Below are 57,671 nucleotides of genomic sequence, written 5' to 3' on the forward strand. Positions count from 1 at the left end.
CCGAGTTTAACCATACCGAGGGAATTGAACCAAAGTGCTTCATTTCGTCTTCTGGCTATTAATATTGGCCCGTCATCATAAAATAAAAAGTTCTTCCAGTTTCTTTTAAACACAGACCATTTCGTTTCAATCACATTGTACTTTTCATAGCAGAAATAGACAGTTACATCATCTTGCCAATCCAAATGAGCCAGAATTTCCGCAGGTAAACCGACCTCATCGTCTTCCCAGGCTAGCATCCAGTCTACTTCTCCGACCCAGTTGCTCTCTTTCTGAGGCCAGTCTGATGCACTGAGTCTTTCTGAATCTGGGCTTTGTGCACTGATGTTGTCTTTCCACAATTGTGCGGACCTTGCCTGTGTCATCGGTTTGATCCATTCAAGATCATCACTGGCAACCGGCATCGATTGGTGAGTAAAAATCCATTTTCTTTGGTATTGATCCAAAGGCAAATACGACATTAATTTTCCTCGTTACCTTGAAGCCACCCTTTTGCGGTGGCGTCTTCTATCATTTGTTGGGCTTTTTCCCACAGCACTGTTGAGCCATCTTCGATACGTCGGTTGATGCTCAGCGCTTGCTCGGTTTTCACACCATTTTCCTGCCAGCTTTGCCCTTGATTATGATAATTCAACAACATGGGAATGATGCGATCCAGCGCTTTGGCGAAACGGGCATCGCCCGATTGAGCACTCTCAAATTCCAGCCATAACGCTTTCAGTTCTTTGGCCTGATCGTCCGGCAACATACCAAACAACCGCTCTGCCGCTGCCATCTCTTTCTGCGCTTGCAGCTCAGAAGCGGCAACATCATAAACAAAGGTATCACCCGCATCAATTTCAACAACGTCATGGATCAGCAACATCTTGACCACCCGGTCGATATTGACCGGCTCATTGGCGTGTTCTTCCATTAACACTGCCATTAGGGCAACGTGCCAACTGTGCTCTGCACTGTTCTCCAGGCGTTTGTCCGCACTTTTCACACGGGTTCGCCTGAGAACAGACTTAAGGCGATCCAGTTCCAATACCAGTGCCAGCTGTTGTTCCAGCCTTTGGTTCATATCAGGCCTCTTTCCAGTTTCGGTTGATCAGCGCCATCAGGTTATGATCTTCCCAGCGCCCGTTAATCAACAGGTAATCTTTAGCAAACCCTTCGTGTTCAAAGCCGATGGTTTCCAACACCGATTCACTGCGCTTGTTTGCCGGAATGTAACCGGCCATGATGCGATGCATGTTCTGGATACGAAACATGTAGTCCACTGCCAATCTTAATGCCCGGGTCATCACGCCCCGCCCTTGCGCTTGCTCGGCCAGTGAGTAACCAACGTTACAGGCATGAAATGGAAAACGAGTCAGGTTACTGAATGAAATGGTTCCCAGCATGGCCCCTGTCTCACGTTCGATGATGATCAGGTAGTAGCCAAGCCCCATCTTGTGCAACTCATGTAACTTGATCAATTTCTGTGTCCAGCCCTGTACCGAGTAGAATGCCTGCTCTCGTTTGGGTTCCCATGGCTGAAGGTGAACCCGATTGGTACTGTAGTAGTCCACAATCATTGCAGCATCGGTAACGTCGGCGGTTCTCAGTATGATATCGTCATCGACTTCATACACTTGCGCGGGCGTGCTGATTTTATCCATCATTTCTTTCTGATCCCGTAGTCGCGCAGTTTATTCGCCACCGAGGTATGCGACACATTCAGTCGTTTGGCCAGTTTACGACTGGATGGGAAAGACTGATACAAACGTTCCAACACCTGAGCTTCATACTCTTTCATGATTTCATCCAGCGAACCATCAAGATTAATACTCGGTGCACTGCCGGACACACTTTCCAACTGCGGCAAATGGAACAAATCAATCGTCAGTGTATCTGCGGACAACTCGGTCAGCGCCCGCAGTACCATGTTATCCAGTTGACGCATATTGCCCGGCCATTGATAGTTCGAGAGCTGGTCCACCAAATCTTCACTGAGTTCGGGTTTCATCATACCAAGTTGCTTGATGTACTTGGCGACAAACAATTCCAGTAGCGGTGCAATATCGCTGGCGCGTTCGCGCAGTGGCGGAATGCGTAGCGTCAGTACATTGAGGCGGTAGAACAAATCTTCACGGAATGACCCCGACTCTGCCAAATCGGACAACTGATGGCGCGTCGAGGCAATAACCCGAACATCCACGTGCACTTCGTGCTCTTCGCCCACTCGGCGGAATGTACCGTCCTGAAGAAAACGCAGCAGTTTAATTTGCAGGTGCGGGCTCATCTCGCCGATTTCGTCAAGAAAGACGGTTCCGCCATTAGCCTGTTCAAAGATGCCTTTGTGTCCTTGCTCGTGATTAAACGATCCCGGAGCATGACCAAATAACTCAGTCTCGGCCACATCATCCGGCATCGAAGCACAACTCAGGACCAAAAAAGGTTCTGACGCGCGGTGAGAGCGGTTGTGGCAAGCGCGTGCCAGCATCTCTTTACCGGTACCGGTTTCGCCTTCAATCAGCAAAGGCTGATCAAGCATCGAGAGCTTTTTCGCTTGCCCAATCAAAGCCTTGTGCTTATTGGAAACGCCAACAAAATGTTCAAAGCCGAGATTGTTCTGCTCTGGCAACATCTGGTCTATCAGCGCAGGTTGTGCGGCGCTGCGAATGATCATCACCGTACTGGCCAGAATAGACTCTTTCGCTTCACTGGTAATGTAGACCGGCATAATTTCCATGACGTAATCTAAGCCGTCAATCACTAGGTTTTCGCGCTTGCGCGTGATGGTGCCTTCCGCCCATTTTGAGAAGTTGAAACTGGGTAACAGTGTCGAAATCTGCTGCGCAAGAATTTGGTCTTCGTTTTGACTAAACAAACTGAGCGCAGCGTGGTTGGCCATATCAACATGACCTTTGAGGTCAATCGCCAGAACCGGATCCGGCAGATTATTCAACAGAGAAATCAGTTCGGTGTTGTGCCGTTCCATCGGCATAAACTGAATCTTACGAACGTCTTTGACACCAGAGATGCGACGGATTTCTGCCATCAGTTCACTAAAGGTATCAAAGTCGATATCCGGGCAGTTAAGGTAGATAATGCCAGAAATATCAATTTCAATGCCGCGCAAATCAATGTTTCTGGAGGCAAGAATATCGAGTAGCTCACGGGTAAGACCGAGTCTATCTTCACAGAAAACTTCTAGACGCACTGGAAAGTCCCTAAATTCGAAGGTGTCAGGAAAAGTTGACAGTAGTTTCGCCTAAGGTCTGAATCGCGTCAAGAAGTCTCCGTGAGTCGACATCACATTCGCTGCTATTTCATTGTAATCGCAGTGACTTTTGCCACAATTTGCTTACGAATTGCGCTCAGTTTCACCGCGCGGTCTTTGTGCCAGGGCATCGGACGCAACAGTGACATGGCCTTCAGACCAAGTCTGGCCGTGAGGATGCCCACACCAAGCCCCTGCCCTGCGCGCGCAGACAAGCGCCCCGCTAGATCCATCGACAACAGATCCATACCAGCGTCAACAGCCAATTCACTGGCTCCGGCTGCGGCCATATTGATGAACACGGCTTTCAGTAACTTGATGCGCGACCAATACCCCAATTCAACGCCGTATATCTCCGCCAGTTTGTCGATCATCTTGAAGTTGCGCCACGCAACCAACAACATATCAGCAATCGCCAACGGGCTGATCGCGACCAATGCGGCGGCTTCCGTTGAAAACTGAGACACCACTTTGGTGGCTTGTTTGTCTTGTTCAGCAACCACCATCGCATCGTACATATCCAGAATTTCGGCGTCACTGTGCGCATCATGCACACTGTTGAACCAGCGATCAAAAGCCGGGCTTTCCGGCTGTACACCGCTCTCTTTCGCCAACTGTTCACAAAATGCTTTACCATGTCCGACGCTGTCGTTGAGGATAAGTTGCTCACTCTGCTCCTGAACGCTGAAATGATTGCGCAATCGGCGCAGTTTCCATAATTCTTTGCCAATAGCGCCGATACCCAGCGCTGACAAACTGGCGATAAAGCCAGACCAGCCCAAAGCCAGCCAGTCGCTCTGCTGAATCGCGCCCACCAGCGAATCAACCGCTTGCCATCCCAACAGCGCGGCAAATGTGATAGACAAACCCGTGGCCAGCCATTTGCGTCCCTTTCGCGGACGAATGACCTGCTCCAACTGCTGCTCAGGCATGGCGTCGGAAGACTCACTCTCAGCAGTCTGTGGTACAAAACGCTGTTCGGCGTTAAATTGCTGCTGAGCGGTGAGCTCATCTTGCTCGAGAGGAGCATCGTTGAGTGGCTGATCGAAAATTTGCTTGCTCTTCAAATCACTCATTTCAATTTATCTCCAATCAAAGTTTCTAACGCTTTGTCCATACGGATATGCCTAAGCGGCTCGTCTAACTCCGAAGCCATCGGCCGGAACGCACTGAACTCAAATCCTTTGTTTTGCCAGAAGCCTGAGCCTGGCAGTTTCTTCGGCACTTCTCCCGGAAAGACCGTCAGCGCAGTACCGTCCAGCGTGTATCCCTGAAGCGCAGGCGTGCGCTCATCACCGGAAGAGATAAAACCAGATTGCGTCGCCTGAACCGACGCCATACTGATGCAGCTCATCCCGATATTTTCATACGCCGCACTCTGCCAGGACGGATGTACCATCTGCTGCAAAAGAGCGACCAGATTAGGGTGCTGCTCCGGCGTTACGTGATCCGCTTTGGTTGCCGCGAACAACACTTTATCGATCTTGGGGGAAAACAAACGCTTAAGCAGACTACTACGTCCATACTTGAAGCTTTTCATGATCTGCTCCAACGCATGGCGCATGTCGTGAAACGACTCGGCACCAGAGTTCAGCGGCGACAGACAATCCACCAACACAATTTGTCGATCAAACGTGGAAAAGTGATGCTTATAGAAAGCTTTCACCACTTTCTGTTGATATTCCTGATAGCGTGATTTCAATGCCGTGTAGTTACTGCGCTTATCGGCTTTATCACCTCCATCCAGCAAAACCGGAAAAAACTGCAGGACTGGCGCACCGTCCAATTCCCCCGGGAGGACAAAACGGCCCGGTTGCACCCAGTGCAGCCCACTCGCCTTGCAGTCGTGCAGATAACGGGTGTAACTCTGAGCGATTTGCTCCAACTGTTTCTCGTTTACTTCCGCGCGCAGGTCGAGCGACCCCAGCTCGGTGAGCCACGCTTGCGCCAATGAGCCTCTCAAACCCGTCATCGCGTCAAACTGCGTTTGTGACCACGTATCGAAGTCCATCTCCAGCAACGGCAAATCCAGCAACCATTCACCCGGATAATCAATAATATCAAGATGCAGCGTACTGGTACGGCTGAGCAGTTTTTTGGTCCGACTTTTCGGCTGATACTTGATCGCCAGCCGAATTTCGCTGACATCACGCGTCGGCTCAGGCCATTGTGGAGTGGCAGCATGCAAATGTGCCATCGCTTCGTCATAGGAGAAACGCGGCACCATCATGTTGACCTGTGGTACCCGCTTAGCGCCAATGATCCGCTGATCACGCGCAGCCGCCAATAAGGGCAAATTGTCGTGTGTCGATGTGTGAAGTAACTGATTCACCATAGAAGTGATAAAGGCCGTCTTGCCGGCTCTGGATAAGCCGGTAACAGCGATACGGACATGAGAGTCCAACCCGCGATTAATAAAGTCATTCACTTCTTGGGTAATACGCTTCATTCAGTCTCCCTCAAATTACCAAGACGGGCGTAGTTTATATTCATCAATCTTAATACGAGATGAACGAAAAAGCCCCTGAGTTAAATCAGGGGCTTATAGAAAGTTGCAGTTCTTAAGACTAATCGTCTTCAATCAGCTTGTAGATGACAAACAATGAAATCTCGACCAGCACCCACAGCACACAGCTGATCGTGACGTATTTCTCGTCGAAGATACTGATACCATGGAGAATCAGATCATAGCCCACAAAGCCGCCTATCACGACCGCGATAATGATCTGCAAAATTTGAATAAAGCGAGGCATAGCGCTCTCCTGACGTTTTTAAATTAATCATTCATTATATAGACAAAAAGTGCAGCATACGCTGCACTTATGTCAAATGTTTGCTAGTAAAATCAGCATTTTGTCACAGTCTTCTGCTGAGTCGTTACTTTTCCATTTCAGCAATTTTGACTTTCCATGTGTCCGGGCCTACCTGGTGCACGTTCACGCCCGATGAATCGACCGCAACGGTCACTGGCATATCTTCGACTTCGAATTCATAAATGGCTTCCATGCCCAGATCTTCAAACGCCACCACGCGTGCTTTCTTGATTGCTTTCGAGACCAGGTACGCGGCGCCGCCAACCGCCATCAGATACACCGCTTTATGGTTTTTGATCGATTCAACAGTCGCAGGGCCCCGTTCCGCCTTACCAATCATCCCCATAATGCCGGTTTTCTCAAGCATCATGTCGGTAAACTTATCCATACGAGTCGACGTCGTTGGGCCAGCAGGGCCGACCGCTTCATCACCTACAGCATCAACCGGACCAACGTAGTAAATGAATTTGCCTTTGAAATCCACGCCCTCAGGCAAGCCTTCGCTGTTGTCGAGCATGGTTTGGATGCGTTTGTGCGCCGCATCACGACCCGTCAGGATCTTACCAGACAACAGCAGCGTTTCGCCGGTCTTCCATTGCTGGGCGTCTTCAGCCGTGACCGTATCCAGGTTAACACGACGTGTGTTCGCCCCCGCTTCCCAAGTGATTTGCGGCCACTCTTCCAACTTCGGTGGTTGCAGATCCGCCGGGCCGCTGCCATCAAGCGTAAAGTGTACGTGACGCGTCGCTGCACAGTTGGGGATCAAACATACTGGTTTCGACGCTGCATGCGTCGGCGCAGTTTTGATTTTCACATCCACCACAGTCGTCAGACCGCCCAAACCTTGCGCCCCGATGCCCAACTTGTTGACTCGGTTAAAGATATCCAAACGAAGCTCTTCTTCCGCATTTTGTGGGCCGCGTTCGATCAGTTCCTGAATATCGATGTGTTCCATCAAAGACTCTTTGGCCAGCACCGCGGCTTTTTCTGCTGTGCCACCAATACCAATACCCAGCATACCCGGTGGACACCAGCCCGCTCCCATAGTCGGCAGTGTTTTTTCTACCCATTCGGCAATGTCATCGGATGGGTTTAACATCACCATCTTGGTTTTATTTTCAGAGCCGCCGCCTTTCGCCGCGATCTGAATTTCTACTTTATTACCCGGCACCATATTGATGTGCACAACCGCAGGTGTGTTGTCTTTGGTGTTGATGCGTTTACCAGCCGGATCCATCAGTACCGAGGCACGCAGCGGGTTATCCGGATTGGTGTAGGCCTGACGTACGCCTTCATCAACCATCTGCTGGACTGTCATGTCCGTCGAGTCCCACTGAACCCCCATGCCGATGTTGACGAAACAGGTCACAATACCCGTGTCCTGACAAATCGGTCGGTGGCCTTCTGCTGACATGCGGGAGTTGATCAGTATCTGCGCGATGGCGTCTTTGGCCGCCTTGCTTTCTTCACGGTGATAGGCTTTTTCAAGGGCTTGAACAAAGTCGAGAGGGTGATAGTAGGAAATATACTGAAGTGCATCAGCGACACTGCTGATCACATCTTGCTTGCGAATTACCGTCATTGCATGCCTCATTATAATTATGCTTCCATTGTCGCCACTGACTTGTCATTTGGACGGACAGAAGCGCCAATCGGCGTGTGACTGCAACAAAACGACTGAAGTAGCGGCGTTAGATTCGGATATGATACTCTTGCTTTCCTCAACACGCCATGCAGTGATCGAACTCTTTGTCACAAATTAAACAAATGAATAACAACGACCTAAATCCCATTCAAACAAAAGCGGTCAGTTATGATACTGAGCTTGCTAAGCACCTGTTTTGCAACATCGAACATCAGCCCTGGGCGATGTTATTGCGTTCCGCATCCGAGTCGCATATTGACAGTCGGTTCGATATTCTGGTGGCCTGTCCGGTGGCGACTCTGACCACCCGTCAACAACAGACCGAAATTCAGACGCCTTCCGAATCTTACCTCTCCAAAGCGGATCCTTTTGCCTTAATTCAACAGTTGCAGCAACAGTGGCTCCCGGAGGTGACCTGCGATTTGGATCTCCCGTTTGTGGGGGGCGCTCTGGGTTATTTTGCTTACGATTTGGGCCGTCGCGTTGAGGTGATGCCAGAGTTGGCAGCGCGTGATCTCCACACTCCTGATATGGCGGTAGGCCTGTATGATTGGGCATTGATCGTTGATCATCAGCAACACACCGCCTATGTCATCGGTAACCAGGTAGAGCAGCGCTGGCAATGGCTGTGCTCTCAGCAGGCGAAAACGACTGACGCTTTCACCCTGACGTCCGGCTGGGCCTCCAATATGAGCAAAGCCGACTACACGAACAAATTCAACCAGGTGCAAGATTACCTGTTGTCCGGTGACTGCTACCAGATCAATCTCGCTCAGCGTTTTTCCGCCCGGTATCACGGTAGCGAATGGCAAGCCTACGACAAGCTAGAGCGTTTCAATCTGGCGCCATTTTCCGCCTTTATTCGTACCGAAAGCGGCGCCATACTCAGTGTCTCTCCCGAACGTTTTTTACAAGTCAATCAACGTATGATTGAGACCAAACCCATTAAAGGTACTCGTCCGCGCTCGGAAGATCCACAAACCGATGCGGCCAGCGCCAGAGAACTGGCCGAAGCGGAAAAGGATCAGGCTGAAAACCTGATGATCGTTGACCTGCTGCGTAATGACCTTGGCCGCGTAGCCAAGCCCGGCAGTGTGCATGTGCCCAAGTTATTTGATATTGAAAGCTTTCCTGCGGTGCATCATCTGGTCAGCACTATTCGAGCTGAGCTGGATCCGGCATATTCACCGGCGGATTTGCTGCGCGCCAGTTTTCCTGGCGGTTCCATTACCGGTGCACCAAAAATCCGCGCGATGGAAATCATTGAAGAGCTGGAACCTCACCGCCGCAGCGCCTACTGCGGCAGCATCGGCTATATCAGTCGCCATGGTCGGATGGACACCAGCATCACTATACGCACTTTGGTGGCGGAACAAGGCCAACTGTTTGCCTGGGCCGGCGGTGGCGTGGTGGCTGACAGTCAGTGCGACGCCGAATATCAGGAAACACTGGATAAACTGAGCCGTATTCTGCCTGTATTAGCCAGGCACTGAGCGCGCTAGCGCACCCACTTACGTATCATCTTCTCCAGGTCTGCGGCCGTGTAGGGTTTCGTCAGAATATCATTCATGCCGCAGACGATGCACCGTTTCCGCTCTTCCAGCGTAGTTCCGGCCGTAATCGCGATGATCGGCATTCCATAACCCAAACTGCGCAGTCGCTCTGTCGCCTCAAAACCGTCCATTTCAGGCATCCGGCAATCCATAAAGATCAAATCGTAGCGATCGCCTTCCACCGCCTGAAGCGCTTCCAGTCCGGTGTAGCTGGTATCGGGCGTGATGCCGAACTTTTTCAGCATCTCCTGCACGATGATTTGATTCATACGGATGTCATCAACCACTAACACTTTCAGCTCTGACAAGGGTTTCAGGCGCTCGTTGAGTTGACCGGATTTGTTGTTGCGCTTGACTGGCTTGCTCCCCCGGCGCAGCGGCAGCAACACCCGAAACGTCGAGCCGACATTTTCGACACTTTGGCAGTCCAGTTGCCCCTTCATCAGCGAGACCAGATTGTGACAGATCGCCAGCCCTAATCCTGAGCCCTCATAATGACGTTTGGTCGAACGGTCAGCCTGCACGAAGGGATCAAACAAGGTTGCCAGCGCCGAAGACGGAATGCCGACCCCCGTGTCCTGAACCTGAAATTCCAATCCGTCATCGGTGTAGCTCACGACCAGCTTGACCATGCCAGTATGAGTAAACTTGATCGCATTGCCGATCAAGTTGACCAGAATCTGGCTGATACGCTCTTGATCGCCCATCAGACACTGTGGAATGACGGTACGTTGTTCAATCACAAACTGAATCGCTTTCTCGGTCGCCTTGGGTGTGAAGATCCCCCGCATGATCCTTTCCAGATCGTGCCAGTCAAACGGCGCCACAATCAGCGCCATCACTCCGGCACTGATTTTACTGAAATCGAGCAGATCATTGATGATGACCCGGAGCAGCTCGCCAGAGTGCACCAAATTGCTCAAAAACTGCTGTTGATGACTATCCAGAGACGTACTCGCCAACAGTTCAGCGCTGCCCAATAGACCATTTAAGGGTGTTCTGAGCTCGTGATTGATCATCGCTACGAATTCTTTCGTCGCTCGCTCGGAGGCTTCCGCACGCTGGCGAGCGTCTATGGTTTCTTCCGCTCTGATTTGCCGGGTCAGTGCGCTTGCCAATAAATCTCTGACCAGCAGCATCTGCTCTTCAATGTATTCCCGCTCGACCATGCCATGCTCAACTTCAAGCAACAACGCACCAACGGATTCGCCATCAACAAGCAAGGGCAGACTCAGAAAGTTGTCATGCCAGCACACCAAATGGAATTGATGAATTTCCCGCTGCGGCATTGAATCCCCGAACCATGACGAGCGAATGCTGTTCAATAGCCCCGAGTTGAGCGATAACCCGGCTCTCAATATAACGGAAGCATGCCTGAGTCGATCCAGCAGTCGGTTGAGCAGGCGGTCATCAAGAGTATGGGAGAGAAAGGCACTACCAAACTGGATTAAGGCCTGATCAACCTGATGGTTAAACTCCAGCTTAGAGATGTCGTGTTCCGATTTCAGTTCAAGGTGCGTCAGCGCAACGCTGAGTTTCTGATTGAGTCGGTAAAGTTCCAGACTTTTTTGCTCAAGCAGTTGTTCCGCTTCCTGACGGGCGGCTTTTTCTCGGATGAGTTTACGCTGTAACGCCGAATCTTCAGACATGGTTTTAAACCAAAGTCAGAGCAAAACGCACATGGCTGGGAGCGGATTGCGGTGTCATGACAATATCGACACGCTCTCCAAAATGGGCAGCGCACCCTTTGATCAACCCGAAACACACGTGAGCCAGGCAACGGGCGCTGCGATAGTCGAATTCCATATAGCTTTGCGACTCGCTGATAAACTCAAATCTGGGTGGTTTCGCATCCGGGTACAGTTTCTTCACTTCCAGATGAATGTATTCTTCGACATGACGGATAAAAGCGAAACAAGAGGAAAAGTGCGGAGTGCTGACATTGGAAGGCAGGCTCAGATACAGGTTGTCGAACGCTGCCCGGCCAAAAAGCTGTTGCAGTTGTTCAGCGGAAACACCGGTCACTTGACTGAGATTCTGAATTAGCCTGACCAACTCCCGGTGATCGTAACTGCCAACAGAGGTATATGCTCCCGGGTTGGCTGACATGCGGAGGACGGTGTCCAGAACCTCTAACCCAAACTTCTCTTCGACTAAATCCATGAACTCAGTAAAAATAATGCCTTTCATCTTTATGAGCTACCTTTATTATTAGCTAGGTAAAGCATGATCGAGAACTTCGGCTTTTTCAAATAATTAGCCACGGCTTTATGGTGTTCATTCATATTATGCACCGCGTAGCAAATCATGATTTTCAGACAGGAGAGCCAGTGAAACTGACCAGAAGCACATTAATGCGGAATTTCCAATTGCAACGCCCTGCCCGTTATCACGCAGAAGCGCTGCGCAGAACCGAACACCTGCGTTCAGAACACCTGCGCGAAGCGGCCGTGCTCATCGGCTTCATTGAACGTGATTCCGGCCTCAATGTTCTGTTTACCCGTCGGGCGATGCATTTGCGTCACCACCCGGGGCAAGTCAGCTTTCCTGGCGGGAAAAAAGAAACGGATGATTTGTCAGTGTATCACACAGCAATACGCGAAACCTTTGAAGAAACAGGCATTCGTCCTGATCAAATTGAAATATTCGGCCATCTTCCTGAACTGGCGACCATCAGCCGTTTTGCTGTCACCCCGGTACTGGCGTTTATCGATCAGGATTATCAGTTGACGATCGATAAAAACGAAGTGGATGAAGCATTCGAAGTCCCCGCGGATTATGTGTTCAGCAAAACCAATTTATTTACCCAAACGTTTCAGATTAAAGACACGGCTCATCGTATATTTGCTATTCCATATCAGCATCACTTCATATGGGGCATGACCGCGCAAATCATTCAGGCCATGCAAAAACAGATCGCTTAGGAAATGAATATTCAACAGTTCTCATTTGCTATGGTTCAGATTAGTTTTTCTCACCCCTCAAAAAGAAAATCGGTTGCGATCACACTCATCAGAATAAATTATCACCCAGATTAGTTTTTCTAATTCCAATCATTAGCAATAATCATGTGTGGCACGATATTTTCGTGATAAAACGCCGGTTTTTGACATATCATTCAATAAGCGCGGGCGATACATGATTTAGATCTATTTTTGGTGCAACAAAATCTTGCAAAATTGCGCCCGACTTATTTCCTGTTCCCAAAAATGAGTATTCCAATATGAACTCTAACACTTCTGCGGTTTCTACCGCACAATCTTCTAGTAAGTTTACTTACAAAGATTTCACTTGGTGTCTGTCGCTGTTCGGTACAGCGGTCGGCGCCGGCGTTCTTTTTCTCCCGATCAAAGCGGGTGCTGGCGGCTTCTGGCCATTAGTAATCTTAGCTTTAATTGCTGCACCAATGACGTGGTTCGCCCACAAATCTCTGGCTCGTTTCGTTCTGTCTGCGAAAAACCCTGAAGCAGACATCACCGATACCGTAGAAGAACATTTCGGTAAGACTGGCGCCAACCTTATTACATTCGCCTATTTCTTCGCCATCTATCCGATCGTTCTTATTTACGGCGTCGGCATCACCAACACGGTTGACTCTTTCCTGGTTAACCAAATCGGCATGGAATCCATTCCTCGCTGGCTGCTGTCTGGCGCCCTGATTCTGGCGATGACCGCAGGTGTCGTGTTCGGTAAAGATCTGATGCTAAAAGCCACTTCAGCAATGGTTTACCCTCTGGTATTCATCCTGCTGGCGTTGTCTGTTTACCTGATCCCTGAGTGGAACACCTCAATGATGGATGTCGCACCAGACTGGGGCTCAATGCCAACCATCGTATGGCTGGCGATTCCAATCATCGTGTTCTCATTCAACCACAGCCCAATCATCTCGCAGTTCTCAAAAGAACAACGTCGTGTATATGGTGAAAAAGCGGTAAGCAAAACTGACGCTATTACTGGCGGTGCAGCAATGATGCTGATGGGTTTTGTCATGTTTTTCGTGTTCTCTGTCGTGCTTTCTCTGTCTCCAGAGCAGCTGGCGATGGCAAAAGAGCAAAACATTTCCGTTCTGTCTTACCTGGCAAACATTCACGAATCACCACTGATCTCATACATGGGTCCACTGGTTGCCTTTGCAGCTATCACATCAAGCTACTTTGGCCATTTCCTGGGTGCTCACGAAGGTCTGGTTGGTCTGATCAAGTCTCGCTCCGATGCTCCAGTAAGCAACATTGAGAAAGGCTCACTGCTGTTCATCGTTATTACCACTTGGGCTGTTGCCGTATACAACCCAAGCATCCTGGGCATGATCGAAACCATGGGTGCACCGATGATTGCAGCGATTCTGTTCCTGATGCCTGTTTTTGCGATGCAAAAAGTACCAGCAATGGCGAAGTACAAAACTTCAGCACCTGTTCAGATTTTCACAGTAATCTGTGGTTTTGCTGCCATTAGTTCTGTAATCTACAGCGCTCTTTAATCTCGCAGCCGATACAGACGAGAATAAAGACAAACACATAACGATAATAATAAGCCTCCCTCCTCCTCGGGAGGCTTAATTTTGAGGTAATCAAAATGATTAGTGTATTTGATATCTATAAAATCGGCGTTGGACCATCCAGTTCACACACTGTTGGTCCAATGAAGGCGGGTAAAGAGTTTATTGATGACTTGCGCTCTATGGGAAAGCTGCGCGACATCACTAAAATTACCGTCGACGTTTATGGATCATTATCACTGACAGGGAAAGGTCACCACACAGATATCGCGATCATCATGGGTCTTGCTGGCAACACTCCTGAGAAAGTAGATATCGACTCTATTCCGGGCTTTATTGCACGTGTAGAGGAAACGGAACGTCTACCTGTTGGCATGCACTGTCATACGGTGTCATTCCCTCGTGAAGGCGGAATGAACTTCCACAAAACCAATCTGGAACTGCATGAGAACGGCATGCAAATCCACGCTTGGATCGACGAAGAAAAAGCGTACTCGAAAACCTACTACTCTATCGGTGGTGGCTTTATCGTAGACGAAGAGAACTTCGGTAAAGAAATTGAAAATCCGATCAAAGTCCCTTACGAGTACACGTCAGCTGAAGAACTGATTAATCACTGTAAAGAGAGCGGACTGTCGATCAGTGCGCTGGTGATGCAGAACGAACACGCTCTGCATTCAGACGAAGAAATTCGTACCTACTACGCCAATATCTGGAAAACCATGCGCGAATGTATGGAACGCGGTATGAACACTGAAGGCATTCTGCCAGGGCCTCTGCGTGTACCACGTCGAGCGGCGGCATTGCGTCAACAGTTGATGACGTCTGAGAAGACCACCAACGATCCAATGTCTGTGGTTGACTGGGTAAACATGTTTGCTTTTGCCGTTAACGAAGAAAACGCCGCTGGCGGACGGGTGGTTACCGCGCCAACCAACGGTGCCTGCGGTATCATTCCTGCAGTTTTGGCGTACTACGACAAGTTCATTCAGACGGTGACGGAAAAAGATTACATCCGTTACTTCGCCGCTTCTGGCGCAATCGGCGGTCTGTACAAACGCAATGCTTCAATCTCTGGTGCAGAAGTTGGTTGTCAGGGCGAAGTCGGCGTTGCGTGTTCTATGGCTGCGGCCGGCCTGGCTGAGTTGATGGGCGGTAGCCCTGAACAGGTATGCATGGCGGCCGAGATCGCTATGGAACACAACCTGGGTCTGACGTGTGACCCAGTGGCCGGTCAGGTTCAGGTTCCGTGTATCGAACGTAACGGTATCGCAGCAGTGAAATCGATCAACTCATCGCGTATGGCTCTGCGTCGCTCTTCAGCGCCACGTGTTTCGCTGGATAAAGTTATCGAAACCATGCTGGAAACCGGCAAAGACATGAACGCGAAATACCGTGAAACGTCACAAGGCGGTTTGGCGATCAAAGTCGTGTGTTAATCGACACTCAAGATCAAAAAACCCGGGCATGTCCCGGGTTTTTTATTTGCTGTCATATTTAGGCTTAGATCAGCTGAGACACCAACAAGAACACCCCAAATAGCAGTGTGAACACTAGCATCGGCATACCGCCTTCGGTGCGATAACGCGCATCGGCCTCGCCCGCACGACGCAAGCGGATAACCATTGCCAGCGGTACAAAAATAGCCAGAAAGACCAGAATGATACCCGCGTAGCTCAACACCGCCAGAAACTGATCTGCGGCAAGCAGCGAACCCGCCAGAGGCAGAGCAAATGTGAGCAAATACGTCACCAGTTTGTTCTGTCTGAACGCATCCACATTTTGTGTAAACAGCGCCATGGCCACACCAAAAAACGACGTCAGCAACGCCAGGCCAGTGAATACCGACAAAATTGTGCCAATCCAAGGAGAGCGCTGCTGGAACACCGTCATTAAGTCAGACACATTGCTGAACTGCTTCAACTGCGCTACATCCAGATTCCCCACGACAGCGAACAACCAACATAAATAGCACACCAGCGGGATCATCGAACCAACAATGACCATGTTTCTTAACTGGCGGTCGGTCGCTTCCTGGTTGTAAGACACTAGAGCCGGAATCACGACCAGAAAACCAAAGCTGGTGAACAGAATTGGGCTGGTTTTGATCAGGCCAACAAAATCGGTCTCCCCCGCCTGGGCCACATTCTCGAACGAAAAGAATGGCAACAGGATCAACAGAGTGCTCACCAGACTGGCCAGCATGATGAAAAACAGGACTCGGTTTAGCTTATCAATAACGCCCGTACCGCAAGCGACCACAGCGCCGGCGACTGCGGTAAACAGGATCTGGCTTTGTGTTTCCGTCAGTGTCACACCCAGGCTTTGAAACAACTTACCGACCAAATCAGCCGCGCCCAATATGTAGGCCATCAACAGACAAATCAGTAACGCATACAGCAAGCCATTCGTGAGCAGTTGCCCGCCTTTGCCCAAAGACTGGCGTGCGATGGAGTGCAAACCGAGGCCATCCCCGACTTTAATCGTCGCTTCGAGTAGCAGTAGCGCCGCGTACGTAGTACCGAAGCAGATCAGCAACATCAGCGCCGTACCGTACATCAGCCCGAATTGAGCCAGTACCATCGGAATCGCGAGCATACCCGCACCTAAAGCTGTACCTGCAATGATCAGGGAGCTTCCCAAAAGCTTAATATTCATATTTTATAAATTCTGTGTTGTGAAAAAGATAGGCGTTAAACCGCAGTAACGGTTAAATCAAAAACAATACGAAAATCGTGCTTGAGGGGTAATAAATCGCAACGCAATAAAGGAGTGAACAAAGCGGGAGGCGCTAACTGCGCATAATAAGAATGGAGGCGTGATAACAAGCGGTTTGCAATGTGGCGACCCTTCAGTCGGCTCAATAATGGGAGTTGTGATTTTGAATTTCATTGTTCTGTCCGTCAGTGACATTCCCTTTTTTGGTCTCTTAGCCTTCCGTTTCGCTAATCAATCCCTACCCGAGATAGGGTCATATTATCGCCTGACGAAACGATTGCAACGACTGATAGACTCATCATGACCAAACGGTTAAGAAACACACAACCCAAATCACGATACAAAAAAGCGAAGCTGTTTGCTTCGCTTTTTTGTTTGGCGGTGTAACGTCCTAAATAAGGTTGACACTTTCCAACCCAAATCAGGACGGCTCACTGAGGTTTATTCCTCACCGATATAAATACAACCCGCCGTGCAGGTCTCTTTGATTTCCACTTTGCTCAGCAGCGGTAAAGCAGGTTTGAGCTGTTGCCAAATCCACTTTGCCAACACTTCACTGGTCGGGTTCTCTAACCCTTCAATATCATTGAGATAATAGTGGTCCAGGCGATCGTAGATAGGCTTGAATGCGGCTTTTATTTCAGAGAAATCCACGATCCAACCAGTGTGCGGATCCACTTCGCCTTCTACGTAAAGACGAACTAAAAAAGAGTGACCATGCAAACGTCCACACTTATGCCCTTCCGGCACGTGCGGCAGGCGGTGGGCTGCCTCAAACATAAACTCTTTATACAATTCTGTTTTCATCTTGATTCTCTGCCTTTCAAAGGAGACGCAATAGTAAGGAATTCACCCGTCCGAAACAAGTTTAGACACAGCTCACAAACTTGCTGACGCGATTCCGCCGATAAACGACGCCAAATCACTATCCAATTCACTTCATATTGAACAGTCGAAAATGTGGCATTGCGTCAAATTATTGATTACATCATCGCCACATCACATTTACAAAACACACACTTTGTTTAGGGTCACATTCCGGATCGGCAACCATTTTTCCTTAGCCGGACCAAGGATATATTTGCGAGGTCTATTCCAATAATTCAAATAAGAATCCAATGAGCTCAACGATAACAACCAAATTGCTGGTGACCTTAATTTCTGTTTTCGCTCTGGTTTTAACTGTTTCGACCCTTTATCAATACAATCAGCAACGTGAGCTGATCTATTCTGTATTGAGTGAACAGTTACACGACAAAGCCAGTAATTATTTCGACAGCCTGAACATGATGATGCTGACGGGCACCATGGCGCAAAAAGAAACACTGCATAACAAGGCGTTAGCACAAGAAGGCATAGAAGCCGTCCGCGTACTACGTTCGGAGACCGTCAGTAAGCTCTACGGTCCGGGACTGGACAATCAGAAACCCGTCGATGACATTGACCGACGCGCACTGAAAGGTGAGCTGATCATTGAGCCGATCCAAAAAGACTGGGGGGACGGCCTGGTCGTGGCGCTGCCGATGAAGTCGTCCGAAAACTACCGCGGCACCAACTGTGTAGCCTGTCATATGGCGCCTGAGGGTGAAGTGCTGGGCGCCATTCGTCTTGAGTATAATCTTTCTCACGTCAACAGCATGATCAGTCAACGCACATTGATTGCCATCGCTATCATGTCAACCATCGCTTTCATCGGCTTTTTGCTCACTCTGGCACTTATTCGCAAGATCATCGTCCGTCCGATTCAAAGCACGTCCCGCTACATGCAGAGTGTCAGTCAAACCAAAGATTTGTCTCAGCGCCTGCACAATCCGAGAAAAGATGAAGTCGGCCAACTGACGCTGGCAATCAATTCGTTTATGGAAACCGTCAGCGACAGTCTTGGTCGGGTGCAGGACACGTCACACACCCTCTCCCACTCTGCTGCACAGCTCACGTTGGTAGCTCAGAGTACCGATCTGGCGGCCACAAACCAGCAACATGAAACCGCTGAAGTACAGACCAATATCGGTCAGATGCAGGCACAACAGTTACAAGTTGAACAAGCCACCGTCGACGCATCTGGCTTAATCAGCCACACCACTGCGATTGCCAGGCAAAGTGCGGAACAATCTCACCTGGCCAGTGAAGACATCAAAAATCTGGTCGGCGACATTGAGAAAGTCAAACAACGGATTATTGAGTTGAACGACCAGACAGGTGAAGTATCGACGATTCTTGAGGTCATTAAAGCCATTGCCGACCAGACCAACCTACTGGCACTCAACGCAGCCATTGAAGCCGCTCGAGCCGGTGAACAAGGGCGCGGGTTTGCCGTGGTCGCCGATGAAGTTCGTCAACTCGCCAGTCGTACGGCGCAGGCCACCAGCAGCATTGAAAGCATTCTGGTTCAGTTCAAACAAGACAGCGAAACATCATTGGTATCAGTGGACACAGTTTGCGCACACGCTCACCAGAGATCCACCGACATCGAAGCCTTATCGACCAGCATGAATCATGTGGTGACGGAAATGTCTCAGGCGCAACAACACGCTGAAAACATTCAGCTTCAAACCCAGTCGACCACGCAACTCAGCCAGGACGTGCAAAACAAAGTGGAAGTGATCACGCAGCACGCGGACGACACCTCTCACTCGGCAGCCCAAACGCGCGAAATCAGTCAGAATCTGGAACAATTGTCCGAACATCTGGAAGCATTGCTGAACCAGTTTACCCTGCAGGAGAAAAAACCGTCGTAAAAATCAGGAAATTTCGTCAGCCAGAGGTCAATTAAAGGTTGAAGCTATCGATTTGACAGGTAATATGTTCCGTTGATTCTGTAAAATGCAAGCCAACCCAATGTTTCGACTGTTTTTTGCCCGTTTTCACGTTCAAAAAGCGCACATTGGGTTGAATTTTTACCTCAATGGAGAAAACACCTAACATGACTTACGCGCCTGTAAAAGACGTTCTGAGCGGTAAGCTGGCAGTTGACAGTGAAGTCACTGTTCGCGGCTGGATTCGTTCACGTCGTGATTCCAAAGCTGGAATCTCATTCCTTGCCATTTATGACGGCTCTTGTTTCGACCCGATTCAGGCCGTGGTCCCTAATAATCTGAATAATTACAACGACGAAGTACTGAAGCTGACTACCGGCTGCTCTGTCGAAGTAACAGGTAAAGTGGTTGAATCTCCAGCGAGCGGTCAGGACTTTGAACTGGCAGCAATCGACGTGAAAGTGGTTGGCTGGGTAGAAGATGCTGACACTTACCCAATGGCGAAAACTCGTCATTCTATCGAATACCTCCGCGAAGTGGCGCACCTGCGTCCGCGCACCAACGTAATCGGTGCCGTAGCACGTGTTCGTAACTGCCTGTCTCAGGCGATTCACCGCTTCTACCACGAGCAAGGTTACTTCTGGGTATCGGCTCCGCTAATCACCGCGTCTGACGCAGAAGGCGCTGGTGAAATGTTCCGCGTTTCTACACTAGACATGGAAAACTTGCCTCGCACAGACGCAGGTAAAGTGGACTACAACGAAGATTTCTTCGGTAAAGAAACCTTCCTGACGGTATCCGGTCAGCTAAATGGCGAAGCATACGCGTGTGCACTGAGCAAAATTTACACTTTCGGCCCGACTTTCCGTGCTGAAAACTCAAACACCAGTCGCCACCTGGCGGAGTTCTGGATGGTTGAGCCTGAAGTTGCGTTTGCCGATCTGGATGACATAGCGAAATTGTCTGAAGACATGCTGAAATACGTGTTCAAAGCGGTACTGGAAGAGCGTCGTGACGATCTTGAGTTCTTCGCGCAGCGTATCGATAAAGAAGCGATCACCCGTCTGGAACAATTCGTGTCGTCTGACTTTGCACAAGTTGATTACACTGACGCGATCCAAATTCTGATGGATTCTGGCCGTGAGTTCGAATTCCCGGTTGAATGGGGTATCGATATGTCTTCTGAGCACGAGCGTTATCTGGCGGAAGAACACTTCAAAGCACCTGTCATCGTGAAGAACTACCCGAAAGACATCAAAGCATTCTACATGCGTCTGAACGACGACAATAAGACGGTTGCTGCGATGGACGTTCTGGCACCGGGCATTGGTGAAATCATCGGTGGTTCTCAGCGTGAAGAGCGTCTGGATGTTCTGGATGCACGCATGCGTGAAATGGGCATCGACCCTGAGCACATGAGCTGGTATCGCGATTTGCGCCGCTACGGCACAGTACCACACGCAGGTTTCGGTCTGGGCTTCGAGCGTCTGGTGTCTTACGTCACCGGCATGGGCAACGTTCGTGACGTGATCCCATTCCCACGCACCCCACGCAGCGCAAACTTCTAATTGCCATTGTGAATAGCAAAAACCTCCGCATCGACGGAGGTTTTTTTATACCTGCTGAATTAACTCAGTCCGGTTTCCCGGCAGCGTATTTAACCGCCGCAACGAAGATAGCAAAAAGAACAAACGGAATGGCTGCCGCCGTGTATTCCGTCCAGGCGTACCCGACAAAAGACTTGGACAAAATTAAGTGTCCGAGAACCAACAACAGAGCGCTGATGATCGCCCAGGCAATCAGAAACAGCTCTCCACGACGTTTTGTTGTGCTCATAATCTGGCTCCTTGTGATACATCGAAGCCATTACAGCACTGTTGGTGTCACCCTGAGCAGTACAGATGGCGCACTAACGCACCGAACAGTTGCTCAGCCTAGTAATGATGTGACCCAGAGCCTGAATCGCAGCAGCAATACGTGGATCGTCGAGTGAATATGAGCTGTTAATACGCAGGCAGTGGACAAACCGGTCGTCGAACGCAAACAGACTGCCCGGTGCCACCGAGATCCCATGCTCCAGCGCAACTTGGTGTACCACATTGGCATCTATCTCGTGAGGCAAACGCAGCCAGAGAAAATAACCGCCTTCAGGTGCAGCCACTGTTACTTCCGGAGGCAAGCACTCTCGCATCAACACAGACATCGCCAACTGACGTTCAGCCAGTGCCCTGCGTAACTTCCGCAGGTGGTTGTCATAGCTTTCGTGAGTCAGATAGTGTGCTAGCCCCTTTTGCACCGGCACACTGCTGGAGATGGTCGACAGCAGTTGCTGCCTTTGAATCAGCTCATTGTATCGCTCAGATACAACCCAGCCAACCCGATAACCTGGCGACAAAGATTTGGACAAAGAACCACACAACAGAACCTGCCCGTTGTGGTCAAAGGCTTTCAACGGTTTCGGTTTGCGCTCACCAAAATACAGCTCACCATACACGTCATCTTCAATGACCGCGACGTCTTGCTGAGCCAGACGTTGCATCAGGCGTTGCCGCGCTGACTCAGTCAGGCAACTGCCTGTCGGGTTATGAAACGTGGGCATCAGCCAGCATGCCCGCACCGGATAGGTTGCCAATGCTACCTCTAATACATCGAAATCCAGACCATGTTGAGTATCGACCGGCACTTCGACCGGTTTGAGGTTGAGGCGCTCTATTGCTTGCAAGGCGCCATAAAAGGCCGGGGATTCAATGATCACATAATCGCCCGGCACCGTCACAGCTTCCAGGCTCAGGTTCAGTGCTTCCAGCGCACCCGAGGTTACGACAATGTCATGATGACTGATATGGATTCCCTGCTGCAGGTATCGCTGCGCGATTTTCCGGCGCAGGGTTTCATCTCCGGGTGGCAGATGACTGAGCCAACTGGTCGAGGAAACCTGACGGTTAGCACTGGCGAGATTACGGGCCAGATCGCGCGCCGGAAACAAGGTTGGGTCCGGAAACGCCGATCCCAATGGTATCAGAGTCTCATCCGCACTCTGCTTGAGAAAAGTGAACAGCTGATCGTTGATCAGGGCGGGCTTTGGCACTTCACTGACCGATGCGGTTCGCTCTTTGGCGGCCACAAAGTAGCCAGATTGTGGCCTGGCGACCAACAACCCTTCACTCTCCAGCAACTGAAACGCCTGTAATACAGTACTGGTACTCACCTGGTGACTGCGGCTGGTCGCGCGCACAGACGGAATTTTGTCCCCGGCTCGCCAGGTTTGATCTTCTATCTGGCGGCGTATCTCCTGAGCCAGCAACTGATAACGTGTCATACAACCCTCACTTGTTATCTGCGCACTGTAACACATCTGATTTTTCAGTGTTTTTTTGCTCTTATATCCAAGAGAAACGTCACACTCGACTCACACTGGGTGCGTCCACAGCGCAAAATGAAGTAAAACGCCGGATAATCAATATCATGGGGGGATTATAAGATCACTATCACGTTAATTATGTCACCATCTGATAGATTTAATTTTGAACAGTGATGTTAACCCTACTGAACCTGAGAATTGAGAGAGTAATCATGAGTAAGTTCAAAACGGAAGACATAAAATACAAAGGCGAAACCAACGGCGTACACAGCTGGAATGCCCCCAATGGCCAGCCCTATTACTGGCATCCGGACTGGCTGCATATTGCGGAAGATGCCACGGGCCTGCATGCCAAAGGTGACCTGGAGGTTAGTACCGGAGATAAACCAACAAAAGAACACGCTCTGAACGCCATTTTGAAGCACATTAATCAATGGGCACATAAATCCAAGTGATCACGCCTGACACCGTAAGAGTTGCCTTAGCCCGGCAGTAAGATACCGGGCTTGTTGCTTCTGGCTTCCGCGCCAGAGGAATACCCTTTCTCCTTCTCACCCTTTGTTGCTTGCTTAAACCAAAATACTGAGACATTTCCCTTCCGCAGGCTGCCGTTTTTATACTGAAAATCCCCGACTGATACAGCCAATGGCGAAAAATGAATTATTTTTTACTTTTCTGTTTTATTGCTGTTGTGTCCGGTTTCTCAGAAAGGTATAAATAACGGAGTTTTTAAAGCCCACCCTCAATTAACACGGATGAAGATTATGTTTGAAAAAGTTCTTGCAGCACCTGCTGATCCTATCCTTGGCTTAACAGAAGAGTTTAAGAAAGATACGCGTGCTGAGAAGATTAACCTTGGCGTAGGCATCTACAAAAATGAGAGCGGTGAAACACCAGTTCTCAAGACTGTCAAAAAAGCCGAGGCAGCTCTGCTTGAAACTGAAAAAACCAAATCTTACCTGACTATTGAAGGGACGGCTGAATACGCGCTGGCGGTACAAAAACTGCTTTTTGGCGCCGATTCTGAAGTTGTGGCACAAAAACGAGCAAAAACAGCTCAGGCGCCAGGTGGTACAGGCGCCCTTCGCGTTGCCGGCGAGTTCATCAAACGCCAGTTGGGCGATGTAAAAATCTGGATCAGCAATCCAACCTGGGTAAACCACAACGGTGTGTTTACGGCAGCGGGTATTGAGACGGCTCAGTACAGCTACTACAACCCTGAAACCAAAGATAAAGACTTTGCCGCCATGTTGAGCGACCTTGAGTCAGCCAATGCGGGCGATATCGTGCTATTGCACGGTTGCTGTCACAACCCAACCGGGATTGATCCTACCGCGGAAGAGTGGGAAACACTGGCGAAACTGGTCGCCGAGAAAGGCCTGCTGCCGCTGTTTGACTTCGCTTATCAGGGTTTTGCCAAGGGCGTTGAAGAGGACGCTGCTGGTCTGCGTACGTTTGCTAAGTACAATAAAGAGATCCTGGTTGCGAGCTCGTTCTCGAAAAACTTTGGTCTGTACAACGAGCGTGTAGGTGCATTCACTCTGGTTGCTGCTGACGAAAGTATTGCAACCACCGCGTTCTCACAAGTGAAGAGCATCATCCGCTCTATTTACTCCAACCCACCTGCACACGGCAGCGCGGTTGTGACCCATATCCTGAACAACACAGAGCTGCGTGCAGAATGGGAAGCGGAAGTAGCGGAAATGCGCGACCGTATCCAAGAGATGCGTGAGCTGTTCGTTGCAACACTGAAAGTCGAAGGCGTGGATGCTGACTTCAGCTTCATCGAGCGTCAGAACGGCATGTTCTCTTTCTCTGGACTGAGCAAAGAGCACGTTAACCGTCTGAAAGAAGAGTTTGCGATTTATATTGTCGGCTCAGGTCGTATCAGTGTTGCGGGCATGACCAAGTCTAACATGAATCCGCTATGCAAAGGCATCGCCGCGGTTCTGTAATCACCATTCATCTGTGATTGAAATCATCAAAAAAGCCAGCGCGTTCGCTGGCTTTTTTATTGGTAGACTGTTCCGTCCTAAATAAGGTTGACACTATAGCAGTGCTCAATACGCATAACGCATCGATATGCCACCTTCATTGGAGGTGTACTCTCCGGCATTACGGTAACTGTAAAAGCCACCAAGCGCAAAACGTCGAGTGACATAATAGTCGGCTCTGAGTTTGACGATCTCTTCATCCAACGCATCGCTGCGACTGAGTTCACCGAGCGCTGTCAGCTCAAGTTTGTCAATCGGACTGTAACTGAGGCCCAGATCGATACCATAAATCAAATCACTGCTGTCAGATAATTGCTGATCCGTGTCATCCTCGGTAGTGACGGTGCGCAAATACCCGGCCCTGGCCCGCGAGTAGATTAGCCAGTCATCATTGAGATCCCATTTGTAACCCACCCCTGGGCGAAACGAGTAGATTTCCGTAGTGGTCTCGTCAGGTCGGATAAAACGCGCTTCATAGTCCGCAACCACTAACCAGTGTTCGGCAAACAGTCCACTGTAGCCCACCATCACACTCGTAACATTACCCTCATCGCCATTGTCAGCATCGAGAGAGCCCGCACTTACATCGGCGTACAAATAATCCTGATTCACTTTATGCACCCGGATCGGATCTTCTGCAAGTACCGCAGCTGATACTCCGATCAGCCCGATACCCAGGCTCACACGCCCAAACTGTGTCATCGACTGCCTCCTGCAAATGACTAACTTTCAACGCCTTGATAATAGTGTAAAGTCTCAGCCACAACAGAATTATTATCGTGAACTTTGGCAGGTCGCACAGCAACAAAAAAAGCAGCCATTAAGGCTGCTTGATTCACCAAGACTCGTTACAACACAATAACGATCTCGTCCCCTTGCTGACCCGCGATGCGCACGTGACTACGCGATTCAATTTTGACGATCTGATCTCTGTCGAGTGAATACGGCATCACCAGTTTGATTCGCTCAATCCCCTGCCCTTTGGCAATCTCAAATAAGGTGATTAGATTAGACTCATCACTTCTGTTTGTTGACAGCCTGCGCAGCGCCGCATCCCAAAGCCGATCCTCCGGTGAATGAAAGTTATCGGTTGCCTCTCGCCACACCACGCTAAAAATGGGTGCAAACGTGCTCATTGCCTCTAGAAAAGTCCATTTTTTGTCACACGAGGCGCCGAGGAAAGAGGTATAGTCAAAATTAACGCTGACGTGCTCTATGTGATCCATGTTTTCCCCCGACTTGTACGCAGTACGATATCCTTACTATCCGTTATGCTCGACTATATAGCAACAGGATATAGAACAATCATCTTTTAGAACCAAATAAAAGGTTAAAACGCTATATAAAAACCAAATTCATAACAAACTCCGTACAAGAGTGATCACATATGTGTCGGGTTGATTAATATTTAGGGCGTAGAATAAAAAACACCTGTACGCAGATCATTTAACATCCACGATCCGGCTGGCTTTTTTATACTGTAACCGCCACCCTTGCCAACGCGGCAACTCCCAGCGTTTGGGGTCACCTTTACGTAACCCGCTCTGATAGACCACATGAACCAGCTTCTTCGCAGGGTAATATTCGACGCTCAGGTTCAGATCACCGAGATTGAGCTCCAACGGATAGGTTTCAGCAAAGTCTGCATACTCCCAGTCGGGAACACCTGCAAAAGGAAAATCAGACTCATTGAACAGCGCCAGATCATCGACACTGTCCAACTCCAATAGGGTTAACTGTTCGCTGAACCAGGATTCAAACGATAAATCTTGTGATACGGATTCTGGTGTCATCCCCAATTGAGCGTAAATCTTCCAGTGGGTGATTTCCGCCTCTCGGCGTCTGGCAAACCCCGGCATCAACTCCTCAGCCATTACCGCCTCAACAATGGGTTTGACCGCCAAACTCCCCTGAGCTGCGACCTGGCGGGTTGCGACGATCCGTCCGGCAAACACAAGCTCCAGATTAGACAGCGCCTTCTCGCCGTCATACACGGTTTCTCCCTGTTGCCACTCACCCAACTCCAACCGCTCAAGCAGCGCCAGAGGAACCGGTAGCATCACGGTTGCCAGATTGAGTATTTGTTTCACGCCTCGTCCCGGGAGGCTGTGCGTATCAAGCACCAACGCCGCCTCCGCCGCCTCATGGAAACGGGTGTGGCGTGCTGGCATCACTTCAAGGTGTCCATTGCCCAGCGCTTCCCGGCGACGCTCACGGCGCACAAACAGCAACTCAGGATGCAAACCAGCAATCGCTTCGCACAGAGCTGCCCGATCGTAACGTGACGCCACCTCTAACATCGGCAACGCAAATACCTCGCGCATCTGCTCTGCAAGACCGCGAGCCTCAGCAAGTGCATCCGGCTCAGTGCGTACGCCAGGCAAGACAACGTCGCGTACCAGTTTGATATTGATTTCCGCATCACAGTGATGCGGCTCTTCTTGATTGAGCAACTCAAGCGCATCGGGATCTGGGCGATAGGAGTATAGGGCAGCAGGCACAGACAACGCCGCGGTTAAATCTATCATCGCTTCTTTGAGGGCTTTGCTTGGCATCCGGGTCACCAAATCAGCATACAAAGCATCAATGGGCAATGGATAGAGGGTGCGACCGTGCTCGGTGACCCGCCCTTTGTCATCCAACGCTTCCATATTTCGTAGCAGTGCATGTGCTGCGTCGAGCGATTTTTCCGGCAACTGGTCGAGCAGATCCAGCTCTGTTAAACAATAGCCACAAGTCGCTGATGTCAGCATCGGCTCGGTCAACGCTTCACGCTGCAGCTCTGGCGGGGTCACGTTCTCCAAGGCAGCATGTTCACCATACAAGCGGATACAGATCCCGTCCATAACACGACCGGCGCGGCCGCTACGCTGGCGGGCGCTGGCTTTTGAGATATGAGTTAAGGTCAGAGTAGTACGGCCGTTACGCTGCACGGTGCGCCGCTCCAGACCGGAATCAATCACAGCAACGATATTCGGAATCGTCAGCGAGGTTTCTGCAACATTGGTGGCAAGTACAACCTTACGTTGCGATTGCGGGTTCAGCGCCAATTCGCGTTCTTTATCGCTCACCGACGCGTGTAACGGAACCACCAACCAGTCGTGCAATGCAGTCAGTGCGCTCTGACACAACGCAATCTCTTTGCGCCCTGGCAGAAAGACCAAAACATCGCCCTGAATATCGCTTGCGATCAATTGTTCAATTTCCTGCCTGACCCGAGACTCCAGCCCGCGGCTGTCCGGTAACTGGCGCGACTCCTTTGCGCGATAACACATCTCGACCTGAAACTGCCGCCCCTGCGCCTGCAAGCGCTGTGCACCGACATAACGAGCCAGTCGTTCCCCTTCCAGTGTCGCTGACGTGATGATCAAGCGATGATGTTGATGTGCTTTGAGCATCGCCACCAGCACATCGGTATCCCAGCGGCGTTCGTGGTACTCATCCACCATCACCACATCAAACTGTGCCAGCTTATTTTCTGCAAACCAGCGCAGCGCAACCCCCGGTGTGACAAATACCACTTGAGTATCCGGCGTAAACCGATTTTCCAGTTTGATCGCATACCCAACAGACTGGCCCAGTCGCTCATCACGTTGCAACGCCAGAAACTGAGCCAGAGACGTACAGGCGATACGTCGTGGCTCAACCACCAGTACTTTCCCCTGCTCTGCCGCCCACAGCGGTAACCGGGTAGATTTGCCGGACCCGGTCTCGGCTTCCACCACCAGATGGTGTCGGGACAGTAAGGATTGTACCTGAGGCGCTAGGACGTCAATGGGTAATGAATGCATAGAAAATCAACAATTGGAAATCAGACAAACAATTATATCCTGATCGTTGTCGATAAACGAACAGGAACCCGTGCGACGGAGTGGTCATTCTATTTACAACACGATAACTAAACCCTATCATTTTCGGGTTCCGTTCTATCCTTCACATAGGCTTCCAATGAATAACGACAAACGCCCTCTGTACATTCCATTTGCTGGTCCAGCATTATTAAGTACACCTCTACTCAACAAAGGCAGTGCATTTTCTGCCGAAGAGCGCGCGTCATTCAACCTAGAAGGTCTTTTGCCAGAAAGCACAGAGACCATTCAGGAACAGGTTGAGCGTGCGTATCAGCAATACTGTAATTTTGAAAGTGACATGGATAAGCACATTTATCTGCGCAACATCCAGGACACTAACGAGACCCTGTTCTACCGTCTGGTTCAGAACCATATCTCAGAAATGATGCCGATCATCTACACCCCGACTGTGGGCGCTGCGTGTGAGAATTTCTCGAATATCTATCGTCGTGGCCGTGGTCTGTTCATCTCTTACGCGAATCGCGATCGCATTGATGATCTGTTAAATAACGCCGCTAACCACAACGTAAAAGTGATCGTGGTTACCGACGGTGAGCGTATTCTTGGTCTGGGCGACCAGGGCATCGGCGGTATGGGCATTCCTATTGGTAAGCTGTCTCTGTACACCGCTTGTGGTGGTATTAGCCCGGCCTATACGCTACCGATTGTATTGGATGTCGGTACCAATAACCCGCAACGTCTGGCCGATCCGATGTATATGGGCTGGCGTCATCCGCGTATCACTGGCGCTGAGTACGACGCATTTGTTGAAGAGTTCATTCAGGCTGTTCAACGTCGCTGGCCAGAAGCACTGATCCAGTTCGAAGACTTCGCCCAGAAAAACGCCATGCCACTGCTGGAACGATACAAAAACCGTATCTGCTGTTTCAACGATGATATCCAGGGTACCGCGGCCGTCACGGTAGGCTCACTGCTGGCCGCCTGTAAAGCGGCGGGCAGCAAGTTATCTGAGCAGCGCATTACTTTCCTGGGAGCCGGTTCTGCAGGTTGTGGTATTGCTGAAGCCATCATCGCGCAAATGGTGTCAGAAGGCATTTCAGACGAAAAAGCCCGCTCACAGGTTTACATGGTCGACCGCTGGGGCCTGCTTCAGGAAGGCATGCCAAACCTGTTGGACTTCCAACAACGCCTGGTCCAGAAAGTCAAAAACACCAGCAAATGGGAAGCAGAAGGAAACGGATACTCACTGCTGGATGTGATGCGCAATGCAAAACCAACCGTACTGATTGGTGTCTCGGGCGCGCCGGGCTTGTTCAGTCAGGAAGTGATCGAAGAGATGCACAAGCATTGTCCTCGCCCGATTGTTTTCCCGCTGTCCAACCCAACCAGCCGAGTGGAAGCAACGCCGTCAGACATTCTGCGCTGGACCAATGGCGAAGCATTGGTGGCAACAGGCAGCCCGTTTGACCCTGTCATTCATGAAGGTAAGAGCTACCCGATTGCCCAATGCAACAACAGCTACATTTTCCCGGGTATTGGTCTGGGTGTGCTGGCAGCCAACGCACGACGCGTAACCGACGAGATGCTGATGGAATCCAGCCGGGCACTGGCAACCTGCTCGCCTCTGGCAATCAATGGCCAGGGCGCGCTGCTGCCACCACTTGAGGCCATTCACTCAGTGTCGAAAAAGATTGCGTTTGCCGTGGGCAAAAAAGCCATTGAGCAAGGTGTGGCGCAGGAGATATCCGACGAGGCACTGGAGCAAGCGATTGACCAGCACTTCTGGCAACCAGTCTACCGCCGCTACAAACGCACGGCATTCTAAGTGAAACAAACCCTGGCTTGGCCAGGGTTTGTTGTTTAAGGCTGCTGATAAAATGGTCGTTTAACACTTTTACATCTCGCGGGGCTTGATGACAGTGCCGCTCTTCGTGTTATTCTTCCTTTCTCAATACGGATATCATTCAGAAAATGTTAGACATACTCAATACGTTAGGTGACTACCTTCGCCCTTATCTCAGCGAAATATCAACCGCTCTGGTGGCCTGTGCCCTGGTGATGCTGGGCAACGAAATCAACGGATTCTTCCGCGGTTTACTGCGCAATCAGCATTTCACCATCCGGACACTGGTCTTCATTCTTATTAACGCCTTTGGTTACGGATTAGTTATAATAAAAGCAACACCTTACCTGACTCGGACACTAAAAAACCTCGATACAGGCATCATGTTCGCAGTAGTTATCTCGAGCTTTATAATCATAGGTGTATGGGCGCAAAGGAATCGGCAAATCTAGTGGTCAGTATTCACAACAAACAACGTTCAACCAAACTGAATCGGAAGATGATTGTCCGATGTCTGCGCATTCTGCTGCTGTTGGCGATTGCGGCGATGGTGGCCGTTGTTGTGATTGATCGTTGGGTGACTTATCAAACCCGGGACAATGTTTTATCCAGCCCGGAGCAAGTGGATAAATTCAGTGTGGCCGTGGTGCTCGGTACCAGTAAATACCTCGGCCGAACATTAAACGAGTACTATACCCACCGTATTGACGCCGCCATCGAGCTGTTCAAAAACGGGAAAGTCGACAATCTGCTGCTCAGCGGAGACAACGCCCATCGTTCGTACAATGAGCCCTGGACGATGAAACGTGACCTGCTCAAAGCCGGCATTCCTGACGAGCACTTGTTTCTGGATTACGCAGGCTTTCGGACACTCGATTCGGTCGTGCGCGCCAAAAAGATTTTTGATACCGACAATTTTCTGATCATTTCGCAGCGCTTCCATTGCGAGCGTGCGCTGTTTATTGCCGATTACCACGACATCCACGCCAAGTGTCTGGCCGTACCCGGCCCGACCAGCCATTCCGGGTTTAAAGTTCGTCTGCGGGAAGTGTTCGCGCGTACCAAAGCATTTCTCGATCTTTACGTGATTGGCACTCAGCCGAAATTTCTCGGCCCAAAAGAGCCGATTCTCAAGCCTGAAGACGACGAACAGGCTGACGTGGCCAAGACCCAGATCGATAATTCACTTTGACTCCCCCCACCGCAAACCTCTGGTGAGTCTTCATCACACTATTCCTTTTTCTCTGAACAACGATTCGGCATTTGAACTCGAGAAACTCTGGCGCTGTTTTTGAAACGCGCCTGGGTTTGCTACACTGCGTCACAACATAATTACTAAAGAGCAATGTCATGTCTTTAATCGCGAAAGGTACGCTACGTAAAATGAAAGCGGACCTGAACGACACCGTTCGCTACCGTTTGCCTGTCGGGGATGAACTGGTGGATCTCAACCCTTTTATCGGGAAAACCCTAACCCTGACGCATACCGGTAATATTTTTTGCTGCAACTGCGGCAAAAAAACCAAGAAGAGTTACTCTCAGGGACACTGCTTTGTGTGCATGAAGAAACTCGCCAGCTGTGACATGTGTATTATGAAGCCGGAAACCTGCCACTACGCGCAAGGTACCTGTCGTGAGCCGGAGTGGGGGGAACAAAACTGCATGGTCGATCACTATGTATATCTGTCCAACACATCCAGCCTTAAAGTCGGCATCACCCGTCATACTCAAATTCCGACTCGTTGGATCGACCAAGGCGCGACACAAGGATTGCCAGTTTTCAAGGTCAAAACCCGTCAGATTTCCGGTTTGATCGAAGTGGAAATGGCGAAGCATATAGCCGACAAAACCAACTGGCGTACTCTGCTAAAAGGCGACGGAGAGCCGCTGGCACTGGAAGAACATTTCCACCATATGTTGCCATTGGTCGAAGACAAAATTGCCGAGATCAAAGCAGAATTTGGAGACGATGCCATCGAAGTCTTGAGTGAAGGAATCACGCCGATCGCCTACCCGGTCACCGAGCATCCGAGCAAAATCACGTCACACAACTTTGATAAGAACCCGGAAGTCACCGGCATACTGAAAGGCATCAAAGGACAGTACCTGATCTTCGACACCGGGGTGATCAACATCAGAAAATTCACGTCGTATGAAGTCGAAGTGTCTGACGCTTAAAAGAAATCAAGCCCGCGAATCGCGGGCTTGTTTGTATTAGGCTTGGAGCAGACGCTCCAGCGCGTCAAACAATCTATCCACTTCCTCAAGTGTGTTGTAATGCATAAAGCCGATTCGCACCACACCGCCGCTCTCTTCCAGCCCCAGCTGTTTCACTAAGCCGAGTGCATAAAAGTGGCCATTCCAGACACAGATATTCTGCTCACCCAGAGCACGCGCGACCAATTCAGGGGCGAACTGGTCAAACGTCAACGCAAACGTCGGCGTTCTTAACTGACTGTCCGCAACCGCACGTCCATAAAGTTGAACGCCATCCAAACTCGCCAGACGTGACAGAAAACGCTCCGTAATCGCCTGCTCGTGCGCATTGAACTGCACAAAACTTTGCTCTAAGCGTTCACGCAATGTCGCCTGAGGATCGCCCCACTGCGCTAGATAGCCCACCGCCGCGATAATACCGGCCAAGCCCTCAAAGCTTTGCGTTCCGGTTTCAAACCGCCCCGGCCCCACATTGGTCGCTGGTTCCACTTTGTACGGCTTGAGTGTGTGTAGCCACTTCGGTGCCACGTACGCAATACCGACATGCGGACCAAAAAACTTGTAGGCGGAACACGCCAGAAAATCACAGTTTAACTGCTGCACGTCAAGCAAATGGTGCGGCGCGTAATGAACCGCATCAACATAAACTTGCGCTCCGACACGATGAGCCGCGTCGACCACGGACCTGACATCGACTACAGAGCCGGTGGTGTTAGACGCGGAAGTCACCGCCACCAAACGCGTTTTTTCGTTCAGCAGTGAGAAAAGGTGGTCCATATCCAGCGAACAGTCGGACTCATCCACTCGCACCTGATGAACGATCACCCCTTTATCTTCCGCGGCTTGCTGCCAACTGGAGACATTGGAATAGTGATCCAATGCCGTGACAATGATTTCGTCGCCAGCTTGCCAGTCACGACTGATCGCCCGGCTTAACTGGAAGGTCAACGATGTCATGTTGGCGCCAAACACCATGTTGTCAGCCGACGGCGCATTCACCAGAGTCTGAGCCGACTCCCGAGCGCGACGCATCAGATCGGTGGTCATCTGGCTGGAAAAATAGTGCCCCCCCAAGTTGGCATTGTAATGACCGAGGTAGTGAGTCATGGCCTCCAGTACACTGGCAGGCACTTGTGAGCCACCAGGCCCGTCGAGAAACACCACCGGCATGCCGTTGTGACGTTGCGCCAACGCACTGAATTGTGCACGAGCTGAATCAGGACTGAAGTGCATTGACACCACCTTTCGCCGTTAAAACAAATACATCCATGTGACCACGCTGCCCTTCCTCTAATGAGCGGATTGGACGCGCGTTGTGCCATAGCTTACTGTCTGCCAGCATGGCGACTTCGCCGTTACTCAACACTTTGCGATAGAACGGCGCTTCATCAAAATCTTCATACAACATGATCTCACCGCCGCTGATGTTATGACGGTCAATACCAATAATCGCAATGTGATCAAACCCGTCCTGGTGCACCCCCTCCGGCGCTACTTCCGTTTGCTCGTACACGGCAGATATACGGATCTGATGTATTTCAATTTCCTGTCCATCCGGCAGTTGATTGGCTTTGACAAACAGAGCACACATTTCTCGCATTCCCTCGCTGTCGAGGGTGGAAGGTAGAATAGACTCAAACTGGCGAGACACGTTGCCCTGAAAACGGTTGATGTCGGAACTTTGCATAAACTGGCGATGTTCCAGCTCCGTTACCATGCCGTTGACGAAACGCACCACTGAATAACGACGCAGACGATACTGACCATCTGCGTGCTCAGTGTTTGGTAACTTGGCAAACGAAGGCGAAAGTTGTTCCAGCGCTTTGTGGCTAAGTTGAGTGATATGTAGGGTGTTTGGATGGGAATGTAACATCATCTACTCCTTAATGAAGGTACACTATTATCTTGTGCTGTTAACATTTAATTTACACAAGAGAATACGCAGATATCTGGCAAACTCAACCCTTCACCATGCATAATTCGGTTTTAACGTCATATTTGAAAGTTAAATCTAATAAATGAACACAATTCAGTTATAGAATCTAAATTAAAAACACTGAACGCTGAAAAAATAGACACCTTCACTATAAAACTATCAAAACCAATATAAATCAATGTTTTATGGGGGAATATTTACGTCATCACCACTTACCAGCTCAATTTACGCTTCTGTAATAATCTATAACCAATTATTCCGTGAACGATTCTTGATACCGCTTTTATTGCCCCCATAATTTCCCTACAATCGAGGAAAACCAATTAAGCGACTTTGCTAATGGAGCGCGAATGAGCGACGTAAAACACTGTAAATTATTAATTCTTGGTTCGGGTCCTGCCGGTTACACAGCGGCAGTGTACGCAGCTCGTGCCAACCTGAATCCTGTGCTGGTCACTGGTATGCAGCAGGGTGGTCAGCTCACCACCACCACAGAAGTCGAAAACTGGCCTGGTGACGCCCACGATTTGACAGGCCCCGCCCTGATGGATCGCATGAAAGAGCATGCAGAACGATTCGAAACCGAAATCGTCTTCGATCACATCAACGAAGTGGACTTACAACAGCGTCCGTTCCGCCTTAAAGGTGACAGTGGTGAATACACTTGTGATGCTCTGATCATTTCTACTGGCGCGTCTGCCAAATACTTGGGTCTGGATTCCGAAGAAGCATTTAAAGGGCGCGGCGTATCGGCTTGTGCAACCTGCGACGGGTTCTTCTACCGTAACCAGAAAGTCGCGGTAGTTGGCGGCGGCAACACGGCCGTTGAAGAAGCCTTATATCTGGCAAACATCGCTTCTGAAGTGCACCTTATCCACCGCCGTGACAGTTTCCGTGCGGAGAAAATTCTCATCAATCGCCTAATGGACAAGGTCGAGAATGGCAATATTGTGCTTCATACCGACCGTACCCTGGACGAGGTGCTCGGCGACGATATGGGCGTGACTGGTGTTCGACTCAAAGAAACTCAGTCCGATGCCACCGAAGAATTCGACGTTATGGGCGTCTTCATCGCGATTGGCCACCAGCCAAATACCGGTATTTTTGAAAGCCAACTTGATATGAAAGACGGCTATATTCTGGTGAAATCAGGTCTGGAAGGTAACGCTACCCAAACCAGTATCGAAGGTGTATTCGCTGCAGGTGACGTGATGGATCACAACTATCGTCAGGCCATTACTTCAGCCGGAACTGGCTGTATGGCGGCCCTGGATGCAGAACGCTACCTGGATGCCCTTTCAGATAAGTAAAAACATTTTTCATTTTTACTTCAAAACCCAAAAGCCCGGCGGTATTCCCGCCGGGCTTTATTTTGTATAATGCCAGGTTCTTACACACATAATAATTCTCATTAAGCCTTCGAAATGGATAAGAAAAAAAGACGCAGCTTGAACACCTGGCTCAAGCAGCAGAGCAAGCTTGCAAAGCGCTGGCTCGGCATTGCTGTTGGTCTCGGTGTGTTATCAAGCCTGTTTTTACTGGCGCAAGCCGCTCTGCTCGCTTCCATTCTTCACCAGTTGATCATTGAACAGGTGGACAAATCGGAGCTCATCCCCTATTTCCTCGGACTGGTTGGCGCTATCGCCATACGTGCACTATGCGCATGGGGGCGGGAAATCGCTGGCTTCCGTTGTGGTGAGCAAATTCGGGTTTACATCCGCCAGCTCATTCTGGATAAACTGCGCGAGCTCGGCCCGGCGTACATAAAAGGCAAACCGGCCGGCTCCTGGGCGACATTGCTGCTGGAGCAAGTTGAGGAAATGCACGACTTCTTCGCTCGTTATCTGCCTCAGATGTCGTTGTCAGTCCTGGTGCCGTTTGTGATTTTGGTTGTGGTGTTCCCATTAAACTGGGCCGCGGGTCTGATTTTCCTTCTGACCGCGCCACTGGTTCCGTTATTCATGGCATTTGTTGGCATGAAGGCAGCTGATGCCAACCGCAAGAACTTCAAAGCGCTGCAGCGTCTATCCGGTCACTTTTATGACCGCCTGCAATCGATGACCACTATCCGTCTGTTTGATCGCACACAAGCAGAAACGGAAGTGATGAAAGGTGCTTCAGAAGTGTTCCGCACCCGCACCATGGACGTGCTACGAATCGCGTTTCTCTCGTCTGCGGTGCTGGAATTCTTCACCTCAATCTCTATCGCTATCACGGCGGTGTATTTCGGCTTCAGCTTTATTGGTGAGCTGAATTTCGGTACCTATGGTACTGGTGTGACCCTGTTTGCCGGACTGTTTATTCTGATTCTGGCTCCGGAGTTTTATCAGCCGCTTCGCGATTTGGGGACGTTCTACCATGCCAAACAGCAAGCCGTCGGGGCAGCTGAAAGCATTGTCGAATTTCTGCAAACCGACGTCAGTAAAATTCGCTCCGGTGAGCAGCAGCTTGCTGACAGCGGCGCAATCACCATCGAAGCAACAGACCTGACCGTTTTTAGTCCCGAAGGTAAGCCATTGCTCGGCCCAGTCAGCTTTGCGATCCACGCCAATCAAACAACCGCACTGGTTGGCCCAAGCGGTGCGGGCAAAACCAGCCTGGTCAATGCAATTTTGGGTTTCCTGCCTTATGAGGGGTCACTCAGGATCAACCAGAGCGAACTCAAATCACTGGATCTCGCCAGTTGGCGACAAGTCATCAGTTGGGTCGGCCAAAATCCGCTGCTGGTACATGGCTCAATCCGCGACAACGTCACGCTCGGTAAACATAATATTGCGGATCAAGACGTTCAACGCGTACTGGAGCAATCTTTCGCGGCTGAGTTTGTCGCAAAACAAGGGTTGGATTATCAGGTATCGGATCGTTCGGGTGGCCTTTCGGTCGGTCAGGCTCAGCGTCTGGCTTTGGCCAGGGCGATGTTGCAGGACGGGCGATTCTGGTTGCTGGATGAACCGACAGCCAGTCTGGATGCCCGCAGCGAACGCCTGGTAATGAAGGGGTTGTCAGAGCAGATCCAAGACACAACCACTTTGATGGTGACCCACCAACTGGCACCATTACAGGATGTGGCACAAATTCTGGTCATGCAAGACGGTGCACTGGTTCAGCAAGGCAATTTCGATACCCTAGCCAACACCGACGGCTTGTTCCGCGAGATGTTACGTGCCAATCAGGCCCTGAATCAAACCAATAAGGGGAACTTAGATGCGTGATTTACTCCCTTATCTGAAACTGTATAAGAAACATTGGTTTGGCTTGTCACTCGGCATGCTGCTCGCGTTTCTGACTCTATTTGCTTCGATCGGCCTGCTGACGTTATCCGGTTGGTTCCTGGCGGCCGCAGCCGTTGCCGGGCTAACTATCGCGCGGGAAACCTTCAACTATATGCTGCCCGGGGCTTTTGTCCGGGGGTTTGCAATGGGCCGCACCGCCGGTCGCTGGGGTGAACGAGTTGTCAGTCACAATGCAACGTTCAAGCTGCTGACTGACCTGCGTATTTTCTTTTTTGAAAAGCTGGCACCGCTGATCCCTGGTCGGGTGTCTAACCTGCGTGATGCAGACCTGCTTAACCGTCTGGTGGCCGATGTTGATGCCATGGACCATGTCTATTTGCGCCTCGTTAGTCCGATCATCGTGGGTGTGCTCGGTATCATCGGCTTAACGGCCTTCCTATGTTGGTGGGATATGGCCCTTGGTCTGACGCTGGGTGCCATTATGATGGCTCTGCTGCTGATCTGGCCCGTAGTGTTCTACAAACTGGGGAAACGCAACGGCACAGAGCTGACACAACATAAAGCGGCTCTGCGTGTGACCACGTTAGACTGGTTGCAAGGATACAGTGAGCTAACCATCTTCGGTGCAGAGAAGCGTTATCGTGAAGCGATTGTCGACGCGCAAAACAAACTGATTGCCAATCAGTTTGTTAACGCCCACTTCTCTGGCCTGGCGCAAGGTCTGCTGCTGCTGGCCAACGGCTGGACCCTGGCGTTGGTTTTGTGGCTGGCCGCCGATGGTGTCGGCGGACAGACTCCGGATCCAAAGCTCGCCCTGATGGCGTTTGCCACCATGGCGAGCTTTGAACTGCTGATGCCGATTGCCGGCGCATTCCAGTTCCTGGGACAAACATTAACATCGGCGCGACGACTGAATGACGTTATCCTGTCGGAACCCGACGTCACTTTCCCAGAGCAGCCTGTTGAGCATCACAAGGAGTTCAACATTCAATTCAAGGATATCACTTTCCGCTACCCTGACGGGCAACTGGACGTGCTCAATCAAGTATCTCTGGATATTCCAGCACGCCATCGGGTGGCGATCGTAGGCCAGACTGGCTCTGGCAAATCAACCTTGATGCAGTTACTGACCCGATACTGGGATCCGCAGCACGGTCAGGTCGCCATTGCGGGCCAACCGCTAAGTGCATGGAGTGAAAGCCAGTTGCGCCGGGCAATGACTGTGGTCAGCCAGCGTGTGGACGTCTTGAACGGCACCGTGCGGGATAACCTGATTATGGCGGCTCCTGATGCCAGCGACGCCAAGCTAAGCGCCGCACTGGAAAAAGTCGGTCTGCAGAAACTTCTTCAGGATAACGGTTTGGATGCCTGGTTAGGTGACGGAGGACGTCAGCTTTCAGGTGGTGAAAAGCGCCGGATCGGCATCGCGCGAGCGTTGCTGCACAACGCCCCTATCCTCCTGTTGGATGAGCCGACTGAGGGTTTGGACAAACAGACGGAGCAACAAATCATGGCGTTATTTAGCGAGCACTTCGCTGAAAAAACCGTGTTGTTTATTACTCACCGTTTGGTAGATATGGACAAAATGGACGCCGTCTGTCTGATTGAGCAAGGTGAAATCGTTGAGTACGGACCACACCAAGAACTGCTCGCACAGCAAGGTCGTTACTATCAGCTCACTCAAACACTCTAGCGTAAAAAAGCCGCTCTCCCTGAGCGGCTTTTTTGTGTCTTAGTGTACCGTCCTAAATAAGGTTGACACTTTCCAACCCCATATCAGGACGGGTCATAGTTAACGTGAATACTGCGCCAGCAACACCTGTAATCTCGCCCAACTTTCAAGATCCGGTAGCCCGTCAACCTTGTCTGCTCGAAAGTGTAACTGAAATGCACGCAGCACTTGCTGTGTAACCGGATCCCAGAGACCCGTTATCGGTAATGCGTAACCGTATTCCACCAACGCGGTTTGCCATGACAACGCGTCCTCCGGCGCTGGCAAGCGCATCACTCGCGCGACTTCAAACTCGTCGGGCCAAGCTCCTACTCCATAAGTCTGATGCAAACGGCGCCACGGAAAACGCGGACCCGGATCTAGCTTCCTGCCAGGAGAAATATCACTGTGGCCAAGAATACGCTGAGGTGGAATTTGATACCGTTTGGCGAGATCCGTAATCAGCGCCGCCACGGTTTCAATTTGTCGGGTTTCGAACTCATCCCATTTCCGTTGCTCGATCGGAAGTTGTGCTTCGGCTTCAGGATACCCCAGATTGACGATTTCAATCCCTATCGAACTGGCGTTCAGTCCTGCTTGCCCACGCCACTGACTCTGCCCAGCATGCCAGGCTCTCTGGTCATCCTCGACTAACCGTAAGACTGGGCAGGGCGATGACTGGCACCCCTGCGGGATCAGATAATGGGCACTGACTCCTGAATCAGCGCGAGTCAGTATGTCGAGTGACGCCTGGTTATTCAGCGCAGTGTAATGCAGAACAATGCTGGAGATTCTAGGGCTGGAATTGGGTGAGTGGACAGGCTCCACACGATACGGCGTCACGGTACAGCCGGTAAACAACACACATAGTAAGACAAACAAACGGCGAGACAAATAACGAGAATAAACCAACATGAAAAACGACCGCAGATAAACGAATGGTGAACACGATCAATAATCTAAGCTGTCAAAGAGTGCAAATAAAAAACGCAGCCCGAGAGCTGCGTTTCTGATTAGCAATATGGCGTATTATTTTGTACGCGAACCTCGTTCACCCGTCGCTCGGTTACTTTTACGACGTGAAGGGTTATTACTGCGACCTTTTGGCGAATTGACTCGCTCTTCATGACGCTTCACCGCACGGCGGATCTTCTGGCTACGAGAGCGCTCACGTTTACGTGAAGTGTTCGCCTTATTCTCGTCCAGCAAAGTCTGTTTTTCCGGGCGAAGTTCAACCAGCTCACGCAGGTAGTTCACTTCCTTCAGATCCAGCTCCATCCAACCACCACGTGGCAGTTTCTTGTCCAGGAAAATATCGCCGTAGCGCACACGCTTCAGACGACTTACCGTACATTCCTGAGATTCCCACAGACGGCGAACTTCGCGGTTACGACCTTCATTGATCACCACGTAGAACGTGTGGTTCATACCTTCACCACCCGCGTACACCACGTCTTCGAAACGTGCCAGACCATCGTCCAGCTCGACCCCTTTCACCAGGTTACGAACTTTCTGTTCTGTCACTTCACCGAATACGCGTACCAGATACTCACGCTCCACCTGACGGCTTGGGTGCATTAATCGGTTTGCCAGCTCACCATCCGTCGTGAACAACAGCAGACCGGATGTATTAGCATCCAAACGTCCGACAGAGATCCAACGTGAACCACGAATTTTAGGCAGACGGTCAAAGACAGTGCGACGGCCTTCCGGATCGTGGCGAGTACACAACTCCCCTTCCGGTTTGTAGTAAGCCAGAACTCGACAGACGACTTCTTCCTGCGCTTTAACAGAAACTGTGTGGCCGTCAATACGTACCACAGCATTCTCGTCTTCAAGACGCTCGCCAAGTTTAGCTACCACACCATTAACACTTACTCGTCCAGCTTTGATCAACGCTTCTAATTCACGACGAGAACCGTGACCAGCTCGTGCTAAAACCTTCTGTAACTTTTCGTTCATTTATCTACCTATGTGTCGTCTTCACAGACGTCGAATAAAAACTGCGGCCGCAAAATGCGGCCGCGTATTATCGCAAAAAAACTGGCAAAAAGCACCTATTTCGTTTACTCAAACGGCGCCGGATCGCCTGAGCCAAGTCGGACCAATACTGGCTCATCTTCACTGAAATCAATCACCGTTGTCGGCTTCTCTCCAAGATAGCCGCCATTGAGAATCACGTCTACGGCATGTTCGAGTTTATCGCGGATATCTTCCGGATCCGACTCAGTGTAATCATTCCCCGGCAAGATCAGCGATGTCGACATCAAAGGTTCACCCAGCGCTTCGAGCAAATCAAGTGCAATACGGTTGTCAGGCACACGGATACCAATCGTCTTACGCTTAGCGTTCATCAGGCGACGAGGTACTTCTTTCGTCCCTTTAAAGATAAAGGTGTATGGACCCGGCGTGTTATTTTTCAGCAAACGAAATGCGGTATTGTCCACTCGAGCGTAAAGAGACAGCTCAGACAAATCACGGCATAACAGGGTAAAGTTGTGTTTTTCGTCCAGACGGCGGATTTGGCAAATGCGTTCCAGCGCTTGTTTGTTTTCCAACTGACAGCCAAGGGCGTAACCAGAATCCGTTGGGTAAACAATCACGCCGCCGTTGCGAATGATTGCTACGGCCTGACTGATCAAGCGCGCTTGCGGGTTTTCTGGGTGTACATAAAAAAACTGGCTCATTGTAATTCCTCACTTTCGAATCTTCAGACTCTCTTCGTCGAGTCCTATCGACCCAGTACATCGTGCAATCAATAGTTTAGATATAGAATAACATGGTGTAACAAAGTATGTACTGTTTCGTTGTCTCAGTGGCAAACTCGAGCGTGTAAAACTAAGCGGCCGAGCCACTGATTTTGTGGATTGAGTAACAACAAGATTGCGTCTGCAAAGATTTTTTTTTTTGGGGGGGGGGGGGAGAGCATAATGATCGGATCGGCAGGCAGAGATACTGTGCCAATCGCACCATCTGGGGAAACAGACGGTGCGAGGATTGCTCACCCTTTGAGTGTATAGAGTAACTGTTGGGTTGGTAACACGATAGCGACGATGGTCTCATCAATAATCACGGCATTCTCATTAATGATTCTCTGATATCTCTCGGCAGCATTCTGCGTGATAGGGCGCCCCTGCTTAGCCGCATCAATCAACTCAAGCCCTAACTCGGCGAGTTGCACTGCAGCCTCAGTGAGCGGCACCGTCTCGACGGAGGCAATATTCTTCGCAAAGATAGGTTTCGCCTGTTGGGCGGCCAGTTTGACGGTGTCATAATGCCTGGCCAAGGCGTCTAACGCAGCCTTATCACCCAGGGCAAACGCAGTCACTAAATCTTGCATCTCATACGCCGCCAAGCTCTCAACGGGCAATGCATCCGCAAAACGATTTAAGCGCTCATACTGATTGTACAGATCGCCTTTATTGGGCGTCGAAATCCACTTCTGCCAATGACGAGCGTAATACTGTGCCGGTTCGATGTATTTTGCAAGGGTTCGTAGCGGCGTTTCATCGCCACCATTGGCCAGACGTTTGAGCATCCTATTGGTATCTGCGTGATGACGCAGGCCAAGTGAAATTTCTGACCAGGTATCCATGACCTTCATGCGCTTGTACATGCTGCGCTCGTCGGTAAGGGTTTGGCTCGACCACAAACGCTCAGCTATCGCGTAGCTGCGCGGCCATAGACGCTGTTCGATGGTCATTGAATCCAGGTTCTCGCCCCAAATGGTCATTTCACCGCCTAAGATGAGCGATTGTTCTTTCTCGGTCAGCTCCGCCGGATAACCGCCATTGGGAGCCGGAATCACACTCCCGCTAATATCACTGCTTGCCACCAGTTGCCCAGTAGTGGGCCAGCGCACATTGCCAATCAACTGATAGCTGGTGTCTTTCAGCTTTCCGTCAGCAAACTCATAATTAAACTCGGTGTACGACATAAAATTATCGAAGTGCCCCCGGAACTTCACACCAGGAACGTATTCGATGATGTAAACCTCGTCGCGAGATTTGCCATTGTAGTCGGTAAACGCTCGATAATTGCCGTCCACCGCTTCGATGATGGTTAAATTGCCTTTGCGCGGGCCGCCTTTCGTACGCGGCTTCACCCAAACATAAGTCGCGAACTTCTCTCCAGTATGAAGCTTGTCATCGACCGTCATTCCTGTGGGCATCGGGTCATTACGATAGTGGTAGCTGGTGGGCTGTGGTTGATCTAAATAATAACCGGTCGAGAGAATGCCCTGATAACCCTCTTTAGCCGCACGACCAATGCTGTCATGGCCTTGCCAGCTTTGAATCACGATCGACGTAGGCAGATCTTTGTGCCAGATCTCATCCCAGCCGGACATCTTCTTACCGCGCTCTTCGAGCATCTGTTCAACTTTGGTGTTGAGATACGCTTGCAGACCGCGTTCACCATCAAGATTGTGGTCTTTAATAAACTGCTGAATCTTAGTGTTGTCGCGCCATTGCTGGTAATTGGGCTCGTCACCACCAATATGAACATACTCATCGGGGAACAGCTCGCTCACTTCATCAAACACACTGGCCAGCATCTTATAAAGTTCTGGATTGGTCGGATCCATTAAAGGTTCAAAAACACCCCAGCCACGTTGATGAGGATAAAACTGCTCTCCGGTGCCCGACATAAGATCCGGATACGCATGCGCTACCGCCGAAGCATGCCCGGGCAAAGAGATCTCCGGGATGACGCGAATACCAAGGTTGCGAGCGTGATTCACGACGTGGCGAATTTCATCCTTACTGTAGTACTCACCGTCCGCCGTGTCCTGCCATAATTTGGGATAACTATCTAACTGAATACGAATCGCCTGGTCATCCCAAATATGCCAATGGAAAACGTTCAACTTGGCCGAAGCCATCGCGTCCAACTGACGAAGAATCACCTCCACTTTGATGAAGTGACGAGCGGTATCATAAGAGACACCGCGCCAGGGAAAGCGTGGCTCGTCTTGAATGGATACGGCAGGCACAAAATAACCTGTCGCGTCCGTCTCGACCAATTGCAAGAAGGTTTCCAGGCCATGGAACGCCCCATACGGGCGTTCCGAGCGAATAAGGATCTGACCATTGCGCGATTCCAGTTGATAAGACTCATCACTGTCGATGTTCTGCACCTCTGTTTTAGGGGCGTGGCGAATATCAATCACTAATGTGGCGTCATTTTCAGACTTTGCTTGCCAATTCAACATCGGCACACCGGTTTGACGATACAGACGATCCATAATGCGTTTAGCATTAAATTGTACACGCGGCGAATCGTAGCCTTTGATGTAGATGCTGAACGCACTATTCAGCGGGATTTTGCCCTGCCCCAGCGCCACCTTTTTAGGATAAGGCATTAGGTTAAGGTCGGAATTAGGAGTCTTCGCCATTGTTGCCGGAATGGTAAGTAAACCTGAAATCAGTAGTGCTAATGTACCTTTGTTCATCCTTGATATCCTAGCGTTGTTATTATTATCCAGCCCAAGTCACGCCACTGCCTGAATAAGCACGACTTGGGGTTAAACCTGAGACGCGCTAAGCCACCAGCGCCACCGCTTCGCGGACCAGGTTGCCAATCTCGTCCCACTGTTCGTTTTCGATCAAGTCCGGTGCCACCACCCAGGTTCCGCCACAACAAACCACACGCTTGATCGCGAGATAATCGTTAACGTTATGTTTGCCGATCCCTCCGGTCGGCATCAGGCTGACATCGCCGTAAGGCGCAAGCAGAGACTTCACCATAGCCAGACCGCCACTGGCTTCTGCCGGAAAAAACTTAAGAAATGTCAAACCAAGCTCCAGTGCTTGCTCAACCTGACTGGGGCTGTTGACACCCGGTACGATAGGCATGTTCATATCCTGGCAGCAACGCACCGTATTCGGGTTCAAACCGGGAGCGACAATAAACTCAGCACCTGCCTCTTTCGCTTGAATAATTTGTTCTGGCGTCAAAACTGTCCCTGCGCCAATACACATTTCCGGATATGCATCGCGCATGGCTTTGATCGCTTCTACTGCGGCTTTGGTTCTAAAGGTTACTTCAGCCACTGGCAGGCCGTTTTCCACCAACACTTTTGCCAAAGGAATAGCGTGCTCGACACGGTTGATCTGGATAACAGGAATCACTTTAAATTGTGTTAATTGGTTGATCATGGTTTGGAACATAATAGGCTCTCACAAGTTATCGGATAAGGTGCGTCATGGCGTCATTAGGGATAATCGCACCGGGATATTGAATGACCGTGGCCGCCAACGCGTGGCCAAGATGTGCAGCTTGCTCACAGCTTTGTCCGGTCAGCCGCGCTGCCAAGTAACCTGCGGCAAACGAGTCACCCGCCGCACAAGTATCCACAACGTTTTCGACCTTCTCTGCCACCACATAAGTTTGCTGGATTGCATCACCTTGTCGCCAAAGCAGTTTGCATGGCTCGCAGCCCCGTTTGATCACGATTTCTTGGCAGCCCAAACGAAGGCTGCGCTGCTCTGCGCTTTCTTCCTTCCCCCAGACCAAGACATCATCGTCTTCAGTAATCAGGGCAATATCGACCAATGGCAGAATTTGGTGATACCAGTGTCTGGCTTGTTCAGCAGACCAAAGCTGCGGGCGGAAATTGTTATCGAAAATGACTTTGCCACCGGCTTGCGAAAACTGATTGAGCGCTTCTTTAAGCCTTGTTTTACTGTCGTCATCTAGAATCGCAATGCTGATGCCGCTCAAATAGACATAATTGAGATCTTGTCTGGCAATCGCCGCTTCGAGTTTGTTTAACGAAGGTGTGACAAAGTAGTTTCTCACTGCCGCGCTATCACGCCAGTACAGAAAGCTTCGTTCACCCGCCTCATCAGTCTGCACCATGTACAAGCCCGGTAATTTAGCCGGGAAGGTTTCGATCAAATCGGTCTCGATACCTTCTTGTTTCCAGTATTCAATCAACTCGCGAGACAACGTATCGTCACCCAACCCTGTCGCATAAGCCACTTGAACGGGATGCGAAGCGGTTAAACGAGAGAGGTAGAGGGCAGTATTGAGCGTATCGCCGCCGAAGCTTTTTCGGATTGGGTCACCGCTGAGTTCAATCATGCATTCACCAAAGAACGCAATCTTAGTGTAAGTCGAAGAGGTCATCGTTCACCTTGTTTGGCATGGATTCGACAAGGTGGCTCTCACGAACGAGCCACCAAATTATTCGGCTCAGGGCTGTCTATGCGTTCTGATTAGCTGCCGCAGAGCGGTTACGCAGAGACGCGTCTTCGTCTAGCACGCCATGCTCCGACAGCTCCATTTCCATCAGGGCACGTTCATCATCGAGAATGGCGCGAGCCATTTCTGGTGAGACTTGATTCGCTGGCGTCACCAAGCTGACCAGCACACCGGCACTGAGTGCGACCAGGCATGACGGGATCACAGGGTTACCCCAGTAAACAGTCAGCTCAGGACTCAACATCACTGCGACGGAAGCACCAGACGCCCCCGCCAACGTTGCCAATGCCCCTTGCCAGTTGTAGCGGCGCCAGAAGCGTCCCAGCATGCCGCACACAAACATTCCAGACATAACCGTAGAAATCATCTTGGTGATGTAGCTGATAATGTCATTCGATGTCAGTGCAAACAACAACGCACAGCCAATCACAACAACCAGAGCCAGACGCGAGTAGTTCATCATCGATTCTTTGTTCGGGACGCGTCCTGTGAACATCACATACACATCGCGCAACAAGATCGACACACCCGCAATGGCATCAGAACTGGCGCTGGACATGGTGGCCGACAGACCCGCAATCATCACGATAAGTCCGACGCCGACCGGAAGCACCGTTGCGGCAATGTATGGAAACGCAAAGTTGGCGTTGTTCAACTCAGGATCAATGGCATGGGCTGCCATACCGATAATCGCAGGAATAATAGAAAAGAACAGATACAAAACACCAGAGCCGATAAACGAACGTCGAATCGTAGCCACATCTTTGCCCGAATAAATGCGTTGGCGGAACGACGGGGTGGCTAACACACCCACGCCGATCACAACCGCCAGCGATATCGCAGGAAGCAGACCAAGCTTATCAATGGCCAAGAAACTGACCGCAGCGGGGTCCATAGCAGAATACAGGTTGTCCAGGCCACCAATATGCTGCACCGACAGTACCGCCATAAGAATAAAACCGACAAAGAGAATCACGGCTTGAATTGTGTCCGTCCAAACAACGGCCGTATAACCACCGATGACCACATAGATGGTAAATGCTGCGGCAATGATCATTTTTGCCGTACTGAGGTCGATGTCTGCAATCCAAGCCAGATACATGCCACCACCGAGGATATGTGCGCCCAGCCAACCAATACACGCGATAAAAATTAATAGCCCAACGACATTTTTGACGATACGGTTTGCGCCAACATAATACGCCAGCTCCTCACTCATGGTCATGAAGTTGAGCTTGCGCACGGGCGCAAACCACAAAGCCAGAAGCAAAATACCGATTGCGCCTCCGATGCCATAGAGTGCCCCGGCCCAACCATTGGTGTAACCAAAACCCACCGCGCCCATGCTTGAGCCGGTCCCCACCATGGTGGCGACTGTCGTTCCTAAAACGAGGAATAAGGGTAAGCCACGCCCACCAAGTAGAAAATCTTCTCCTGATTTTTGATTACGGGATACAAACCATCCCAACCAAATTAAAAATAAGACATACACACCAAAACCGGTAAGAAAAAGTGTACTGTTCATTGAACACCTCTCATATCAAAATCCATCTTCCAGAGTGATATAATTTCAGTAATATGCGTTAGATTTCATTCCGGAAATCATTTAAAGTTATGGATATACCCTCAGTAAGGTATATTACGCACTACTGCTATATGAAATTATATTTATGTAGGGGGTGTGAGTGCCAAAAACACAATAACAGTAAGATACTTCTTTCTAGCACTCTATTTTATTTAATTAAATAAAATGTGATTTCTATCTACGATCTTCTCGGTAACAAGTGACATCAACTTCAACTTTCACGTCGACCACCAGATCACATACCATGCAAATACGTGCAGGTGGGTGCTCACCAAAGAATTCTTTAAATACTTTGTTGAAAGATTGGAAATAACGTGAGTCCGTCAGTACCACTTTGACGTGCACAACATCAGCGAGCGTGTAACCCGCTTCTTCCATAATGTCGACACAGTTTTGAATCGCTAAACGAGACTGGTCAACAATGCCGCCTTCAACAACTTCGCCATCAGTCATGGGAGTTTGACCTGACACATATAAAAAACCACCCGCTTCAGTGGCACGTGCAAATGGTAGATGCTGTCCGCCAGTACCAACGCCGCCTTCTACACCATAACGTTTAATTGACATAATATTCTCCAGAAATAAATTTTCACCTATTAAATAAATTTATTAAAATCGTCATTTTCGAGTATTGTTTCTATATATAAATACTCCACTTCTATTTTCAGCGACGTGTCCTTTAGAATAAGACAGTTCACCATTTACAAATACAGATTCAATACCTTGCGCGACAGAAATTGGATTTTCAAAAGTCGCGGTATCTTGAATTGTATTTGGATTAAATAAAACCAAGTCTGCGTAAGCACCTACTTTTATTACGCCCCGATCTTTTAGTTGATAACGAGTTGCCGACATACCTGTCATCTTATAAATCGCTTCTGTAAGTGAGAACAATCGCTCTTCTCGACAGTAGTGGCCCAGAACTTTGGGAAACGTCCCCCACAGACGAGGATGTGGATGCGGATCGTTTGGTAAGCCATCCGAGCCCACCATGGTGAGTTTGTACTTGAGCACGCGCTTCACATCATTTTCATCCATACAGTGATACACCGCGCCAGCAGGTTGCAACGCTTTCGCCGCGTCCATTAACGGCAATTGCATCTCTTCGGCAATATCTTTGAGCATCTTGCCAGCATGTTCAGGCTTGCTGTCCGACCACGTTATGAAAATATCTATCTCATCCGTGACTTGTTTTAAATCCAGCGTTGAAGAGCTGGCTGAATAGGGGTAACAATCACAAGAGACATCCTGATGGCGAGACACGGTATCCATGAGATCCAACACTTCTACGGTACGTCCCCAATTCCCGGCGCCAGCGCATTTCAGATGAGAAATCACCACTGGCACTTTGGCATATTGACCGGTCTCAAAGGCTTCTTCCATTGCACTGATGATCTCTTCAAACTCGGTGCGCATGTGGGTGGTGTAAATACCGCCGTGATGACCTAAAACTTCTGCCAAACGCATGACTTCCTCAGCATTGGCTTGTTTCGCGCTGGCGTAAGCGAGACCGGAACTTAACCCCAACGCCCCTTCATCCATTGCTTGCGCCAGGGCTTGGCGCATCTGGGCAATTTCTTCATCCGTTGCCGTCCGTTGCAAATCCCCCATGACGTTATTACGTAATGTGGTGTGCCCCACCAATGCGGCCACGTTGACGGCGGGCTGAGCCAAGTGAACCGCTTTGGCGTAATCATTAAATGTCGGATACTTAAAATCTTCGCGTTTACCCAATAAGTTCATTGGATCTGGTGGATTGCCATTTAACACGGCCGGGCTTGCGCTGATACCACAATTTCCGACGATAACCGTAGTAACACCTTGACTGATTTTCGGCAGGCAATCGGAATAACGAATCACATTGGTGTCGTCGTGCGTGTGCACATCAATAAACCCCGGCGCCAATGCAAGGCCATCACCACAGATCACCGTCTTTGCGGCAACCTCACCCAACTGACCGATTTGCGCAATACGATCCTGACGAATAGCCACATCAGCGACAAATGGTGCTGCGCCCATACCGTCAAATACCTGTGCGCTTTTGATAATGGTATCGAACAACATTCTTCACTCTCTTCGTCTGTCGTTTACATGATTTCATCTTAATAATTCTTAAAACTTAAACAGTGAAGAAACACACAAAAAAAACCAATTAGTTTGATAGTTTCTAACATTACATTTAATCTAACTGAAGAGAACCATCTAATATCAACAACTTAAACTGTGTTAGAAGTAGGTGCACCATGAAAAACAATCATCAAAAGTGTGATAAAAACTATCACAAAGAGTGCGTTATTACGCCAGGGTACGGAGAAAAAGCGCAACCTGTAACTGATAATGTTGAAGGGCCATACAGTCTGATCCACGAACAAATCTCTCTGCCAGCCGCGGTGATCAAATCGTCTTCACTCCGCAACAATCTTGATTGGATGCAACGATTCGCCGAACAACACAACGTGAAGCTGTCTCCACACGGTAAAACCACCATGACACCCGCGTTTTTCCGACAACAACTGGATCACGGTGCCTGGGGCATTACGGTCGCCACACCTGCTCAGGCAGAAATCGCGGCATTGGCGGGCGCGCGCAACATCATCATGGCAAATCAATTGGTTGGCCGGGCCAATATGACCTTGATCGCCCGCTTGATCGAAGCCCATGGACCCACCTTTTACTGTTGTGTCGATTCCAGTCGTAATGTCGAAGCATTGGAACGCCTATTTTCCGAGCACCAATTGTCCCTGAATGTATTGATTGAGTTGGGTGTCGAAGGTGGCCGCTGCGGTTGTCGAAGCAAGCAAGAAGCTGTCGAATTGGCCACGCTTATCCACCAGCAGCCTCATCTGGTGTTAAAAGGCATTGAAGTTTATGAGGGCGTTATTCACAGCGAAAATGCAGAACAAGACATTCGTGACTTTCTCAACACGGCATTAAAACTCGCAGCACAACTGCACAGCGATAAGCTGATTGACGCCAAACCTATGGTCACCGGAGCGGGCTCAGCTTGGTATGATGTGGTCTCAGAATGCTTTGCCAACCTAGAAGAGTTTGACGCCATCATTCGCCCAGGATGTTACGCGATTCATGACACGGGCATCTATCTGGATGCACAAAACAAAGTCATGCAGCGAGCTGAAAACAACCAAGGTGCGGCGTGTGATTTAGGCGGTGATCTGGAATCGGCACTAGAGCTTTGGGCATACGTGATTTCTCGCCCAGAGCCCACCAAGTTGGTCGCGGGTTTTGGCAAACGCGATGTTGCCTTTGATGCCGGTTTACCAACACCTCAGCGCGCCTACCGCGATGGCGAGTCCATCTCAATTGATAGTGCAATAACCACGGCAGTGATGGATCAACACGCGTTCATCGAAGTGGACGAAAGCAGCGAACTGCAAGTGGGTGATATGATCGCTTTCTCCACCTCTCACCCATGCTTAACCTTTGATAAGTGGCGAGCGGTCGCCGTGTGTGATGATGAGTACCAGGTCACTCATTGGGTGAAAACCCGCTTCTGATGATGAGCTTAGTGAGGCTTTTCGTTATACTTCATGCCAAACCAATGGAGGCGGCAAAATAGCCTCCATGTTAAAATAGGAACACAGCTTGAGTTTAGACATCGATATTATTTCTCAAATCACTGAACGTTTTAGTGCGCTGCGCGAGGCCGAAAAAAAGGTCGCGAAATTGATCATGGACGATATCCAAACCGCTGCGAATGCCAGCATTACCCAATTGGCAGAAAGCGCGGAGGTGAGCGAAGCAACGATCACCCGATTTGCCAAAGCCATTGGCTGTAAAAATGTGCGTGATATGAAGATCAAACTGGCGCAGACGTTAACGGTTGGTCAGCGTTTTATCCTTGAGCCACCCGATCAAAGTGGTTATCAAGGCATCTATGAATCGATCAAACAAACGCTCGACATTAACCGTAGCCTGATTATTGAAGAAGATATCGACACTGCCGTGAACTGGCTTCACAACGCAAGACAGGTGATCACAGTAGGCATGGGAGGCGGCTCAACAATTGCTGCTCAAGAGATGCAGCATCGCCTGTTCCGTTTAGGATACCCCGTAGTGGCCTACAATGACGGCCTGCTCTCGCGGATGATTGCCGCCACAGCAGATGCGAACGATGTGTTGGTGATGATGTCGGCAACCGGTTATACACCCGCCATCGTAGAAACCGCACAGCTGGCAAAACAATACGGCGTGAAAGTCATCGTTATCACGCCCAGAAATACGCCGCTCACTGAGCATGCAGATTTGATGTTACCGATTGAACATCAAGAGACAGATTTCATTTATAAACCCTCTGCCTCTCGTTATGCGATGTTAGCTTTAGTTGATGTGCTTTCAATGGCGTTGGCGGTCAATCACAAACGACGTTCGAGAGACAAATTACGTCGACTCAAAGTCGCGCTAGACTCCTACCGTGGTGGTTTAGAAAGACAGCCGCTGGGTGATTAACATACCAAATTTTTGAAGCCACAAGCGATTATGCTGTTTGACGCGTCAGGTTCCAGTCTTTCCAGACGGGGTCAACGCCGGAGGGTAACCAAAGGTTTCGGCCAAGCTCCATCCAAGGCGAGGGATAATGAAAATCGCTGCCTTGTGAAGCCAACAAGTTGTGTTGCATGGCATAGTCAGCCAAGTTTCGTCGCTCTTGCTGAGCTTGTTGCGGCTGAGCTACCTCCATCGCGTCCCCTTCGGCGTCAACGAATGCCGCGAGCAGGCGCTTAATCCATTTGGCGGTCAAATCATACCGCCCCGGATGCGCCAATACCGCCTGACCACCCGCCGCATGAATCGCGGCCACGGCTTCGGCCATAGAGCACCAGTTCGGCGGCACATAACCCGGATTGTTGCGGGTAAGGTACTTTTTAAACACTTGCTGCATGGTTTTTGCGTAACCATTTTCCACCAGCCAGGCAGCAAAGTGCGCGCGAGTGATCGGAGCATCACCGGCAATCTGCTGAACTTCCTCCAGCACTCCATCGCGTGTCGCTTTACTCAACCGACTGGCGATCAGCTCTGCGCGCCCCTGACGATGTTGCTTTTGCTGCTCAATGAGCGCCGTCAGTGCTGGCGATTTCGGGTCGATGTTTAACCCAACGATATGAATATCTTTGTTCTGCCATACAGTGGAAATCTCAATGCCGTTCACCAGTTGAATGGGCAGTTGCTCACTTTCAATGTAGTGTCTGGCCGGTGCCAGACCATCAATCGTATCGTGATCTGTGATGGCCAACACGTCAATGTCAAAGCCCAATGCTCTGTCAATCAAAGCTTGTGGTGTCAGTCGTCCATCCGATGCAGTCGTATGGCTGTGTAAATCTATTCTCATATTTCTGTTTTTTCGCTTTTTCGGGCTTGACTTTTTTCTCTCGCACTAGTTAACTAGTACATAAATACAAACACCCTGATGTGGAGCCTCCATGTTACAAGAATTTAACCAGAACCAGAACGACAAAGTGTCGGTTGATGCTCAAGCATCCGCTGAGCTGAACTGGTGGCGCACCTGGACAAGTTCTTGGTGGGCTAACGTGTACTTTTAATTCAGTCGAATATTGTCACTAAGCCCGCGCCAAAGCGGGCTTTTTTATTTTGTCGTATTGCTCATCACCCATTGTTTATTTCACCACCGAAAACAAGAAAAGCAGATTGGGTCACGCCACGCATTGTGCGAGTATGTACGACAGGAAGATACAAAATGATGAGGGATGTCTTGTGAACAAGGCCATAGAAATCAAAAAACTGGGTAACATTGAAGTCATTTATACTGCTGTACCTTATGCGCAGGATCCAACCCGTTTGTTTCACACTCTGTGTGAAAATAAAACCGACAGCCTGTTGCTCGAATCCGCAGAAATTGACTCCAAACAAAACCTCAAAAGTTTGCTACTGGTGGATTCTGCGGTCCGCATCGTTTGTCGCGGCCATCAGGTGTCCCTGACCGCGCTCACAGGCAATGGCCGTAACTTGCTGGCTCACTTAACTCACAATGTCCGCGATGATGTCGCCGTTCATTTCAATGGGCATGCGTTAACCCTGACGTTTGAGGCGCCCTGTGACACACTGGACGAAGATTCACGTCTGCGTGAAGCCTCTTCTTTTGATGCGCTGCGTCTGATCCAGCACAGTTTTGATCTGACGGATCATGATAAACATGCCCTGTTTCTGGCCGGTTTGTTTGCCTACGATATGGTGGCAAACTTTGAACCTCTGGGTCAGGCAGAGAGCAATAACCAGTGTCCGGACTATGTCTTTTACGTCGCAGAGACCTTGCTGGTGGTTGATCACCAGAGCGAAAACTGTCAGTTGCAAGCGACACTCTTCAACGGCAATCACGCAGAAAAAGACCGCTTGGACGCCCGGATAGCGGATATCAGCGCGCAGTGCGTATCTCCAAAGACGTTACCTCAAGCTCAAAAACTGGCTCGGGTCGACGTAGATGCCAGCGTCTCAGACACCGATTTCTGCCAGATTGTGCGCGATCTGAAAGAATACGTTGTTAAAGGTGATATCTTCCAGGTGGTGCCATCACGCCGCTTTACATTGCCTTGTCCCTCGCCATTGGCAGCCTACAAAGCGCTCAAAGAGAGCAATCCTAGCCCTTACATGTTTTACATGCAGGACGAGCTGTTTACCTTGTTCGGTGCCTCACCAGAGAGTGCTCTGAAGTACGAAACAGAAACCAATCAAGTAGAAATATACCCTATCGCCGGGACCCGTCGGCGTGGCAAACGGGCGAACGGTGAGATTGATTTCGACCTAGACAGCCGTATTGAACTCGAACTGCGCAGCGACAAAAAAGAAAACGCAGAGCACATGATGTTGGTCGATCTCGCACGGAACGACGTGGCGCGCATTGCCACTGCAGGTACGCGTCACGTGGCCGATTTACTCAAGGTCGATCGCTACAGTCATGTGATGCACTTGGTGTCGCGTGTGGTGGGCCAGTTGCGTGATGATCTTGATGCGTTACACGCTTATCAGGCCTGTATGAACATGGGGACGCTCACCGGCGCTCCGAAGATCCGTGCCATGCAGTTAATTCGTGACGTAGAAGGCGCCCGACGCGGCAGTTACGGCGGTGCGGTCGGCTATCTGACCGGAGAAGGCACACTGGATACCTGTATCGTGATTCGTTCTGCATACGTTGAAAATAGCGTAGCTCAGGTACAGGCTGGTGCAGGCGTGGTCTTCGACTCCGATCCTCAGGCAGAAGCCGACGAAACACGTGGCAAAGCACAAGCCGTCATCTCTGCAATTCAGACTGCGCACCAGGCATAAGGAGTCTTCCCATGGCGAACATTGTATTTATCGACAACTTTGACTCATTTACTTACAACCTGGTTGACCAGTTCCGCTCTCTGGGTCATCAGGTCACGATCTACCGCAATCACATTGATGCAGCCGCTATCGATGCTGCTGTCCGTCAGTTGGATAACCCCGTTGTACTGTTGTCACCGGGCCCTGGCGCACCTTCCGAAGCCGGTTGCATGCCCGCTTTGATCCAGCGTTTAAAAGGTCACGTGCCGATGATCGGCATCTGCCTGGGTCACCAAGCCATTGTTGAGGCCTATGGCGGAACCGTGGCTGGTGCGGGCGAAATCATTCACGGCAAAATATCGATGATGGAACATGAACAGCACGCCACTTATCAGGGGCTGCCCTCACCTCTGGCGATCGCCCGTTACCATTCCTTAGTGGCGACTCAGGTGCCAAACAGCCTGACGGTCACCGCGGAAGTCGATGGCCTGGTGATGTCCGTGGTTCACGAAGAGGACAAAGTCTGCGGCTTTCAGTTTCACCCGGAATCCATCATGACAACCTATGGTGCAACCCTGCTGGCCAATGCGATTGAATGGGCTCAGGAACAGCAACAATAAGAATAAGATTTAGGGAGAAAAATTATGCAGCACATCATCAACAAATTATACGAACAAACGTCCCTTTCCCAACAGGAAAGTCAGGAACTGTTTGACGTCATCATTCGTGGCGAACTGGACCCGATTTTAATGGCGTCGGCGCTGACAGCACTGAAGATCAAAGGTGAAACACCCGATGAAATCGCTGGCGCCGCCAAAGCGTTACTGGCAAACGCTAACCCGTTTCCACGCCCGGACTATGACTTTGCGGATATTGTCGGCACCGGAGGCGATGGTCATAATACCATCAACATTTCAACCACGGCCGCGTTCGTAGCCGCCGCATGTGGCCTGAAAATTGCCAAACACGGAAACCGCAGTGTGTCCAGTAAGTCCGGGTCATCTGATCTGCTCGATTCGTTTGGCATCAATCTGGCGATGAGCGCAGACGATACCCGTGCTGCTATCGATGATTTGGGCGTCGCGTTTTTATTTGCGCCGCAATATCACCAAGGCGTCCGTCACGCAATGCCGGTACGTCAGACCATGAAAACTCGTACCATTTTCAACATCCTAGGGCCATTAATTAACCCGGCTAAACCCAATATCGAACTGATGGGAGTCTATAGCAAAGAATTAGTACGCCCAATCGCAGAAACCATGCTACAAATGGGGATGAAGCGTGCCGCTGTCGTTCATGGTAGTGGCTTGGATGAAGTGGCTATTCATGGTGATACCACGGTTGCTGAGATCAAAGACGGTCAGATTCACGAATACACCCTGACCCCAGAAGATTTCGGCCTGACACGTCATCCGCTCGACGCGATAAAAGGCGGCGACCCACAAGAAAACCGAGCCATCATCACCCGCATTCTTACCGGGGAAGGCACTGACGCCCAGCTCGGCGCCGTCGCTGTTAACGTGGCCCTGTTAATGCGCCTGTTCGGTCATGAAGATCTGAAAGCCAATGCGCAAACAGCGATTAATGCCATGAATTCAGGAAAAGCTTACCAGTTGGTACAACAACTGGCACAACGAGGTTAGGACATGAGTCAGTTATCGGAACATATTTCGCTACAGGAAACCCAGATGGCCAAGGTGCTGGCGAAAATTGTCACGGACAAATACACCTGGGTGGAAGCGCGTAAGCAGATTCAGCCCCTCAGTAGCTTTAAAGATGACTTAGTGCCTTCCGATCGCGATTTTTACGCCGCACTCAGTACTGGGAAAACCGCGTTTATTCTGGAGTGTAAAAAAGCGTCGCCATCAAAGGGACTCATCCGAGATCACTTCGATCTGGACTACATTGCTTCGGTTTACAATCGGCACGCCAACGCCATTTCGGTGCTGACGGACGAAAAATATTTTCAGGGTAACTTTGAGTTTCTTCCTCAGGTTCGCCGTATCGCCAAACAACCGGTGCTGTGCAAAGACTTTATGGTCGATACCTATCAGGTCTATTTGGCTCGTCACTATCAGGCGGACGCGATCTTACTGATGCTGTCGGTACTAAACGACGATCAGTATCGTGAACTGGCTGACGTCGCTCACGCGCTGGGCATGGGAATTTTGACGGAAGTCAGCAACGAAGACGAGCTTGCTCGTGCAGTCGCTCTGGATGCCAAAGTGATAGGTATCAACAACCGTAACCTACGGGACCTGTCAACTGACCTTA

51 protein-coding genes and 1 other annotated feature (1 of these 52 running past the window's edge) are annotated in these 57,671 nt (G+C 50.2%); of the genes, 22 read left to right on the plus strand and 29 right to left on the minus strand.

Annotated features, from left to right (window positions below; translation table 11 throughout):
- The 8 genes from CAG64_RS20925 to CAG64_RS20960 form a co-directional block, all read right to left on the minus strand.
- Window positions 1–461, minus strand: a 461-nt coding sequence (locus tag CAG64_RS20925; protein ID WP_161489355.1) for a DUF2947 domain-containing protein, incomplete at its 3' end; no start/stop codon positions are given.
- Window positions 461–1,063 (minus strand): HD domain-containing protein, encoded by a 603-nt coding sequence (locus tag CAG64_RS20930; protein WP_161447834.1) that lies wholly within the window; start codon window positions 1,061–1,063, stop codon window positions 461–463. The genes CAG64_RS20930 and CAG64_RS20925, both read right to left, overlap by 1 nt.
- A 1-nt stretch (window position 1,064) precedes the next feature.
- Window positions 1,065–1,643 carry a ribosomal protein S5-alanine N-acetyltransferase gene (gene rimJ, locus CAG64_RS20935; protein ID WP_161447876.1) on the minus strand — a complete coding sequence of 193 codons (579 nt, stop codon included), beginning with the start codon at window positions 1,641–1,643 and terminating at the stop codon, window positions 1,065–1,067.
- Window positions 1,643–3,187, minus strand: a complete 1,545-nt coding sequence (gene tyrR / locus CAG64_RS20940) for a transcriptional regulator TyrR (protein ID WP_021703605.1) — start codon at window positions 3,185–3,187, stop codon at window positions 1,643–1,645. The genes rimJ and tyrR overlap by 1 nt, the downstream gene beginning before the upstream one ends.
- A gap of 104 nt (window positions 3,188–3,291) precedes the next feature.
- Window positions 3,292–4,323 carry a YcjF family protein gene (locus CAG64_RS20945; RefSeq protein ID WP_161447836.1) on the minus strand — a complete coding sequence of 344 codons (1,032 nt, stop codon included), beginning with the start codon at window positions 4,321–4,323 and terminating at the stop codon, window positions 3,292–3,294.
- A complete protein-coding gene (locus CAG64_RS20950) occupies window positions 4,320–5,696 on the minus strand; it encodes a YcjX family protein (RefSeq protein WP_161447838.1) in 1,377 nt (458 codons plus the stop codon). Before CAG64_RS20950 ends, CAG64_RS20945 begins: the two co-directional genes overlap by 4 nt.
- Window positions 5,697–5,814: 118 nt before the next feature.
- Window positions 5,815–6,000 (minus strand): hypothetical protein, encoded by a 186-nt coding sequence (locus CAG64_RS20955; protein ID WP_021703608.1) that lies wholly within the window; start codon window positions 5,998–6,000, stop codon window positions 5,815–5,817.
- Between the two features lie 124 nt (window positions 6,001–6,124).
- Complete coding sequence (locus CAG64_RS20960; RefSeq protein ID WP_161447840.1) at window positions 6,125–7,642, minus strand: fumarate hydratase; 1,518 nt, start codon at window positions 7,640–7,642, stop codon at window positions 6,125–6,127.
- 167 nt (window positions 7,643–7,809) lie between these two features.
- Here CAG64_RS20960 and pabB point away from each other — a divergent pair, with 167 nt between their 5' ends.
- The gene (gene pabB, locus CAG64_RS20965) at window positions 7,810–9,198 is read left to right on the plus strand and encodes an aminodeoxychorismate synthase component 1 (protein WP_202600877.1); all 1,389 of its coding nucleotides are present in this window, start codon (window positions 7,810–7,812) and stop codon (window positions 9,196–9,198) included.
- Window positions 9,199–9,203: 5 nt separating this feature from the next.
- Here the strand turns inward: pabB and CAG64_RS20970 are convergent, their stop codons facing one another.
- Complete coding sequence (locus CAG64_RS20970) at window positions 9,204–10,907, minus strand: ATP-binding protein (protein ID WP_161447843.1); 1,704 nt, start codon at window positions 10,905–10,907, stop codon at window positions 9,204–9,206.
- Between the two features lie 4 nt (window positions 10,908–10,911).
- A complete protein-coding gene (locus CAG64_RS20975; RefSeq protein ID WP_161447845.1) occupies window positions 10,912–11,448 on the minus strand; it encodes a heme NO-binding domain-containing protein in 537 nt (178 codons plus the stop codon).
- A gap of 164 nt (window positions 11,449–11,612) precedes the next feature.
- Here CAG64_RS20975 and CAG64_RS20980 point away from each other — a divergent pair, with 164 nt between their 5' ends.
- The 3 genes from CAG64_RS20980 (at window position 11,613) to CAG64_RS20990 (ending at window position 15,192) form a co-directional block, all read left to right on the plus strand.
- Entirely contained in the window at window positions 11,613–12,182 is a 570-nt protein-coding gene (locus CAG64_RS20980; RefSeq protein WP_021703615.1) for a CoA pyrophosphatase, read from the plus strand.
- A gap of 299 nt (window positions 12,183–12,481) precedes the next feature.
- Window positions 12,482–13,735, plus strand: coding sequence for an aromatic amino acid transport family protein (locus CAG64_RS20985; protein ID WP_021703616.1), 1,254 nt, complete (start codon window positions 12,482–12,484; stop codon window positions 13,733–13,735).
- A gap of 95 nt (window positions 13,736–13,830) precedes the next feature.
- A complete protein-coding gene (locus tag CAG64_RS20990; protein ID WP_021703617.1) occupies window positions 13,831–15,192 on the plus strand; it encodes an L-serine ammonia-lyase in 1,362 nt (453 codons plus the stop codon).
- A gap of 64 nt (window positions 15,193–15,256) precedes the next feature.
- Here the strand turns inward: CAG64_RS20990 and CAG64_RS20995 are convergent, their stop codons facing one another.
- Together CAG64_RS20995 and queD are read right to left on the minus strand one after the other, a co-directional pair.
- The gene (locus CAG64_RS20995; RefSeq protein WP_161447847.1) at window positions 15,257–16,411 is read right to left on the minus strand and encodes an amino acid permease; all 1,155 of its coding nucleotides are present in this window, start codon (window positions 16,409–16,411) and stop codon (window positions 15,257–15,259) included.
- Window positions 16,412–16,912: 501 nt separating this feature from the next.
- Window positions 16,913–17,278 (minus strand): 6-carboxytetrahydropterin synthase QueD, encoded by a 366-nt coding sequence (queD, locus tag CAG64_RS21000; RefSeq protein ID WP_161447849.1) that lies wholly within the window; start codon window positions 17,276–17,278, stop codon window positions 16,913–16,915.
- A 311-nt stretch (window positions 17,279–17,589) separates the two neighbouring features.
- On the opposite strand from queD, the gene CAG64_RS21005 reads away from it, so the two are divergent.
- Together CAG64_RS21005 and asnS are read left to right on the plus strand one after the other, a co-directional pair.
- Window positions 17,590–19,209 (plus strand): methyl-accepting chemotaxis protein, encoded by a 1,620-nt coding sequence (locus CAG64_RS21005; protein WP_161447851.1) that lies wholly within the window; start codon window positions 17,590–17,592, stop codon window positions 19,207–19,209.
- A 185-nt stretch (window positions 19,210–19,394) separates the two neighbouring features.
- Entirely contained in the window at window positions 19,395–20,795 is a 1,401-nt protein-coding gene (gene asnS / locus CAG64_RS21010; RefSeq protein WP_021703621.1) for an asparagine--tRNA ligase, read from the plus strand.
- A 64-nt stretch (window positions 20,796–20,859) separates the two neighbouring features.
- Here the strand turns inward: asnS and CAG64_RS21015 are convergent, their stop codons facing one another.
- Entirely contained in the window at window positions 20,860–21,063 is a 204-nt protein-coding gene (locus CAG64_RS21015) for a hypothetical protein (RefSeq protein ID WP_021703622.1), read from the minus strand.
- Window positions 21,064–21,136: 73 nt separating this feature from the next.
- Window positions 21,137–22,546, minus strand: a complete 1,410-nt coding sequence (locus CAG64_RS21020) for an aminotransferase-like domain-containing protein (RefSeq protein WP_161447852.1) — start codon at window positions 22,544–22,546, stop codon at window positions 21,137–21,139.
- Between the two features lie 254 nt (window positions 22,547–22,800).
- Between CAG64_RS21020 and CAG64_RS21025 the strand changes: the two genes are divergently transcribed.
- Together CAG64_RS21025 and CAG64_RS21030 are read left to right on the plus strand one after the other, a co-directional pair.
- The gene (locus CAG64_RS21025; RefSeq protein WP_161447854.1) at window positions 22,801–23,043 is read left to right on the plus strand and encodes a hypothetical protein; all 243 of its coding nucleotides are present in this window, start codon (window positions 22,801–22,803) and stop codon (window positions 23,041–23,043) included.
- Window positions 23,044–23,352: 309 nt separating this feature from the next.
- The gene (locus CAG64_RS21030; protein WP_161447855.1) at window positions 23,353–24,543 is read left to right on the plus strand and encodes an amino acid aminotransferase; all 1,191 of its coding nucleotides are present in this window, start codon (window positions 23,353–23,355) and stop codon (window positions 24,541–24,543) included.
- A gap of 105 nt (window positions 24,544–24,648) precedes the next feature.
- Here the strand turns inward: CAG64_RS21030 and CAG64_RS21035 are convergent, their stop codons facing one another.
- The 3 genes from CAG64_RS21035 to CAG64_RS21045 form a co-directional block, all read right to left on the minus strand.
- Window positions 24,649–25,284 carry an outer membrane beta-barrel protein gene (locus CAG64_RS21035; protein WP_161447857.1) on the minus strand — a complete coding sequence of 212 codons (636 nt, stop codon included), beginning with the start codon at window positions 25,282–25,284 and terminating at the stop codon, window positions 24,649–24,651.
- A 146-nt stretch (window positions 25,285–25,430) separates the two neighbouring features.
- Complete coding sequence (locus CAG64_RS21040; protein WP_161447859.1) at window positions 25,431–25,808, minus strand: transporter; 378 nt, start codon at window positions 25,806–25,808, stop codon at window positions 25,431–25,433.
- 216 nt (window positions 25,809–26,024) lie between these two features.
- Window positions 26,025–28,373, minus strand: coding sequence for a helicase-related protein (locus CAG64_RS21045; protein WP_161447861.1), 2,349 nt, complete (start codon window positions 28,371–28,373; stop codon window positions 26,025–26,027).
- A gap of 157 nt (window positions 28,374–28,530) precedes the next feature.
- Here CAG64_RS21045 and CAG64_RS21050 point away from each other — a divergent pair, with 157 nt between their 5' ends.
- The 4 genes from CAG64_RS21050 to CAG64_RS21065 all read left to right on the plus strand — a co-directional run bounded on the left by CAG64_RS21050 (window position 28,531) and on the right by CAG64_RS21065 (window position 32,415).
- On the plus strand, window positions 28,531–30,219 hold the full coding sequence (locus tag CAG64_RS21050) for an NAD-dependent malic enzyme (RefSeq protein ID WP_021703629.1): 1,689 nt from the start codon (window positions 28,531–28,533) through the stop codon (window positions 30,217–30,219).
- 146 nt (window positions 30,220–30,365) lie between these two features.
- Window positions 30,366–30,689, plus strand: a complete 324-nt coding sequence (locus CAG64_RS21055; protein WP_021703630.1) for a DUF3392 domain-containing protein — start codon at window positions 30,366–30,368, stop codon at window positions 30,687–30,689.
- Complete coding sequence (locus tag CAG64_RS21060) at window positions 30,662–31,429, plus strand: SanA/YdcF family protein (protein WP_161447862.1); 768 nt, start codon at window positions 30,662–30,664, stop codon at window positions 31,427–31,429. Before CAG64_RS21055 ends, CAG64_RS21060 begins: the two co-directional genes overlap by 28 nt.
- 158 nt (window positions 31,430–31,587) lie before the next feature.
- On the plus strand, window positions 31,588–32,415 hold the full coding sequence (locus CAG64_RS21065; RefSeq protein ID WP_161447864.1) for a DUF2797 domain-containing protein: 828 nt from the start codon (window positions 31,588–31,590) through the stop codon (window positions 32,413–32,415).
- A gap of 36 nt (window positions 32,416–32,451) precedes the next feature.
- Here CAG64_RS21065 and CAG64_RS21070 read toward each other — a convergent pair whose 3' ends face one another.
- Both CAG64_RS21070 and CAG64_RS21075 read right to left on the minus strand, forming a co-directional pair.
- On the minus strand, window positions 32,452–33,687 hold the full coding sequence (locus tag CAG64_RS21070) for a cysteine desulfurase-like protein (RefSeq protein ID WP_161447866.1): 1,236 nt from the start codon (window positions 33,685–33,687) through the stop codon (window positions 32,452–32,454).
- Complete coding sequence (locus CAG64_RS21075) at window positions 33,671–34,327, minus strand: 2OG-Fe dioxygenase family protein (protein WP_021703634.1); 657 nt, start codon at window positions 34,325–34,327, stop codon at window positions 33,671–33,673. Before CAG64_RS21075 ends, CAG64_RS21070 begins: the two co-directional genes overlap by 17 nt.
- 413 nt (window positions 34,328–34,740) lie before the next feature.
- Here CAG64_RS21075 and trxB point away from each other — a divergent pair, with 413 nt between their 5' ends.
- The 3 genes from trxB to cydC all read left to right on the plus strand — a co-directional run bounded on the left by trxB (window position 34,741) and on the right by cydC (window position 39,316).
- The gene (gene trxB, locus CAG64_RS21080; RefSeq protein WP_161447868.1) at window positions 34,741–35,700 is read left to right on the plus strand and encodes a thioredoxin-disulfide reductase; all 960 of its coding nucleotides are present in this window, start codon (window positions 34,741–34,743) and stop codon (window positions 35,698–35,700) included.
- A 114-nt stretch (window positions 35,701–35,814) separates the two neighbouring features.
- Window positions 35,815–37,602 (plus strand): heme ABC transporter permease/ATP-binding protein CydD, encoded by a 1,788-nt coding sequence (gene cydD, locus CAG64_RS21085; RefSeq protein WP_161447870.1) that lies wholly within the window; start codon window positions 35,815–35,817, stop codon window positions 37,600–37,602.
- A complete protein-coding gene (cydC, locus tag CAG64_RS21090; RefSeq protein ID WP_161447872.1) occupies window positions 37,595–39,316 on the plus strand; it encodes a heme ABC transporter ATP-binding protein/permease CydC in 1,722 nt (573 codons plus the stop codon). Before cydD ends, cydC begins: the two co-directional genes overlap by 8 nt.
- Window positions 39,317–39,415: 99 nt before the next feature.
- On the opposite strand, the gene CAG64_RS21095 is transcribed toward cydC, so the two are convergent.
- The 9 genes from CAG64_RS21095 to CAG64_RS21135 form a co-directional block, all read right to left on the minus strand.
- The gene (locus CAG64_RS21095) at window positions 39,416–40,249 is read right to left on the minus strand and encodes an N-acetylmuramoyl-L-alanine amidase (RefSeq protein ID WP_161447874.1); all 834 of its coding nucleotides are present in this window, start codon (window positions 40,247–40,249) and stop codon (window positions 39,416–39,418) included.
- A gap of 114 nt (window positions 40,250–40,363) precedes the next feature.
- Window positions 40,364–41,296 carry a 23S rRNA pseudouridine(2605) synthase RluB gene (gene rluB / locus CAG64_RS21100; protein WP_021703639.1) on the minus strand — a complete coding sequence of 311 codons (933 nt, stop codon included), beginning with the start codon at window positions 41,294–41,296 and terminating at the stop codon, window positions 40,364–40,366.
- 104 nt (window positions 41,297–41,400) lie between these two features.
- A complete protein-coding gene (locus CAG64_RS21105) occupies window positions 41,401–42,021 on the minus strand; it encodes an L-threonylcarbamoyladenylate synthase (protein WP_021703640.1) in 621 nt (206 codons plus the stop codon).
- Between the two features lie 314 nt (window positions 42,022–42,335).
- Window positions 42,336–44,786, minus strand: coding sequence for a beta-N-acetylhexosaminidase (locus CAG64_RS21110; protein WP_161457888.1), 2,451 nt, complete (start codon window positions 44,784–44,786; stop codon window positions 42,336–42,338).
- An 88-nt stretch (window positions 44,787–44,874) separates the two neighbouring features.
- Window positions 44,875–45,504, minus strand: a complete 630-nt coding sequence (locus CAG64_RS21115) for a bifunctional 4-hydroxy-2-oxoglutarate aldolase/2-dehydro-3-deoxy-phosphogluconate aldolase (RefSeq protein ID WP_161457889.1) — start codon at window positions 45,502–45,504, stop codon at window positions 44,875–44,877.
- A 16-nt stretch (window positions 45,505–45,520) separates the two neighbouring features.
- A complete protein-coding gene (locus tag CAG64_RS21120) occupies window positions 45,521–46,465 on the minus strand; it encodes a sugar kinase (protein WP_161457890.1) in 945 nt (314 codons plus the stop codon).
- Between the two features lie 76 nt (window positions 46,466–46,541).
- The gene (locus CAG64_RS21125) at window positions 46,542–48,065 is read right to left on the minus strand and encodes a sodium:solute symporter family protein (RefSeq protein WP_021703644.1); all 1,524 of its coding nucleotides are present in this window, start codon (window positions 48,063–48,065) and stop codon (window positions 46,542–46,544) included.
- A gap of 234 nt (window positions 48,066–48,299) precedes the next feature.
- Window positions 48,300–48,692 carry a RidA family protein gene (locus CAG64_RS21130; protein ID WP_021703645.1) on the minus strand — a complete coding sequence of 131 codons (393 nt, stop codon included), beginning with the start codon at window positions 48,690–48,692 and terminating at the stop codon, window positions 48,300–48,302.
- Window positions 48,693–48,743: 51 nt separating this feature from the next.
- Entirely contained in the window at window positions 48,744–50,189 is a 1,446-nt protein-coding gene (locus CAG64_RS21135) for an N-acyl-D-amino-acid deacylase family protein (protein ID WP_161489356.1), read from the minus strand.
- A 179-nt stretch (window positions 50,190–50,368) separates the two neighbouring features.
- On the opposite strand from CAG64_RS21135, the gene CAG64_RS21140 reads away from it, so the two are divergent.
- Window positions 50,369–51,640, plus strand: coding sequence for an amino acid deaminase (locus CAG64_RS21140; RefSeq protein WP_021703647.1), 1,272 nt, complete (start codon window positions 50,369–50,371; stop codon window positions 51,638–51,640).
- Between the two features lie 88 nt (window positions 51,641–51,728).
- Window positions 51,729–52,592 (plus strand): MurR/RpiR family transcriptional regulator, encoded by an 864-nt coding sequence (locus CAG64_RS21145; RefSeq protein ID WP_161457990.1) that lies wholly within the window; start codon window positions 51,729–51,731, stop codon window positions 52,590–52,592.
- Window positions 52,593–52,620: 28 nt separating this feature from the next.
- Here the strand turns inward: CAG64_RS21145 and rnm are convergent, their stop codons facing one another.
- A complete protein-coding gene (gene rnm, locus CAG64_RS21150; RefSeq protein ID WP_161457989.1) occupies window positions 52,621–53,469 on the minus strand; it encodes an RNase RNM in 849 nt (282 codons plus the stop codon).
- A gap of 91 nt (window positions 53,470–53,560) precedes the next feature.
- Between rnm and CAG64_RS21155 the strand changes: the two genes are divergently transcribed.
- From CAG64_RS21155 to trpCF, 5 genes are all read left to right on the plus strand, one after another.
- Window positions 53,561–53,680, plus strand: a complete 120-nt coding sequence (locus CAG64_RS21155; RefSeq protein WP_040902131.1) for a trp operon leader peptide — start codon at window positions 53,561–53,563, stop codon at window positions 53,678–53,680.
- Window positions 53,627–53,728: a sequence feature (Trp leader region), on the plus strand. (Overlaps the previous gene by 54 nt.)
- A gap of 124 nt (window positions 53,729–53,852) precedes the next feature.
- Window positions 53,853–55,418, plus strand: a complete 1,566-nt coding sequence (locus tag CAG64_RS21160) for an anthranilate synthase component 1 (RefSeq protein ID WP_161457988.1) — start codon at window positions 53,853–53,855, stop codon at window positions 55,416–55,418.
- A gap of 11 nt (window positions 55,419–55,429) precedes the next feature.
- Window positions 55,430–56,017, plus strand: a complete 588-nt coding sequence (locus CAG64_RS21165; protein ID WP_161457987.1) for an aminodeoxychorismate/anthranilate synthase component II — start codon at window positions 55,430–55,432, stop codon at window positions 56,015–56,017.
- A 24-nt stretch (window positions 56,018–56,041) separates the two neighbouring features.
- A complete protein-coding gene (gene trpD / locus CAG64_RS21170) occupies window positions 56,042–57,040 on the plus strand; it encodes an anthranilate phosphoribosyltransferase (protein WP_161457986.1) in 999 nt (332 codons plus the stop codon).
- Between the two features lie 3 nt (window positions 57,041–57,043).
- Window positions 57,044–57,671, plus strand: partial view of a bifunctional indole-3-glycerol-phosphate synthase TrpC/phosphoribosylanthranilate isomerase TrpF gene (trpCF, locus tag CAG64_RS21175; RefSeq protein WP_161457985.1) — the beginning only. Its footprint extends 788 nt past the window's final position; 628 of the gene's 1,416 nt are visible here — the first part of the coding sequence; it begins with the start codon at window positions 57,044–57,046; the stop codon falls past the right edge of the window.

This window comes from Vibrio sp. V38_P2S17PM301 (assembly GCF_009904845.1).
Lineage (GTDB): Bacteria > Pseudomonadota > Gammaproteobacteria > Enterobacterales > Vibrionaceae > Vibrio > Vibrio proteolyticus.

Coding starts and splice junctions, on each gene's coding strand:
- CAG64_RS20930 (WP_161447834.1), bottom strand. CDS start 1,063: ATGAACCAAAGGCTGGAACAACAGCTGGCACTGGTATTGGAACTGGAT.
- rimJ (WP_161447876.1), bottom strand. CDS start 1,643: ATGGATAAAATCAGCACGCCCGCGCAAGTGTATGAAGTCGATGACGAT.
- CAG64_RS20945 (WP_161447836.1), bottom strand. CDS start 4,323: ATGAGTGATTTGAAGAGCAAGCAAATTTTCGATCAGCCACTCAACGAT.
- CAG64_RS20950 (WP_161447838.1), bottom strand. CDS start 5,696: ATGAAGCGTATTACCCAAGAAGTGAATGACTTTATTAATCGCGGGTTG.
- CAG64_RS20955 (WP_021703608.1), bottom strand. CDS start 6,000: ATGCCTCGCTTTATTCAAATTTTGCAGATCATTATCGCGGTCGTGATA.
- CAG64_RS20960 (WP_161447840.1), bottom strand. CDS start 7,642: ATGACGGTAATTCGCAAGCAAGATGTGATCAGCAGTGTCGCTGATGCA.
- CAG64_RS20970 (WP_161447843.1), bottom strand. CDS start 10,907: ATGTCTGAAGATTCGGCGTTACAGCGTAAACTCATCCGAGAAAAAGCC.
- CAG64_RS20975 (WP_161447845.1), bottom strand. CDS start 11,448: ATGAAAGGCATTATTTTTACTGAGTTCATGGATTTAGTCGAAGAGAAG.
- CAG64_RS20980 (WP_021703615.1), top strand. CDS start 11,613: ATGCGGAATTTCCAATTGCAACGCCCTGCCCGTTATCACGCAGAAGCG.
- CAG64_RS20985 (WP_021703616.1), top strand. CDS start 12,482: ATGAACTCTAACACTTCTGCGGTTTCTACCGCACAATCTTCTAGTAAG.
- CAG64_RS20990 (WP_021703617.1), top strand. CDS start 13,831: ATGATTAGTGTATTTGATATCTATAAAATCGGCGTTGGACCATCCAGT.
- CAG64_RS20995 (WP_161447847.1), bottom strand. CDS start 16,411: ATGAATATTAAGCTTTTGGGAAGCTCCCTGATCATTGCAGGTACAGCT.
- queD (WP_161447849.1), bottom strand. CDS start 17,278: ATGAAAACAGAATTGTATAAAGAGTTTATGTTTGAGGCAGCCCACCGC.
- CAG64_RS21005 (WP_161447851.1), top strand. CDS start 17,590: ATGAGCTCAACGATAACAACCAAATTGCTGGTGACCTTAATTTCTGTT.
- asnS (WP_021703621.1), top strand. CDS start 19,395: ATGACTTACGCGCCTGTAAAAGACGTTCTGAGCGGTAAGCTGGCAGTT.
- CAG64_RS21015 (WP_021703622.1), bottom strand. CDS start 21,063: ATGAGCACAACAAAACGTCGTGGAGAGCTGTTTCTGATTGCCTGGGCG.
- CAG64_RS21020 (WP_161447852.1), bottom strand. CDS start 22,546: ATGACACGTTATCAGTTGCTGGCTCAGGAGATACGCCGCCAGATAGAA.
- CAG64_RS21025 (WP_161447854.1), top strand. CDS start 22,801: ATGAGTAAGTTCAAAACGGAAGACATAAAATACAAAGGCGAAACCAAC.
- CAG64_RS21030 (WP_161447855.1), top strand. CDS start 23,353: ATGTTTGAAAAAGTTCTTGCAGCACCTGCTGATCCTATCCTTGGCTTA.
- CAG64_RS21035 (WP_161447857.1), bottom strand. CDS start 25,284: ATGACACAGTTTGGGCGTGTGAGCCTGGGTATCGGGCTGATCGGAGTA.
- CAG64_RS21040 (WP_161447859.1), bottom strand. CDS start 25,808: ATGGATCACATAGAGCACGTCAGCGTTAATTTTGACTATACCTCTTTC.
- CAG64_RS21045 (WP_161447861.1), bottom strand. CDS start 28,373: ATGCATTCATTACCCATTGACGTCCTAGCGCCTCAGGTACAATCCTTA.
- CAG64_RS21050 (WP_021703629.1), top strand. CDS start 28,531: ATGAATAACGACAAACGCCCTCTGTACATTCCATTTGCTGGTCCAGCA.
- CAG64_RS21055 (WP_021703630.1), top strand. CDS start 30,366: ATGTTAGACATACTCAATACGTTAGGTGACTACCTTCGCCCTTATCTC.
- CAG64_RS21060 (WP_161447862.1), top strand. CDS start 30,662: ATGGGCGCAAAGGAATCGGCAAATCTAGTGGTCAGTATTCACAACAAA.
- CAG64_RS21065 (WP_161447864.1), top strand. CDS start 31,588: ATGTCTTTAATCGCGAAAGGTACGCTACGTAAAATGAAAGCGGACCTG.
- CAG64_RS21070 (WP_161447866.1), bottom strand. CDS start 33,687: ATGCACTTCAGTCCTGATTCAGCTCGTGCACAATTCAGTGCGTTGGCG.
- CAG64_RS21075 (WP_021703634.1), bottom strand. CDS start 34,327: ATGTTACATTCCCATCCAAACACCCTACATATCACTCAACTTAGCCAC.
- trxB (WP_161447868.1), top strand. CDS start 34,741: ATGAGCGACGTAAAACACTGTAAATTATTAATTCTTGGTTCGGGTCCT.
- cydD (WP_161447870.1), top strand. CDS start 35,815: ATGGATAAGAAAAAAAGACGCAGCTTGAACACCTGGCTCAAGCAGCAG.
- cydC (WP_161447872.1), top strand. CDS start 37,595: ATGCGTGATTTACTCCCTTATCTGAAACTGTATAAGAAACATTGGTTT.
- CAG64_RS21095 (WP_161447874.1), bottom strand. CDS start 40,249: ATGTTGGTTTATTCTCGTTATTTGTCTCGCCGTTTGTTTGTCTTACTA.
- rluB (WP_021703639.1), bottom strand. CDS start 41,296: ATGAACGAAAAGTTACAGAAGGTTTTAGCACGAGCTGGTCACGGTTCT.
- CAG64_RS21105 (WP_021703640.1), bottom strand. CDS start 42,021: ATGAGCCAGTTTTTTTATGTACACCCAGAAAACCCGCAAGCGCGCTTG.
- CAG64_RS21110 (WP_161457888.1), bottom strand. CDS start 44,786: ATGAACAAAGGTACATTAGCACTACTGATTTCAGGTTTACTTACCATT.
- CAG64_RS21115 (WP_161457889.1), bottom strand. CDS start 45,504: ATGTTCCAAACCATGATCAACCAATTAACACAATTTAAAGTGATTCCT.
- CAG64_RS21120 (WP_161457890.1), bottom strand. CDS start 46,465: ATGACCTCTTCGACTTACACTAAGATTGCGTTCTTTGGTGAATGCATG.
- CAG64_RS21125 (WP_021703644.1), bottom strand. CDS start 48,065: ATGAACAGTACACTTTTTCTTACCGGTTTTGGTGTGTATGTCTTATTT.
- CAG64_RS21130 (WP_021703645.1), bottom strand. CDS start 48,692: ATGTCAATTAAACGTTATGGTGTAGAAGGCGGCGTTGGTACTGGCGGA.
- CAG64_RS21135 (WP_161489356.1), bottom strand. CDS start 50,189: ATGTTGTTCGATACCATTATCAAAAGCGCACAGGTATTTGACGGTATG.
- CAG64_RS21140 (WP_021703647.1), top strand. CDS start 50,369: ATGAAAAACAATCATCAAAAGTGTGATAAAAACTATCACAAAGAGTGC.
- rnm (WP_161457989.1), bottom strand. CDS start 53,469: ATGAGAATAGATTTACACAGCCATACGACTGCATCGGATGGACGACTG.
- CAG64_RS21155 (WP_040902131.1), top strand. CDS start 53,561: ATGTTACAAGAATTTAACCAGAACCAGAACGACAAAGTGTCGGTTGAT.
- CAG64_RS21165 (WP_161457987.1), top strand. CDS start 55,430: ATGGCGAACATTGTATTTATCGACAACTTTGACTCATTTACTTACAAC.
- trpD (WP_161457986.1), top strand. CDS start 56,042: ATGCAGCACATCATCAACAAATTATACGAACAAACGTCCCTTTCCCAA.